This window comes from Streptomyces sp. NPDC038200, from assembly GCF_055600785.1.
The window spans coordinates 234406-290437 of sequence record NZ_JBVJYH010000005.1 but is presented as its reverse complement, the minus strand read 5'-3'; the positions used below and the strand labels follow the sequence as shown (position 1 = coordinate 290437).

Here is a 56032-nt window from a genome sequence, read left to right as displayed (position 1 = left end):
TCCTGGAGTACCGCCGCATCAACCTCGCCTCCATCGTCAACATCAACATCAAGGGCACCGCGGTCGAGCCGATCATCCATGCCGCCGCCGAACTCCTCGACAACGCCACCCGCTACTCGCCGCCGACGACCAAGGTGCACGTCACCGCCTCCGAGGTACAGGCCGGCATCGCCATCGAGATCGAGGACGCGGGCGTCAGCCTCAGCGAGGAGTCCCGCCGCCGTATCGAGCAGGCGATCGAGGACGCCAAGAACCTCGACGACGCGGACAACCTCGGCGAGAACCCCCGCCTCGGCCTCGCCGTCGTGGGCCGGCTCTGCAAGCAGTTCGACATGGAGGTCTCGCTGCGGTCCTCCGCCTACGGCGGCGTCCGCGCGATCCTCGTCGTGCCGCGGGTGATGACGACCACCGAGCCCGGCGTGGGCGCCGCGCACGGCATCGGCGCCACCGGTATCCCCAAGCCCGAACTCGGCGCCGTCGAGGGCCCCAAGCGCCCGCCGAAGAAGCGCCGCCCCACCAGCCCCAAGATCCCCGCCGGAATCTCCATGGAGGACGACGTCCCGGAGGTCACCGAGTGGACCGCGGGCGGGCTGCCGCAGCGCCGCAGCCGGGTGAAGACCCCGCTCAGCCAGCGGATCGCGGAACAGGCCGCCATCGAACGCGCCGAGCGCGAGGGCAGGCCCACCATCTGGTCCCAGACCAGGTCCGAACCGGAACCCGAGCCCGAGATCGACCCCGAGCGCAAGAAGCTGATGGACCAGCCCCCGGGTGCGGGCATCGAGGCCTTCTGGAAGGGCCTGCGGGAGGGCATGCCCCCCGACGCGACCGCCGCCGAACTCACCGACTTCACGCTCCACCCCACCAAGTACCTGCATCTGCTCAAAGATCCGGCCGAGCCCGTCGAGGGCGCCATCGCGGCCGACGACGAGGGGGACCTCAAGTGATCCAGCAGCGCGCGAACCTGGACTGGATGCTCAAGCAGCTGAACGACGGTGTGCCGGGCATCGAGATGATCGTGGTCCTCTCCGCCGACGGACTGCGCATCGCCCGCTACGGCGGCGACCCCGACGCCGCCGACCGGGTCGCCGCCGCCTGCGCGGGCGTGCAGAGCCTGGCCGGCGCCATCATCCAGGAGCTGCCCGGCGCGGGCGACATGAAGCTCGTGGTCTTCGAGATCGAGGGCGGCTACTTCTACCTCATGAACGCCGGCGCCAACGCCTACCTCGCCGTCCTCGCCGACGTCACCTGCGAACCGGGACGAATGAGCGGCATGATGCGCGACCTCGTCGTCCGGATCGGCGCCCATCTCACCAGTCCGCCCCGGCGGAACGGGCAGACCGTATGACACCTCCACGACGCAAGCGGCGCCGGCCGCAGCAACCGGCCCCCCCGCCCCCGCCGGCCGCCGCGCGCACGGAAGGCAAGGCGAAACCCGGTAACCCCGAACGGCTGTACACCATCGCGGGAGCCGACGGCGCCCGCGCCGAACTCGACCTGGTGACCCTGATCGTGGCGCGCTCCGCGCCACCGCCGACCGCCTCGCCGGAGGTGGCGGCGGTGCTCCGGCTCTGTATCGCCCCGCTGTCCCTGGCCGAACTCTCGGCCTATCTGCAGCTGCCGTTCAGCGCGATGACCGTACTGATCACCGAGCTGATCACGGCCGAACTGGTACAGGCCCGCGCCCCGATCGTCCGCCAGGCGGTTCCCGACCGTTCACTCCTCGAAGCGGTGATGCATGGACTTCAACGGCTCTGACACGATCCCCGGCCCCCGCACCGAGGACCACCTGCCGCACACGGCCGAGGCCGCGGTGAAGATCGTGATCGTGGGCGGCTTCGGTGTCGGCAAGACCACCATGGTCGGCTCCGTCAGCGAGATCAGGCCGCTGACCACCGAGGAGACCATGACCCAGGCCGGCATCGGCGTGGACGACGACTACGGCTCCGACTCGAAGACGGCCACCACCGTGGCCATGGACTTCGGCCGCATCGGCATCACCGACAAGCTGGTGCTCTACCTCTTCGGCACCCCCGGCCAGGAGCGCTTCTGGTTCCTGTGGAACGGCCTGTTCGAAGGCGCGCTCGGCGCGGTCGTGCTGGTCGACACCCGGCGCCTGGAAGTCAGCTTCGACGTCATGGGCCGGCTGGAGGAGCGCGGCGTGCCCTTCGTCGTCGCCGTCAACTCCTTCCCCGACGCGCCCCGCCACCCGATCGAGGAACTGCGCACCGCCCTCGACCTGGGCCCCGAGATCCCGATCATGGAGTGCGACGTGCGCCGCCGCGCCTCCAGCAAGGAGGTGCTGACGACCCTCGTGCGCTTCCTGCACTCCCTCGCCCTCTCCGGCGCCCTCACCTGACCCCCGACGCCCCCTCACCATCCGTTCCGGAGCGACACCGTGACGTCTGAATCCCCCTCCCTCACCGGCACCGACCCCACCTACGGACCGCCGCCGGGCTGCCCGGCCCACGGTCTCGGCGCCGGAGGAGCGCACCGGCTCTACGGCCCCGACGCCGAGGACCTCGCCGGCCTCTACGAGCGTCTGCGCGAGCAGCACGGCCCCGTGGCCCCGGTGCTGCTCCACGACGACGTACCGATGTGGGTGGTGCTCGGCCACGCCGAGAACCTGCAACTGGTCCGCAGCCCCTCCCAGTACACCCGGGACAGCCGGATCTGGACCCCGCTGCGGGAGGGCACGGTCAAGCCCGACCACCCGCTGATGCCGCACATCGCCTGGCAGCCCATCTGCTCCCACGCCGAGGGCGACGAGCACGAGCGGCTGCGCGACGCGGTCACCGCTGCCATGGCCACCATCGACCACCGCAGCGTCCGCCGCCACATCGGCCGCCACACCCAGGGGCTGGTCAACGGCTTCTGCGAGCGGGGCCGGGCCGAACTGGTCTCCCAGTTCGCCGAGCATCTGCCGATGGCCGTGATGTGCGAGATCCTCGGCATGCCCGAGGAGTACAACGACCGGATGGTGCAGGCCGCGCGGGACGCCCTGAAGGGCACCGAGACCGCCATCCAGAGCCACGCCCACGTCATGGACGCGCTCAGCCGGCTCACCACCCGGCGGCGCGCCCAGCCCGAGGACGACTTCACCAGTCACCTCATCACCCACCCGGCCGGGCTCACCGACGACGAGGTCCGCGAACACCTGCGGGTCGTCCTCTTCGCGGCCTACGAGGCCACCGCCAACCTCCTCGCCAACGCGCTGCGCATGGTGCTCACCGAGCCGGGCTTCCGCGCCCAGCTCAACGGCGGCCAGATGACCGTGCCCGAGGCGATCGAGCAGTCCCTGTGGGACGAGCCGCCGTTCAGCACGGTCTTCGGCTACTACGCCAAGCAGGACACCGAGCTGGGCGGCCGGCGCATCGCCCGGGGCGACGGGCTGCTCTTCGCGCCCGCCCCGGGCAACGTGGACCCGCGGGTGCGGCCCGACCTGTCCGCGAGCATGCAGGGCAACCGCTCGCACCTCGCCTTCGGCGGCGGCCCGCACGAGTGCCCCGGCCAGGACATCGGCCGCGCCATCGCCGACGTCGGTGTCGACGCGCTGCTGACCCGGCTCTCCGACATCCAGCTGGACTGCGCCGAGGAGGATCTGCGCTGGCGGTCCTCCATCGCCTCCCGGCACCTGGTGGCCCTGCCGGTGCGCTTCGAACCCAAACCGCAGCAGGACGTCGACCTGCCGCCGCGGGCCATGCCCGTCCCGCCGCAGCGCTCCAGCTGGCAGGTCGGCACCCTGAGCAGCGACCCGGCCCCGGCCGCCGAGCCGCAGCCCGCGGTGTTCCGCCCCGCCCCCGCCCCGCAAGCCGCCCCGCCGACCGGGCCGGCTCCGGAACCGGCCCGGCCCCGGGGGCTGTGGCAGCGGCTGATCCGCTGGTGGCGGGGCGAGTGACCGCCGGCCGTCCGCCCCGCACGGGACCGGCTCCCGCCGGGGAGGCCGGCTTCCCGGGGGCTAGTGCCTCTCGTTTGGATCATGCCGGGCTCGGCCTGATCCAAACGAAAGACCCTAGCCGGCCCCCGGGAAGCCGTCGGCCGGTTCCGCGGCCCAGTCGCCGTGGGACGTCCACGCCCGCAGCCGGCGCCCGCTGACGAACGCGTGTTCCGCACCGGTGACCGGGTCGGTGAACTCCAGGCGCCGGGCCAGCAGTTGCAGCGGGCGCCGGAAATCGCCGGCCGGTACCGGGTCGGTCACCTCGGGATACAGCGGATCGCCGAGGATCGGTACGCCCAATGCGGTCAGATGGACCCGCAGCTGGTGGGTCTGCCCGGTCGTCGGCACGAGCCGATAGCGGCCCAGTCCGGCCCGGTGCTCGGCCAGCTCCACCCGGGTCTCGGCGTTCGGCTCGCCCGCCACCTCCCGGGCGGCCGGCACCCCGCGCTCCTTCACGATCCTGCTGCGTACGGTCCGGGGCAGGGCGAGCGAGGAGTCGTACGGCGCGATCGCCTCGTACTCCTTGCGCACCCGCCGGTCCCGGAACAGCGTCTGGTAGGCGCCGCGTTCCTCGGGCCGCACCGTGAACAGCACCAGCCCGGCGGTGAGCCGGTCCAGCCGGTGGGCCGCCGTCAGCGCCGGGATGCCGAGCTCGTGCCGGAGCCGGGCCAGCGCGGTCTGCGCGACATGCGAGCCCCGCGGGGTCGTGGCCAGGAAGTGCGGCTTGTCCGCCACCACGATGTGCTCGTCCCGGTGGACCACCTCCACCGGGAACGGCACCGGCACCTCGGCGGGCAGCTCGCGATGGAACCAGACGAACATCCCCGGCCGGTACGGCGCGTCCGGCGCCACGGCCAGCCCGTCGGCCCCGACCACCAGCCCCGCGGCGAACATCGACTCCACCGTCCCGGGGCCGGCGCCCGTGAGCCGCTCCACCAGATGCTCCCGGACGGTGGCCCACGCCCCGTCGACGGGCAGCCGTACCCGCACGGGGTCCACCCCGGCGCGCTGGGGGAGCGGGGCGGGCGGGGGCGGCGTACGGCGTCTCATCGAGGTCAAGGGTACGAGGGCGCGGTCGGCACGGGTGCCGCCGCTCGCGGGGGTCAGGCGGCCGCCGCCGGGGCGCCGCCCTCCTGCTCGTCCTCGATCCGGGCGTTCCACTCCCGCTTGGAGGCCTGCCAGCCGTCCTCGTTGTGGCCGAGGCGCCAGTAGCCGGAGATCGACAGGTCCTCGCGCGGGATCTGCCGTTCCACCCGCAGCAGCCGGCGCAGCTCCTTCACGAAGCCCGCCTCGCCGTGCACGAACGCGTGCAGCCGGCCCTCCGGGAACTCCAGCCCCCGCACGGCCTCCAGCAGGGCCTCGCCGACCGGCCGGTCCCCGCGGTGCAGCCACACGACCCGCACCTCGCTGTCGATCTTCTGCTCCTCCTCGGGGCCGGACACCTCGACGAAGGCGTGCGTCCGGGCGCCGGCGGGCAGCGTCTCCAGAGCGCGGGCGATCGCGGGCAGCGCGCTCTCGTCACCGGCGAGGAGATGCCAGTCGGCCTCCGGGTCGGGCGTGTACGCGCCGCCGGGACCCATGAAGCGGACGGTGTCGCCGGGCCGCGCCCGGACCGCCCACGGTCCGGCCAGGCCCTCGTCGCCGTGGATCACGAAGTCCAGGGACAGCTCGCGCTGCACCGGGTCCCAGGCGCGCACGGTGTACGTCCGGGTCACCGGCCACTGCTCGCGGGGGAACTCGGCCCGGATCCGCTCCAGGTCGAAGGGTTCCGGGTAGGTGACACCGGCGGCGCCGAACAGCAGCTTCACGTAGTGGTCGGTGCAGGTGTCCGCGGCGAATCCGGCCAGGCCCTCGCCCCCGAGCACCACACGCTGCATGTGCGGGCTCAGTCGTTCGGTGCGCACCACCTGGGCGGTACGGGGCTTGCGCGGCTTTCGTGCCGGACGCTCTGCCATCACGGCCTCCTGCGAGGGTCGGTTAGGTTTACCTAAGTTAGCATCCCGTTCCGAGTCGACACCTGCTCCGAGGCGCCGGGGAGAGGCTTTTGCCGGAACATTCCCCTCCAGGTCACTCCGCGAGCGTGGTCAGCAGCCGTTGCAGGGACCCGCCGAGGCCCCACCGGCGCGCCAGCTCCTCCAGTCCCGCCGGATCGCGCGGGGCGCGCGGCAGGGCGGTGCCGGTCTCCGGCAGCGGCACGTCGTCGGCCACCCGCACCACCTTCGGCGCGACCGCGACGTACGGCCGGGCCTCGCTGAGCCGTTTGCGCTGCGACGGCGTCAGCCTCGACCCCGGGTCGTCGACCGCCGCCATGATCCCGGCCAGGTCGCCGAACTCGGCGAGCAGCTTGGCGGCCGTCTTCTCGCCGATGCCGGCCACGCCCGGCAGGCCGTCGCTCGGGTCGCCGCGCAGCAGCGCCAGATCCGCGTACCCACGCCCGTCGACCCCATACTTCTCGCGCAGCACCGCCTCGTCCGTCAGCTGCAGCGTGCCCACGCCCTTCAGCGGATACAGCACCCGGATCCCGCGCTCGTCGTCCACCAGCTGATACAGGTCGCGGTCGCCGGTGACGATGTCGACCGGGCTCTTCGCCCGCGCCGTGAACGTGCCGATCACGTCGTCCGCCTCGTACCCCGCGACCCCCACGCGCGCGATCCCGATCGCGTCCAGCACCTCCTCGATCACCGGCACCTGCGGGGCGAGGGTGTCCGGCACCTCCTCGGCGTCCGGCGCGCCCTCGTGCTCCTCGGCGACGCGGTGCGCCTTGTAGGTGGGGATGAGGTCCACCCGCCACTGCGGCCGCCAGTCGGCGTCCATGCAGGCCACGAGCTGCTCCGGCCGGTGGTCCTTGACCAGCCGGTCGATGAAGTCCAGCAGCCCGCGCACCGCGTTGACGGGCGTGCCGTCCGGTGCCTTCACGGAGTCCGGGACGCCGAAGTAGGCGCGGAAGTACAGCGAGGCGGTGTCGAGGAGCATCAGTCGTCCGGTCACGCTCGCATCATGCCGTACGGCACCGACAGCGCGGTCCCGCCCCGGAACGCGTTGCGTGCTGCGCATCGCCGTGAGTCCGGCCACTTGGGAGTTTGCCCTGGTCCGGCCTGGGGAGGCGCGGCCTCTGTCCTGTCCCCGGAGACGAGAGGTGCGCGTGACACCCAGACTTGAGGCAGAGCATCTGTTCAAGGTGTTCGGAAGCCGGCCGACCGAGGCGGTGGAGCGGCTGCGGCGGGGGGCCGACCGGGCGGAGCTGCGTGCCGACGGCACGACCGCCGCCGTGATCGACGCCTCCTTCCGCGTCGAGGCCGGCGAGATCTTCGTCGTCATGGGGCTCTCGGGCTCCGGGAAGTCCACCCTGCTGCGCATGCTCAACGGTCTGCTGGAGCCGACCGCGGGCCAGGTGCGGTTCGACGGCCGGGAGCTTACCGGCCTGACCGACCGGGCGCTGCGCGAGCTGCGCTCGAAGAAGATCAGCATGGTCTTCCAGCACTTCGCGCTGTTCCCGCACCGCAGTGTCCGCGACAACGCCGCCTACGGCCTGGAAGTGCAGGGCGTGCCCCGCGCCGAGCGCGAACGCCGCGCCGACGAGGCGCTCGCCCTGTGCGGCCTGGCCGGCTGGGAGAAGTCCTGGCCCGACGAGCTGTCCGGCGGCATGCAGCAGCGCGTCGGCCTCGCCCGCGCGCTCGCCACCGACGCCGACCTGCTGCTGATGGACGAGTCCTTCAGCGCCCTGGACCCGCTGATCCGCCGGGACATGCAGGACCAGCTGCTGGAACTCCAGAAGACCCTGAAGAAGACCATCGTCTTCATCACCCACGACCTCAACGAGGCCATGCGGCTCGGCGACCGCATCGCCGTCATGCGCGACGGGCGCATCGTCCAGACCGGCACCGCCGAGGACATCCTGCTGCGCCCGGCGGGCGACTACGTGGCCTCCTTCGTCCAGGACGTCGACCGTTCGCGCGTGCTGACGGCGGGCGCCCTCATGGACACCTCCGTCACCGGCGACGCCCCCCTGTGCCGCTGCGAGACCGCGCACCCCGGGACGCCGTTCGTGGAACTGTGCGCGATCAGCGCCCGGCTGTCGCACCGCGTCTCCGTCGTGGACGAGGCGGGCCGGGTCGTGGGCGTCGTCCCGCGGCAGCGGCTGGTCGGCTTCCTCGGCGACGAGGCGGCCGGTCCCGCGCCCTGCGACAACCCGGACGGGAAGGTGATCAGCCGTGCCTAGGATCCACCTCGGCGACTGGGTCGACTCCGGCGTCGACTGGCTGGTCGGCCACCTGTCCTGGCTGTTCGACGCGGTCAAGGCGGTCATGGAGGGCATGTACGACGGCATCGACGCCGTGCTCGCCGCCCCCGAGCCGCTGCTGATGGCCGGCATCCTCGCCGTCGCCGCCTGGTGGCTGCGCGGCCTGCTCGCCGGAGTCCTCGCCTTCGCCGGCTTCGCCCTCGTGGACTCGCTCGACCTGTGGGAACGGGCCATGTCCACGCTCGCCCTGGTCCTCGTGGCCACCGTGCTCGCGCTCGTGATCTCGATCCCGCTGGGCATCTGGGCCGCCCGCTCCAAGGCGGTCAGCGCCGCCGTACGGCCGGTCCTGGACCTGCTCCAGACCATGCCCTCGATGGTGCTGCTGATCCCGGCCATGCTCTTCTTCGGCCTCGGCACCGCCGCGGGCGTCGTCGCCACCCTGATCTTCGCGCTCGCGCCCGGTGTCCGCATGACCGAGCTGGGCATCCGCCAGGTCGACGCCGAACTCGTCGAGGCCGCGGAGGCCTTCGGCACCACCCCGCGCGACATCCTGTGGCGCGTCCAGCTGCCGCTCGCCCTGCCGACCATCATGGCCGGCGTCAACCAGGTGATCATGCTGGGCCTGTCCATGGTCGTCATCGCGGGCATGGTCGGCACCGGCGGCCTCGGCGGCGCCGTCAACGAGGCGATCGGCCAGCTCGACGTCGGCTACGGCTTCGAGGCGGGCGTCGGCATCGTCGTCCTCGCCATCTACCTGGACCGCGTCACCGGCGCTCTCGGCACGCAGCTCTCCCCGCTGGGGCGCAGGGCCGCCGCGAAGACCCGCACGCGCGCGTGGTCGTACCGTCCGCGCCCGGCCGTCGCCCTGGCCGGTGTGGTCGTCCTCGCCCTCGTCGCGGGCGGACTCGGCCTCCTGGGCTCCTCCGCCGGCACCTCCGAGGCCTCCGGCACGAACGTCGGCAGGGGCAAGGAGATCCGGATCGGCTACATCCCCTGGGACGAGGGCATCGCCTCCACCTTCCTCTGGAAGGAGATCCTTCAGGAGCGCGGCTTCGAGGTCACCACCACCCAGTACGCGGCGGGCCCGCTCTACACCGGCCTCGCCACCGGCCAGCTCGACTTCGAGACCGACTCCTGGCTGCCCACCACGCACGCCGAGTACTGGGCGAAGTACGGCCGGCAGCTCGACGACCTCGGCAAGTGGTACGGCCCCACCTCCCTGGAGCTGACCGTCCCCTCGTATGTGAAGGACGTGAACTCCCTGGCGGACCTGCGGGACCACGCGGACGAGTTCGACGGGAAGATCATCGGCATCGAGCCCAGCGCCGGCATGATGGGCCTGCTCAAGAGCAAGGTGCTGAAGGAGTACGGCCTCCAGGACGCCTACGACGTGGTCGACGGCTCCACGCCGGCCATGCTCGCCGAGCTGAAGCGCGCCTATGCCCGCAAGCAGCCGGTCGTCGTCACCCTGTGGTCGCCGCACTGGGCCTACAGCGACTACGGCCTGAAGAAGCTGAAGGATCCCGAGGGCGCCTGGGGCAAGGGCGACGGCGTGCACACCCTCGCCCGCAAGGGCTTCGCCGCCGACAATCCGCAGGTCGGCAAGTGGCTGAAGGACTTCTCGATGACCGAGGAGCAGCTGACCGGCCTGGAGGCGTCGATCCAGAAGGCGGGCAAGGGCGAGGAGCAGGACGCCGTCCGCACCTGGCTGCGGCAGCACCCCGGCCTGCTCGACAAGTGGGCGCCCGTCGCCAAGGACGACGCCCGGAGCCAGGCGGCCGGGTGACCTGACCGGCCCGGACCGCCTCCCGAGGGGCGGGCGCCGCCGGACGCCGACGCGCGTCCGGTACCGCCCGCCCCTCGCGGCGTTCCGCCTACGGCAAGGATCAGGCCAAACACCCTCCGTGACGACCGAGGGCGGACGCGGTGGCACCCGGCCCAGTTGGTCGGCGTGTTCATCCTCCCGGGCGACCGGGTCCCGGACGGCTCTCCGCCCCGGGACACTGGCGCGAACTGTGAGGGTGGAGGATCACGGGGATGTCGTGGATGTGACAGCCACGTGAAACGGTTTGCCGAACATGCGTAGGGTGCAGAGAAGTCTTCAGAAGAAGGGTGCCCCGAGACGGGCACTCGTACAGCGGCACGACGAGCGAGGGAGGGAGCCGGAGCGATGGGCGACCACAAAGAGCAGCAGCCCGTGCGGGTGGGCGCGGCTGTCCGGCGGCGCCGCCGTGCGCTGGAACTGACCCTTGCCGCGGTGGCCGAGCGCAGCGGTCTCTCGGTGCCCTTCCTCAGCCAGGTCGAGAACGACAAGGCCCGTCCGAGCCGCGCCTCCCTGGAGAAGCTGGCCGACGCCCTGCGCACCACCGCCGTCGAACTCCTCGCCGCCGCCGACCCGGCGGCCAGCGTGGACGTCGTCCGCGCCGAGCCCGTCGCCGAGGGCGACTTCGCCCCGCGGACCCGCTCCCTGGTGCGCGGCCACCACCAGTTGCACGCCTCCGAGTTCACCGGCGACCACGACGCCGGCCGCGAGTTCCAGCACCGCAACGACGAGCTGATGTACGTCGCCGACGGCGCGGTGGAGATAGAGGCCGAGGGGCGCGCCTACCGCCTGGGGCGCGGTGACACCCTGTACCTGACGGGCGGGGTACGGCACCGGTGGCGGGCGACGGTGCCGGACACCCGGGTGATCGTGGTGGCGGTGGCCGAGCACATCGAGGCGGTGCAGGATCGCGCACGCTGAGCGCGCACCGCGAGACCCGGCGCCGGGCCCTGGCCCGGCGGACGGTTCCCCGGCCTCCTCGGGCGGTTCCCCTGGCCCGGCGGGCGGTTCCCCGGGCCTTTCGGGGGCGCGGGTCGTCTCGCTCGTTCCCTCGCTGACCGAGGCGGTGGCGACGACGCTCCCCGGGGTCCTCGTCGGCGCCACCGACTGGTGCAGCCACCCGGCGGACCTGGACGTCGCCCGGATCGGCGGCACGAAGAACCCGGACGTCGCCCGGATCCTCGCCCTCGGCCCCGACCTGGTGATCGCCAACGAGGAGGAGAACCGCGCCGCCGACCTGGACGCCCTGCGCGCGGCGGGTCTCGACGTCCTCGTCACCGAGGTGCGGACCGTGCCGCAGGCCCTCACCGAACTGGACCGGGTGCTCACCGCGTGCGGCGCGCCGGGCCGGCCCGCCTGGCTGGCCGAGGCCGCGGCGGCCTGGGCGTCCCTGCCCGAGCCTGCCGAGCGCAGGACGGCGGTCGTACCGATCTGGCGCCGCCCCTGGATGGTGCTCGGCCGGGACACCTTCGCGGGCGACGTCCTGGCCCGCCTGGGCGTCGACCAGGTGTACGCCGCCCACCCCGAGCGCTACCCCCGCGTCCCGCTGGACGCACTGCGCGCGGCACAACCGGACGTGGTCGTCCTGCCCGACGAGCCGTACCGCTTCACCGCGACGGACGGCCCGGAGGCCTTCCCCGGCCTGCCCTGCGCCCTGGTCAGCGGACGGCATCTGACCTGGTACGGACCGTCCCTCACGGAAGCGCCACGGGTGCTGGCCGGGGCGCTGCGAGCAGCTCGCCGCTGAGCAGGCCGCGCACCGTGCCGCAGGCCGCCGCGAGCCAGGCCGCCACGAGAAGGGCGTACAGGCCGACGGACAGCGCGCCGTACATCGCCAGACCGGTGTGCCGGGCGAGGGTGGCGGCGCCGGTGACGCAGGTGCCCACCGGGAAGGTGAACGCCCACCAGGTCAGCGCGAACCCCATGCCCTGCCGCCGGGCCCGCACCACGTGCGCGGTCGCCAGTCCGAGCCAGAGCAGCGCGAAGCCCATGACCGGGACCCCGTAGAGCACGGCGAAGACGGCGAGGCCACGGTCGTACGGCGCCGGTACGACCCCGGGGGCGGACTGCGCGATCAGCCCGACGGCGGTGGTCGACTGGCCGAGCGGGCCGAGGACCAGGAACAGGGTGGGGGTGAGCGCGAGCGGCAGCGGGCCGGAGGTGATCAGCCGGGCGAAGACCAGGGACAGCATCAGCAGGGTGGCGAACAGACTCAGCCCGAACATCGCGAAACAGGCCAGCAGCAGGCTCTCCCGGAGCTGCCCCGGCGGCAGGTGCGGCACCAGCAGCGGGCCGAGGGCGGCCGACACCATGGGCGCGACCAGCGGCAGCAGCCACACCGGGGTGGCCTGGGCGGGCTCGACGCGATGCCGTACGGCCATCAGATAGGGCACGGCCACGGCGGCCCCGAGCCCGATCGCCGTACCGGTGCTGAAGAGCACGGCGTCCAGGGCGACGGCGGCACGCGTGCCGAGCAGGTCCCGGCCGGCCGTCAGGGCACCGCCGCCCACCGCCAGCAGGGCCATCGCCAGGCAGCCGTAGAAGGGGGCCATGGCCGCGTCGAGGACATGGGCGCGGGCCTGGTCGCGATGGCGGCTCCAGTGCAGGGCCCGGGCGGCCAGCAGCGCCACCAGCATCAGCAGCGACAGCGCCCACACGGCCGCGAAGACCCCGCGCGGCCCGTGCACCGGCCCGGGCAGCGCGACGCCGGCCGAGCCGACCACGGCGGTGCCCATGACGGAGGCGTACCAGTTCGGGCCGAGGTGCCGGAGCCGGTCCGGGCGACGGAGGGACAGGGGCTGGGCTGCGATGACCATGTATTCATGATCCTGTCGGCCCTCGCCCCTGACCAGGGAGTTCATGTCTATGAGGGCATAAGCTGGTCTTATGAGCGAGACGGAGGGACAGCGGGAACGCACGGAGACGCTGGCGCATCGGGTGCCCGACCTCGCGGCGCTGGAGCTGCTGCTGGCGGTGGCGCGGCTGGGCAGTCTCGGCGCCGCCGCGCGCGAGGTCGGCATCACCCAGCCGGCCGCCAGCAGCCGGCTCCGCTCGATGGAACGGCAGCTGGGCGTGGCCCTGGTCGACCGCTCGCCGCGCGGCTCCCGGCTCACCGACGCGGGCGCCCTGGTGACCGACTGGGCCCGCCGGGTGGTGGAGGCGGCGGCGGCCTTCGACGCGGGCGCGCGGGCCCTGCGGGACCGGCGGGACTCGCGGCTGCGGGTGGCGGCGAGCATGACCATCGCCGAGTACCTGCTGCCCGGCTGGCTTCTCGCGCTGCACACCGAGCGGCCCGACACGGCCGTCTCGCTGCTCGCGGGCAACTCGGCGAAGGTGGCCGAACTCCTGCTGGCCGGCGAGGCGGACCTCGGCTTCGTGGAGGGACTGACCGTGCCCACGGGGCTGGACTCCGCGGTCATCGCCCAGGACCGGCTCATCGTCGTCACCGCGCCCGGCCACCCCTGGGCCCGCCGCCGGCGCCCCCTGACGGCGGAGGAACTCGCGGCGACCCCGCTCATCCTCCGCGAGCGCGGCTCCGGTACCCGTCAGGTCCTGGACGCGGCACTCGGCGGGCTGGCCCGGCCGCTGATGGAACTGTCCTCCACGACGGCGGTGAAGGCCTCCGCGGTCAGCGGCGCGGGCCCCTCCGTCCTCAGCGAACTGGCGGTGGGGGAGGAGCTGGCGATGCGGCGACTGGTCGGCATCCCCGTGGCGGACGTGTCCCTCCGCCGCGACCTGCGCGCGGTCTGGCCGACGGGCCACCGCCCGACCGGTCCGGCCAGGGAACTGCTGTCGCTGACGCGGGGATGACGGCACGCGGGGCCCGTCGCCGGCCGAGGGCGCGACCTCCGGACGCCCGCCCCCTCCGGGTGCCTCCTCCGGCGGGCCCAGGGCACACCGGCCCCGGCCCGGTCCAGGAGGCGGCTGGGACGGCCCGGTTCAGGAGGCGGCTGGGACGGCCCGGTTCAGGAGGCGGCTGGGACGGCCCGGTTCAGGAGGCGGCTGCGACCAGGGCCCGCATCACCCGCAGGTCCTCGCCCATCTCCGGGTGCCACTGCACGCCCAGCAGCCAGCCCCGCTCCGCCGGCAGTTCGACGGCCTCCACGGTGCCGTCCTCCGCGTAGGCCGACGGCACCAGCCCCTCGCCGAGCCGGTCCACCGCCTGATGGTGATACGTCGGCACCTCCAGCTCCTCGGGGACGATGTCGGCGTACCGCGTCCCCGGTACCGGCTTGACCGGGTGGCCGCCGAACACCCCGACCACCTCCCGGTGCCCGTCGACGTGCTGCACGAGCGTGCCGCCGAGGGCGACGTTCAGCAGCTGCATGCCCCGGCAGATGCCCAGCACGGGCACGCCCGCCGCCAGCGCCGCGTCGATCAGCGCCAGCTCCCAGGCGTCCCGCCGCGGCGACGCGGGCCCCGTGCGCGGCGAGCGCTCGGCGCCGTACCGGGCCGGGTCGACGTCCGGGCCGCCCGCGACGACCAGCCCGTCGAGCCGGGCGACCGCGGCGGCGGCCCGCTCCGGGGCGTCCGGCGGCAGCAGAAACGCCAGCCCGCCGGCCCGCTGCACCAGCCGTGGATAGCCGGTCGGCAGCAGCACCGCCTCCAGTTCCCACACGCCCCAGCGCGCCCCGGACTCCAGATACGTGCTCACGCCGATCAGCGGCCGTTCGGTCATGCTGCCCTCCCTGGGCTTCAAAGGTGCTCGCTGCAAGGTGCCCGTATCACGATGCTCGCCGGAAAGCCGCCCGCTTCAAAGGTGTTCGGGAAAACCTTTACCGATCCGGCTCATGCCAGGAAGCCCCGCAGCAGGGCCGCCGTGCCCGCGCAGTGCTCGCGCATCATCTCCCGCGCGCCGTCGGCGTCCCCGTCCAGCACCGCCTCCACCAGCGCCGTGTGCTGCCGCTGGGAGTGCTCCAGGTTGCGCACCAGCAGCGGGATGCAGTCCAGCAGGTCGTTCACCGTGGCCCGGACCGCCGCGTACTGCGCGGTCAGCGACGGCGAACCGCACAGCTCGGCCAGGGTCAGATGCAGCAGGGTGTCCGCCCGCCGGTAGTCCGCCAGTGGAGCCCCGTGGGTGCGGTCCAGGGCCTCGCGCAGCCGCTCCGCCCGCTCCCCGTCCAGCCCGTGCGCCGCGCACAGCCCGGCCGCGCCCACCTCCAGCACCTCCCGGAAGCGCAGCACGTCCTCGATGTCGACCTCGGCGATCCGGCGCCGCAGCTCGTCCTCGCCGCCCGCGTCCGGGCGCGGCAGCACGAACGTTCCGCCGTACCGGCCGCGCCGCGCCTCCACCAGCCCCTGGTCCTGCAGCACCTTCAGCACCTCGCGCAGCGTCACCCGGCTGATCCCGAGCCGCTCCGCGAGCTCCCGCTCGGCCGGCAGCCGCTCGCCGCCCGGCACCAGACCCAGCCGGACGACCTGGAGGATCTGCTCCAGCGCCTCCTCGAAGCCGTTGCCGGCCCGCACCGGCCGCAGCACCGGGGCGAGCCGATCGCCCACCCCCTGCCACTCCGTCTCCTGCGACATCCGCCGTACCCCCTTCCCAAGCAATGGTTCTCCGCAATACCTTATGGCTCCCGGCCCGGCCGAAAAAGCGCGATGCGCCCAAGGAGGCTCTCCCGTGGCAGACCGCACACCCCCGCTCAGCGTCGAGGAACTGCACGCCCTCGTCGCGAGCGGTGAGATCGACACTGTCGTCCTGGCCTTCCCCGACATGCAAGGGCGGCTCCAGGGCAAGCGGTTCGCCGCCCGCTTCTTCCTCGACGAGGTCCTCCGGCACGGCACCGAGGGCTGCAACTACCTGCTCGCCGTCGACACCGAGATGAACACCGTCGACGGCTACGCGATGTCCTCCTGGGACCGCGGCTACGGCGACTTCGCCATGCACCCCGACCCGGCCACCCTGCGCCGCGTCCCCTGGCACCCCGGTACCGCGCTGCTCGTCGCCGACCTCGCCTGGAACGACGGCTCCCCGGTCGTCGCCGCGCCCCGCCAGATCCTGCGCCGCCAGCTGGAACGCCTCGCCGAACTCGGCCTCACCGCCCAGGTCGGCACCGAGCTGGAGTTCATCGTCTTCAAGGACAGCTACGAGCGGGCCTGGGACGCGAACTACCGCGGCCTGACCCCGGCCAACCAGTACAACATCGACTACTCCATCCTCGGCACCGGCCGCATCGAGCCCCTGCTGCGCCGGCTGCGCAACGACATGGCCGGCGCCGGCCTCACCGTCGAGTCCGCCAAGGGCGAGTGCAACCCCGGCCAGCACGAGATCGCCTTCCGCTACGACGAGGCCCTCACCACCTGCGACCAGCACGCCCTCTACAAGACCGGTGCCAAGGAGATCGCCGCCCAGGAGGGCGTCTCGCTCACCTTCATGGCCAAGTACAACGAGCGCGAGGGCAACTCCTGCCACATCCACCTCTCGCTCGCCGACGCCGACGGCACCAACGCCATGGCGGGCGACCTGGAAGGCGGCATGTCCGAGGTGATGCGGCACTTCCTCGCCGGACAGCTCGCCGCCCTCCGCGACTTCTCCCTCCTGTACGCCCCCAACATCAACTCCTACAAGCGGTTCCAGCCGGGCTCCTTCGCGCCCACCGCCGTCGCCTGGGGCCACGACAACCGCACCTGCGCCCTGCGGGTCGTCGGCCACGGCCGCTCCCTGCGCTTCGAGAACCGCCTCCCCGGCGGCGACGTCAACCCCTACCTCGCCGTCGCCGGCCTGGTCGCGGCCGGTCTGTACGGCGTCGAGCGGAAGCTCGAACTTCCCGAGCCGTGCCCCGGCAACGCCTACACCGCCGGCTTCGCGCACGTCCCGACCACCCTGCGCGAGGCCGCCGGCCTCTGGGCGGACAGCCCGATCGCCCGCGCCGCCTTCGGCGACGAGGTCGTCGCGCACTACCACAACATGGCACGCGTCGAACTGGAGGCCTTCGACGCCGCGGTCACCGACTGGGAGCTGCGCCGCTCCTTCGAACGCCTGTGAGGCATGACGTGTCCCAGCAGTACGCACTCGAAGTTCTCAACCCCGCGACGGAAGAGGTGGTCGCGACCGTCCCCGGCGCCACCGAGCAGGACGTGGACGCCGCCGTCCGCCGTGCCGGACGGGCGCAGCGGACCTGGGCCGCGCTCGCCCCCGCCGACCGGGCCCGGCTGCTGCGCCGCTTCGCCGTCGTCGTCGACGAACACCGGGAGGAACTGGCCCGGCTGGAGGTGCGGGAGGCCGGCCACACCCTCGGCAACGCCCGCTGGGAGGCGGGCAACGTCCGCGACCTGCTGGACTACGCGGCCGGCGGAGTGGAACGGCTCGCCGGCCGGCAGATCCCGGTACCCGGCGGCCTGGACGTCACGATCCTCGAACCGCTCGGCGTCGTCGGCGTGATCGCCCCGTGGAACTTCCCCCTGCCGACCGCCGCCTGGGGGACGGCACCGGCACTCGCGGCGGGCAACGCCGTCGTCCTCAAACCCGCCGAGACCACCCCGCTCACCTCCCTGAGACTGGCCGAACTCGCACTGCAGGCCGGACTCCCCGAACACCTCCTCCAGGTCCTGCCGGGCCGCGGTGACATCGCGGGCGACGCGCTCGTACGGCACCCCGGCGTCGCCAAGATCGTCTTCACCGGCTCCACCGGCGTCGGGAAGCGCGTCATGGCCCTCTGCGCCGACCTGGTCAAGCCCGTCACCCTGGAACTCGGCGGCAAGAGCCCCAACGTCGTCTTCGCCGACGCCGACCTCAAGACCGCCCTCGACCCCTTCTCCTTCCTCGACAACTCCGGCCAGGACTGCTGCGCCCGCACCCGCATCCTCGTCCAGGAGAGCGTGCTGGACGAGGCCCGGGAACTCCTCGCCGACGCGCTGGCCGCCGTGGTCGTGGGCGACCCGGCCGACGAGAAGACCCAGATGGGCCCGCTGATCAGCCGCCGGCAACGGGACCGCGTCCGGTCCTACGTCCCCGACGCTGCCCCCGCCCTGCGCGGCAGCGCACCGGACGGACCCGGCTTCTGGTTCCCGCCGACCGTCCTCACCGGGGAGCGGCCGGACGGCCGGGCGGCCACCGAGGAGATCTTCGGCCCGGTCGCCGTCCTCCTCCCCTTCACCGACGAGGAGGACGCCGTCCGCCTCGCCAACGGCACCCCCTACGGCCTCTCCGGCTCCATCTGGACCCGGGACGTGGGCCGCGCCCTGCGCGTCTCCCAGGCCGTCCGCGCGGGCAACCTGTCCGTCAACTCCCACTCCAGCGTCCGCTACTGGACCCCCTTCGGCGGCTTCAAGCAGTCCGGCCTCGGCCGGGAACTCGGCCCCGACGCCCTGACCGCCTTCACCGAAACCAAGAACGTCTTCATCAGCACGGAGGGCCCCGCACAGTGACCGACAACAGTGTCTGCCGCCGCCTGGTCGGCCGTACCGCCGTAGTGACCGGAGCCGGCAGCGGCATCGGACTCGCCACCACCCGCCGGCTCGCCTCCGAGGGGGCCCACGTCGTCTGCGCGGACGTCGACGAGGCCCGCGGCAAGGCCGCCGCCGACGAGGTCGGCGGACTGTTCGTGAAGGTCGACGTCACCGACCCCGAGCAGGTCGAGGCGCTGTTCAAGGCGGCGTACGACACCTACGGCAGCGTCGACGTCGCCTTCAACAACGCGGGCATCTCCCCGCCCGACGACGACTCGATCCTGGAGACCGGCCTGGAGGCGTGGAAGCGCGTCCAGGAGGTCAACCTCACCTCCGTCTACCTGTGCTGCAAGGCCGCCATCCCCTACATGCGCCGCCAGGGCAAGGGCTCCATCATCAACACCGCGTCCTTCGTGGCGCGGATGGGCGCGGCCACCTCCCAGATCTCGTACACGGCCTCCAAGGGCGGCGTCCTCGCCATGTCCCGCGAACTGGGCGTGCAGTTCGCCCGCGAGGGCATCCGGGTCAACGCCCTGTGCCCCGGCCCGGTCAACACCCCGCTGCTGCAGGAGCTGTTCGCCAAGGACCCGGAGCGGGCCGCCCGCCGGCTGGTGCACATCCCGGTCGGCAGGTTCGCCGAGGCCGAGGAGATCGCCGCCGCCGTCGCCTTCCTGGCCAGCGACGACTCCTCCTTCGTCAACGCCACCGACTTCCTGGTGGACGGCGGCATCGCGGGCGCCTACGTCACGCCCCTGTAGGAGGGGCGCGGGCGGACACCCCGCGCCGCCGAACCGCCGGGTCGCCATCCGTATCGATCTCGTCACGCCCGGTGAGTCGGTGCGGTCCCCGGTGCCACAATGAGCGCCGGGTGGCGGTTCGGAGGGGGTCCCGTGGAAGTCCGCATCGGTGTCGACGGTGATGACGAGGACGCCTCGCTCGCCTGGCTCTACCGCTGGCTGCTGAGCGACGACGAGCTGACGGGCGAGGCCGACCTCTCCCTCGTCGCCGCCGAGCCCGTCCCCGGCGGGCAGGGCGCCGCGTTCGAGGTGATCAACGCGGTCGTCTCGGACGCGCTGAGCCTGGCCGGCGTGATCGTCGCGGCCCGCACGGGCGCGCGGGCGAGGCGTGCGCGTCTGCGGTTCGAGGCACGCGGGGTGACGGTGACCGTGGACCCGGACTCGGACCTGTCCCCCGAGGAGATCGTCGCCCTGCTGCGCGGCCAGGAGGATTCCGGGGACACCGGCGACGGGTCATGAACGCGGAAGCGCCCCGGCTGTCGGACAGCGGGCACACCCGGGTGCTCCTGGTGGGCGCCTCCCGGTTCACGAGGCTGACCGACCTGCCGGCCGTCGAGAACAACCTCGAAGCGCTGCGTGAAGCCCTCACCCAAGGCCCCTGGCGGCTGCCGGAGGAGAACTGCGTCACGCTGCTCAACGAGCCCGACAAGGCCACCGTCATCGGCGCCCTGAAGCACGCGGCGGCCGCCCGGGACACGGTGATCTTCTACTACGCCGGGCACGGACTGGTCGACGCGAAGTACACCGACCAACTCCTGCTGGCGCTGCCCGAGTCGTCCGCCGACGACTGGGAGCACTGCCTCCTCTACGACGAGGTCGACCGGGCGCTGACCCGCGTCAGGGCCCGGCGCAAGGTGGTGATCCTCGACTGCTGCTTCGCCGGCCGCGCCAAGGCGCTCGGTGACTCCGGCGGGGCGAGCGAGGCCGGTTACGTGCTGTGCGCCGCGGGCCCGACGAAGCAGGCCCGGTCCCCGGACGGCGCGACGTACACCGGCTTCACCGCGGCCCTCCTGGACATCCTGTACAACGGAATCCCCGGCAAGGGGCCCGTCCTCGACATGTACACCGTCTACAACCGGCTCGCCGGGCAACTCCGCGACGCGGGGCTGCCGAAGCCCACCCAGTTCACCACGGCGGACGGCGGAAGCATCGCCTTCGTCGTCAACCGGGCCCACGAGACCGCCGGCACAGCCCGTCGCCGGGTGTTCGGCCAGGCGGTGCGACCCCGGTTGACCCGCCGCCGGCTGCTGACCATCGGCGCGGGCGTGGCCGCCGTCGGCGGCGGTGCCGGCTTCCTCCTGCGCGACCGGCTGACGGACGACGGGCCCACGGCCGAGCCGCCCGGAACGCAGCGCTGGCGCCGCCACTTCTCCGCCGCCGCCCTGGTGTTCGCCGGTGACCGCACCCTCGTCACCGTCCTCCAGGACGGCCGGGTGACCGGCCTGCGGCCCACCGACGGGGAACCGATGTGGGAGACGGACCTGCGCGGCTCGCTCACCCGCTCCTCCCTGGTCAAGGGAACGGCCCTGATCTCCCTGAGCGACGGCGAGCACAAAGGGACCCTGAGCGCCGTCGACGGCACCGGCCGCAGGCGCTGGACCCTCAGGACGAACGGCTGGCCCTGGCACCAGGCCGAGGGCCGCGACGACGAGATCTACACCGTGACGACCGACGGGTGGCTCTACCGGATCGACCTCGCCACCGGCAGGGCGGACTACGCCCAGAAGATCTCGGGCGGCCAGCTGAACGAGGTCGCCGTCGCCGGCAACCTGCTCTACATCTCCACCTACCGCGAGGGAATCATCGCCCTCGACCCCGCCAAGGGCACACCGGTGTGGACCCACCGCACCAAGGGGTTCGTGGCCGGCGCGGCGGTCGACGCCGAGCGGGTCTACCTGACGGTCGGCCACGGCACCGACCCGTCCTCCTTCGGCGGGCAACTGCTGGCCCTGGACGCGCTGGAGGGAGAGGTCCGCTGGAGCCACACCTTCACCACCCTGCTCCAGGCCGGGCCGACCCTGGCCGCCGGGCGTGTGCTCCTCACGGACCTGCGCGGCACCCTGCACGCCTTCCGGGCCGCCGACGGGCAGCGGACCTGGCAGCAGGACGTCTCCGCCGACTCCTCGAACCGCGTCGGGCACGACGGCGAGACCGTCTACGCCGGCACGAACCGGGGCGTCGTCGCCCTGAACCTGAACACCGGCGACGTCCGGTGGACGGGTCAGGTCGTCGCCGATCCGCCGACCTCCTGGTACAGCAGCGCCGAGCCCGCCGTCGACGCCCACTCCGTCTACATCGCCTACGGCGACCGGACCACCAGCGGCGGCAACTGCGACATCTACGCCTTCAACCGCTAGCGCGGCCCGCTCACAGGAACGTCCGCCCTTCCCCCCGGTACGTCGGCACGGTCGCCGTCACCGTGTCCCCCTCGATCAGGTGCAGTGCGTCGAACCGCTCGCACAGCTCGCCCGCCTTCGCGTGCCGGAACCACACCTTGTCGCCGATGAGCAGGTCGTCGGCGGGGGAGCCGAGCAGCGGGGTCTGCACCTCGCCGGGGCCCTCCTGCGGGTCGTACGCCAGCCCCTCGGGCAGGTACGGCACCGGCAGCCGGTCGGGGCCGGCCGCGCCGGAGGCCGGGTAGCCGCCGCCGAGCACGGTGACGACACCCACGCCGGGCCGCCGGACCACCGGCTGGGCGAAGAGGGCGGCCGGGCGGCCCGTGAAGGAGGTGTAGTTGTCGAACAGGCGCGGCACGTACAGCCCCGAGCCGGCCGCTATCTCGGTCACCGCGTCCTCGGCGGCGGTGTGCTGCACGCTGCCGGTACCGCCGCCGTTGACGAACTCCAGGTCGGGGACGACCGCGCGTACCGCCCGGACGACGGCGGCCCGCCGCTCCGCCAGCTCCCGCCGGGCGGCGGACTGCATCAGCCGGATCGCCCGCGACCGCAGAGGCCGTCCGGCCAACGCGTCCCCGACCCCGGCGACATGCCCCTCGTACGCCATGATCCCCACCAGCCGGAAACCCGGCCGCCGGGCCACCGACCGTGCGAGTTCGGCGAGTTGCGCGGGGGAGTGCAGGGGCGAGCGGCGGGCGCCCACCCGCACCCGGCCGCCCAGCAACCTCAGCGAGGTGTCCAACTCCAGGCAGACCCGCACCGTTTCACGCCCCCCGTCGCGGGCGGCGTCGATCAGATCGAGCTGCGCCGGGTCGTCCACCATCACGGTGACGGCCCCGGCCGGCTTGGGGTCGGCGGCCAGTTCCGCGAACCCTTGCCGGTCGGCCGACGGATAGGCCAGCAGAATGTCGTCGAACCCCGACCGCGCGAGCCACAGCGACTCGGCCAGGGTGAACGACATGATGCCCTGGAAGCCGTCCCGGGCCAGGACCCGTTCCAGCAGGGCCCGGCAGCGCACCGACTTGCTGGCGACCCGGACCGGCTTGCCGGCGGCGCGGCGCACCAGATCGGCGGCGTTGGCGTCGAACGCGTCCAGGTCCACGATCGCGAGCGGGGCGTCGAGATGGGCGGTGGCCCGGTCGTAACGGGCCCGGTCGGCGGCAGGCGCAGTCATGGCGGAAGCCTGCCAGACAGGATTACCGCAGGGTAGGGGGACGTTCCGGGCAGATGCCCCGGGCTCGCGGACCGGTTCCGTTCCGACCCCCGACAACCCGTAGAGTGACGCGCACGTACGGCGGCATGCGACCGGCGCTCCGAGTGAACCGGGATGCCCGTCCGGCCGTACGGGTAGGCGTGCCCGGGAGAAGCTTGCGCACCGGGCGCGGCCGAACAGCGGGACGGCCCGCGTACGAGAGAGCGGCCCGGGCACGAGGAAACGGGGGGTGCATGAGCACGGAAGCACGTCACGCCCCCGTCCCGCCCCGCCCCTCGGCTCCCCCCACCGACACCACCCGGCCCACGGACCCCGCCCGGTCCGGTGGCGCCGCGCGTCTCCCGGAGGCCGCCGGGTCCGCGGACGCCGCCCGGCCCACGGACCCCGCCCGGTCCGCCGGCTCCGCTCGTCTCACGGACGCCGCCCGGCCCACCGGCGCCGTCCGGCCCCCCGCCAGGGGGAGCGAGCCGGCGTCGTCGGGCAGGGTCCCGGCCCCGACGACGTCCCGCCCGCCGGGCCCGTCCGCGCCACCCCGCCCGCCGATGCCCTCCGTGCCACCCCAGCCGCCCAAGCCGACCTCGGCCCCCCAGCCGCCGAAGCCTGCCTCGGCCCCGCAGCCACCCAAGCCGACCTCGGCCCCGCAGCCGCCGCAGCCGACCTCGGCCCACCGTCCGCCGATGCCGGCCTCGGCCCCCCGCCCGCCCATGTCCTCCGCGAGCCCTCGCCCGCCCGACGACCTCGACGACGAGCCGTCGGTCTTCGCCCCCCGCGGAGCACGACCGCAGACCGGGTCGGCCGCGCGTGTCCACGGGCCGCGTGCCTCGGCCGTACCCGAGGCCGCCGGCCCCGTGAGCCCGCCCCCGCCGCCCGCCTCGGCCCGCTTCCCCGACGCACCCCCGAGCAAGGGTGCCCGGGGTGACATCGGGTCGGAGACGACGGCACGGCTGCGCGGCGGTGGGCCCCGCCGGCCGGGCGTCCCGGCGGAGACGCCGGTGGAGACGACCGCACGACTGCGGCCGATCCCCCCGTCCCCCCGCGCCGCAGGCTCGTCCTCCGGTGCGGCAGCCCCCGCCACGGGTCCCGAGGGCCCCGCCACCGGCGGCGCCGTCCGCCCGTCCTCCGGTCCCGCGGGCTCCGCCACCGGCGGCGCCGGCCCCTCCTCCGGTGCGACAGGCCCCGCCACCGGCGCCGTCCGCCCGGGCCGTGGTGCTGTCGAGGGACGCGGTGGACGAGGTTCCGCGGCGCGGGCCTGGAGCCCGTGGGCATCCGCGCACCCGGCGACCCCGGCCGCGCCGCACCCGGCGACCCCGGCCGCGCCGCACCCGGCGAACCCGGCCGCGCCGCACCCGGCGAACCCGGCCGCGCCGCACCCGGCGAACCCGGCCGCGCCGCACCCGGCGACCCCCGCCGCGCCGGACCCGGCGCACTCCTGGAGCGCCGCGCCGCCCGTCTCGCCCGCCCGCCCCGTCGTGTCGTTCGCGGAGCCCGAGGCGTTCGGCGAGCGCCCGCGCCTCCGGGTGGGCCCGCGGACCGCCGCTGCCGCCGCCTGTCTCGTGCTCGGTCTCGGCCTCATCGGCGGTGCCGTGACCGGGAGCTGGCTCACCGGCGACGGCACGGACACCGGCGCGGGGAACGCGTTCAGCACCGCCGGGACGCTCTGGCACAACGTGCCCGTGGACGACCTGTTCCCGCCCACCGTCCAGGGCACGGGCGCCGGCCCCGGCGGCGCCGACCGCACCTGGACCCGGATCGCCGTGGCCCCGGACAGCGGCTGCGCCCACGCCTTCGACCCCCTGCTGCACAAGGTCCTCGCTCCGGTCGGCTGCCGGCGGCTGCTGCGCGCCACCTACACCGACGCCACCCAGAGCCACGTCACCACCGTCGGCCTGCTGTTCACCAAGGCCGACCCCGCCGCCATGGCCGCGCTCGCCGCCCGCTTCCGCGACGAACACCTGACCGCACGCGCCGACCTGATGCCCCGGCCGTACGCCGCCGACGGCACGGCCGCCGCCGCCTTCGGCGACCGGCAGCGGGCCTCCTGGACCCTCTCCGTCCTCACCGACGCCCCCGTCGTCGCCTACGCCGTCTCCGGCTGGGCCGACGGCCGCACCGTCGACTCGCCCCAGCCCGCCGCCGACGCCGTCCGCGCCGGCGCCACCACGGCACCGGCCCAGGCCGGGCTCGGCAACGAGGCCCAGGGGCTGGCCGACCGCATCGAGCGGCGTCTGCGCAAAACCGTCGGCACGGCCACGGAGAAGCCTTCATGAAGCATGCCGCCGGAGCGGCGGTGAGCCTGCTGCTCGCCGGCGCCCTCGCCCTGCTGCCGTCCACCGCCGCGCACGCCGACGGCATCCGCGGCCAGCAGTGGGCGCTGTCCGCCCTCGACCTGGACGAGGCCTGGCGGACCACCAAGGGCCGGGGCGTCACCGTCGCCGTCCTGGACACCGGCGTGGAGGCCGACCACCCGGACCTCGCCGGCAACGTCCTGCCCGCCAAGGACATGATCGGCTTCGGGGCCGGCCCCGGCGACCGGAACTGGGCCCGGCACGGCACCGCGATGGCCGGGATCATCGCCGGACACGGCCACGGCCCCGGCGACGCCGACGGCGTCATGGGCGTCGCCCCCGAGGCGAGGATCCTGCCCGTCCGCGTGATCCTGGAGGACGGCGACTCCGCCCGCGCCAAGGCCCGCACCACCCGCGGCAACGCCCTCGCCGACGGCATCCGCTGGGCCGCCGACCACGGCGCCGACGTCATCAACCTCTCCCTCGGCGACGACTCCGACTCCGCGCACCCCGAGCCGACCGAGGACGAGGCCGTGCAGTACGCCCTGAAGAAGGGCGTGGTGGTCGTCGCCTCCGCCGGCAACGGCGGCGACAAGGGCGACCACGTCTCCTACCCGGCCGCCTACCCCGGTGTCGTCGCCGCCACGGCCGTGGACAAGTACGGCACCCGCGCCGCCTTCTCCACCCGCCGCTGGTACGCGGCCGTCAGCGCGCCCGGCGTCGACGTCGTCATCGCCGACCCGGACCACAAGTACTACGCGGGCTGGGGCACCAGCGCGGCCTCCGCGTTCGTCTCCGGCGTGGCGGCCCTGCTCAAGGCCGCCCACCCCGGCCTGACTCCGGCCCAGGTCAAGAAGGTCCTGGAGGACACCGCGCGGGACGCCCCGGTCGGCGGCCGGGACGACTCCCGCGGCTTCGGCATGATCGACCCGGTGGGGGCCCTCGAAGCGGCCGCCCGCCTGAAGCCGCAGGGACGTCCGGGCGCCGCGTCCCACGGCGGGAAGTACTTCGGCGCCGGCCCGGACACCCCCAAGGCCACCGGCGGCGTCTCCGGTTGGGCGGCCCCGCTCGCCGGCGCCGCGGGTGTGGTCCTCGTCGCCGCCGGGGTGATCCTCTGGCGGGGCCGGCGGCGGCCGGCCTGAGCCGCTGACCCACGCCGCACCCGGTCTCCGGCCCGGCGCAACCCCTCCGCGGCAGCCACCCGGGACGGCGGGGCGGGCGGACGGGAGGCACCGCGCTCCTTGCGCCGCCGGGGCGGCCGGTGCCCTGGCGCGGACCCCGCCGTCCGGCCTGATCCGCGTCAAGTCCCGCGCGGGGCAGGTCACTTGACACCTCGCACCGCGTCAGTCGGTGCCGAAGGCCGACACCGCCGCCCGGGCCGCCGCCTCCACCAGGGAGATGCCCTCCGCCTGGCTGGTGGTGCCGTTCGACAGCACCGCCACCAGATACCCGGCCCCGTCCACCGTCACCCGGCCGATGCTGTTGACGTCCCACAACCCCGTCGTGCTGCGTGCCAGCCAGCCGTTCTTCAGCGCCCAGGAGCTGCCCTCGGCGGCGGCCGACACCCCCCACCGCTGATCCGCCTCGACGGACTTCATCAGCCCCTGGACATACGTGCGCGAGGCCGCGCCCAGCTTCGACTCCGCCCCGAACACCTGCCGGAGCAGCACCAGTTGGTCCGCCGCGGTGGTCTGGGTCAGCCCCCACAGCTCACCGTCGCCGCCGGAGGTCCCCGTCAGCCCGAAGCGCTCGTTGGCCGCGTCCAGCCCGGCCGCCCGCCCGATGGTGTGCCACAGCACGGTCGTGGACGCGTTGTCGCTGTTCTCGATCATCTTCGCCGCGTACGCCTTCTCGGCCGCCGTCAGCCGCCGGCCCGCGTCCTGGGCCCGGAGCAGCAGCGCGGCCAGGATGTCGACCTTGACGATGCTCGCCGTGTCGAAGGACCCGTCGCCGTACACGGCGCTCCCACCGGAGTCCAGCGCCAGCACCGCCGCCGACACCTCGGCGCCCCTGAGATCCACCTCAGGAAACGCCGGGATTCCTGCGCACGCCGTGCCGCCCGCGGCTCCGGCCCCGCACGAGCCCCGCGGCCGTCCCCCTATAGGGTCGGTGACCGTGGCGAACAAGAACATTCCCGACCCCGGCTTCTCCGACGACGACGGCTCCGCCGACCCCCGGCTGAGCGCCGCGCTCGCCGCCTGGGCCGAGGACCGCGGCGCGCTGGGGTCCGTCCTGGAGGCGCTCAAGGGCGCCCGTCTGCTGGTCCCCGTCGTCGCCGTGCTCGGCGAGGTCGAGGAGGACGAGAACGGGCTGCGCCGCGAGAAGACCAGCGACATGGCCGTTCCCACCCTGAAGGCGGGCCACCGCACCGCGCTGCCCGCGTTCACCTCCACCGACTCCCTCGCCCGCTGGGACCCCGAGGCCCGCCCGGTCGCCGTCCCCCTGCACCAGGCGCTCCAGGCCGCCGCGCACGAGAAGGCCGACACGGTCGTGCTCGACCTCGCCGGGCCGGTGCCGTTCGAGCTGACCGGCCCGGCGCTGCTCGCCCTGGCCGAGGGCCGCACCAGCACCGACCCGCTCACCGACCCCGCGGTCCTGGCGGCCGTCCGTGCGGCGGTGGCGGCGGAGCCCGCCGTGCTGCGCGCCCACCTCGGCCCCGGGCGGGCCGACGGCACCCTCGCCCTGGTCCTCGACCCGGCCGCGCCGCCCGCCGAGGCCGCGCGCGCGGTCGCCGAGCGGCTGGCCGCCGACGAAACGCTGCGGGCCCGCCTGGTGCACGGCCTCGACCTGGCACTGCTGCCGGCCGGGACCACGCCTCCGGGCGAGCCCTTGTACGTGCGCGGATGACGTCCGGGGGCGGCCCCCGGGGAACGGACTAGCCGTAGACGGGACCGGTGTACTTCTCGCCGGGGCCCTGGCCCGGGTCGTCCGGGACGATCGACGCCTCGCGGAACGCCAGCTGCAGCGACTTCAGACCGTCGCGCAGCGGGGCCGCGTGGAAGGAGCTGACCTCGGTCGCGCTCGCGTCCAGCAGTCCGGCGAGCGCGGAGATCAGCTTGCGGGCCTCGTCCAGGTCCTTGTACTTCTCGCCCTCCTCGCTCAGCCCGAGTTTCACGGCGGCGGCGCTCATCAGGTTGACGGAGACCGTCACGATCACCTCGACGGCGGGGACCTCGGCGATGTCCCGGGTCATCGCGTCGAAGTCGGGGGTCTCAGGAGGGGTGTCACTCATGTCCCACACGATAGGCGAGGGCGTGGGGGCGCCCTACCCAGGCCCACTCCGCCCCGATTAGCCCTTGTCAAGCGATCCTGCTAATCTGGTGGACGACCGGCCGGACACCGTTGTGCTCGGCCCACAAGTGGAGGCTCCGATCTCCCACCTGACCGTCCCCCGGGCGGCGGGTCACCCGGTCAGACGGCCACCATCGTTCCGTACGGACGATGGAGTCGTCCGAAAGCGCGCCCCGCGACATCGCGGCGGTGCTCCGGTAGTGCTTGGAGCCCCGCTCGTGATCGTCCGGGGCATTTTTGTTGCTTCGGCGCGGTTAGGTCTCACGAACAGAGACGTTACGCGGCTGTCCGCCAGGCCGCCGCGTGGTGCTACCGAGGAGGATCCATCAGCGCCGAGCCCCGCATCAACGACCGGATTCGCGTTCCCGAGGTGCGACTTGTCGGTCCCAGTGGCGAGCAGGTGGGCATCGTCCCGCTCGCTAAGGCACTGGAGCTTGCGCAGGAGTACGACCTGGACCTGGTCGAGGTCGCGGCGAACGCCCGTCCGCCCGTGTGCAAGCTCATGGACTACGGGAAGTTCAAGTACGAGTCGGCCATGAAGGCCCGTGAGGCGCGCAAGAACCAGGCGCACACGGTCATCAAGGAGATGAAGCTCCGGCCGAAGATCGACCCGCACGACTATGACACCAAGAAGGGTCACGTCGTCCGGTTCCTCAAGCAGGGCGACAAGGTCAAGATCACGATCATGTTCCGTGGCCGTGAGCAGTCCCGCCCCGAGCTGGGCTACCGACTGCTGCAGCGCCTCGCGGAGGACGTCCAGGACCTCGGTTTCGTGGAGTCGAACCCGAAGCAGGACGGCCGAAACATGATCATGGTCCTCGGTCCGCACAAGAAGAAGACCGAGGCGATGGCCGAGGCCCGTCAGGCGCAGGAGGCCCGCAAGGCCGAAGCGAAGGCGAACCCTGGTAAGTCGCAGAACCCTGCCGAGGCTGAGGCGCCGTCCGAGGAGCCTGCCGAGGCGTGATCCCGGGGGACGCATGTCCCCGAGGATGTAACCGATACAAGAGCGACGCTCCACCGTGCCCGGTTTCACGACCGGGCACCGGAGCGCCACCGACGAGGAGAGAACGGCGCTATGCCGAAGAACAAGTCGCACAGCGGTGCCAGCAAGCGCTTCAAGGTCACCGGCTCCGGCAAGGTGCTCCGTGAGCGCGCCGGCAAGCGCCACCTGCTCGAGCACAAGTCGTCCCGCGTCACGCGTCGCCTCACCGGCAACGCCGAGATGGCCCCGGGCGACGCCGCGAAGATCAAGAAGCTTCTCGGCAAGTGACGTACCGGCGCTCGCCATCCACTGAGCGCCGTACGCCAGGACCGGGACCCAGTCGTTTCCGGGTCGTGTGAGCACCACCACGACCCCGCTACAAGGAGTTAACAAGTGGCACGCGTCAAGCGGGCAGTCAACGCCCACAAGAAGCGCCGGGCGATCCTCGAGCAGGCCTCCGGCTACCGCGGTCAGCGTTCGCGCCTGTACCGCAAGGCCAAGGAGCAGGTCACCCACTCGCTGGTCTACAACTACAACGACCGCAAGAAGCGCAAGGGCGACTTCCGTCAGCTGTGGATCCAGCGCATCAACGCCGCTGCCCGCGCCAACGGCATCACCTACAACCGCTTCATCCAGGGTCTGAAGGCCGCGAACGTCGAGGTCGACCGCAAGATCCTGGCCGAGCTGGCCGTGAACGACGCGAACGCCTTCGCGGCGCTCGTCGAGGTCGCGCAGAAGGCGCTGCCGTCGGACGTCAACGCCCCCAAGGCTGCGTGACGCCGCGCCGGCTCTGAGCCGACGTTCACTGCAGGACCCGCAGGCTGTATGGCTTGCGGGTCCTGTCGTTGGTGCCCCGGTCGTCGTTCGGCCGCGCCCCGGCGGGGGCCGATCGCGCGGTCCCCGCGCCCCTCGGGGGTGCTCCGGTCCAACGGTGTTGCAAACCTAGAAACTCTCCCGAAGGTGAAGCAGAGGATGCCCCCCGCCACCCCCGAGCTGATCTCCCCCCGGTCCGCGCGTGTCTCCGCCGCCCGACGGCTCGCCAAGCGGAACTTCCGGACCAAGGACCGGCTGTTTCTCGCGGAGGGGCCGCAGGCCGTGCGGGAGGCCGCCGCGCATCGGGCCGGGGGACAGGCGACGCTCGTCGAGCTGTTCGCCACGGTCGAGGCCGCCGAGCGGTACGCCGACATCGTCGGCGAGGCCCGGGACGCGGGCGCGCGGGTGCACCTCGCCTCCGAGGAGGTCATCGCCGAGATCTCCACCACCGTCACCCCCCAGGGCCTGGTCGGCGTCTGCCGGTTCCTGGACACCCCCTTCGAGGACATCCTCGCCGCCCGGCCCCGGCTGGTCGCCGTCCTCGCCCATGTGCGCGACCCCGGCAACGCCGGCACCGTGCTGCGCTGCGCCGACGCCGCCGGCGCCGAGGCCGTGATCCTCACCGACGCCTCCGTGGACCTGTACAACCCCAAGGCCGTCCGGGCCTCCGTCGGCTCGCACTTCCACCTGCCCGTCGCCGTCGGCGTGCCCGTCGAGCGGGCCGTGGCCGGCCTCCGGGAGGCCGGGGTGCGCGTCCTCGCCGCCGACGGCGCCGGCGACCGCGACCTGGACGAGGAGCTGGACAAGGGCACCATGGGCGGCCCCACCGCCTGGGTGTTCGGCAACGAGGCCTGGGGGCTGCCGGAGGACACCCGCGCCCTCGCCGACGCCGTCGTGCGCGTCCCCCTCCACGGGAAGGCCGAGAGCCTGAACCTGGCCACGGCCGCCGCCGTATGTCTCTACGCGTCGGCCCGTGCACAGCGCGCCTCCGGAGGGTGCCGCTCCGTCACCGAGAGCTAGTAGGGTGACCAGCTCGGGGCCCTGCGCCGTCTGAGAGGTGGGGTACGGGGATGAGTGTGGCCGGCACGAGCACCGCGCCGGAGGGACGGGACGCGCGGCGCACACCCGCGCCCCCGCACGCGGACGTCCGTCCCGGCGTCGATCCCGACCAGCTGCCCGACGGTCTCGTCATCGCCGACGAGAACGGCCGCGTGACCTGCTTCAACGCCGCCGCCGCCCGCATCACCGCGGTACGGCCCGCCGACGCGCTCGGGCGGTCGCTGGAGACGGCGCTGCCGCTGGAGGATCTCGAGGGCCGCCGCTGGTGGCAGCTGACCGACCCCTACGGCGGGCTCGCGATCCGGGTACGGCAGCCGGAGCGCAACCTGCTGCTGCCGGGCGGCCGCGAGGTGCTGGTCTCCGCCCGCTACGTGCGCGCCGAGCCGCTGGGGCCGGTGCGGTGCGTGGTGGTCTCCCTCCGGGACACCGAGGCCCGCCGCCGTACCGAGCGCAGCCACGCCGAGCTGATCGCCACCGTCGCCCACGAGCTGCGCTCCCCGCTGACCTCGGTGAAGGGCTTCACCGCCACCCTGCTCGCCAAGTGGGAACGCTTCACCGACGACCAGAAGCGGCTCATGCTGGAGACCGTCGACGCCGACGCCGACCGGGTCACCCGGCTCATCGCCGAGCTGCTGGACATCTCCCGGATCGACTCCGGGCGGCTGGAGGTGCGCCGGCAGCCCGTCGACATCGGCGCCGCCGTCTCCCGGCACATCCAGGCCTACGTCGCGGCCGGCCAGCGCGCCGACCGGTTCCTGCTCCGCATCGAACAGCCGCTGCCCGCGCTGTGGGCCGACCCCGACAAGATCGACCAGGTCCTCAGCAACCTCATCGAAAATGCCGTGCGGCACGGCGAGGGAACCGTCACCATTGACGTCACGCCCTCGGCGTCCCCGCGCGAGGGCGAGGAAACCGGCACGTCGGTCACGGTGAGCGACGAGGGGCCCGGCATCCCGGAGGAATCCATGAACCGCGTCTTCACCCGCTTCTGGCGGGGCAGCAAGCGCGGCGGCACGGGACTGGGCCTGTACATCGTCAAGGGCATCGTGGAGGTCCACGGCGGCACCATCACGGTCGGCCGCGCCTCCGGCGGCGGCGCAGAGTTCCGATTTACGTTGCCCGTGAGCGCGCCGGCGTATCTCGCCTAGCGGCCCACGGGCCATGCGTCTACCTCCACCCCGTTAGACTCGGCCTTTGGCACCTTTGTGTCCTTCACACGGCCCAGCAGTCGGTGACGGGGACCATCCGCCAGCCAATCGGAAGCACGGGAAGAAATGTCGGCACCCAATAAGTCGTACGACCCTGTCGAGGTCGAGGCGTTGAAACCGGAAGAGATCGAGCGCATGCGGGACGAGGCGCTCGCCGCCTTCGCCGCCGCGGACTCCCTCGACGCGCTCCACGAGGCCAAGGTCGCCCACACCGGCCCGGCCTCCCCGCTGGCCCTCGCCAACCGCGAGATCGGCGCCCTGCCCCCGCACGCCAAGGCCGAGGCCGGCAAGCGCGTCGGCATGGCCCGCGGCGCCGTGAACAAGGGCCTCGCGGCCCGCCAGAGCGAGCTGGAGGCCGAGCGTGACGCCCGCGTCCTGGTCGAGGAGGCGGTGGACGTCACGCTGCCCTACGACCGGGTCCCGGCCGGCGCCCGGCACCCGCTGACCACGCTCTCGGAGCGCATCGAGGACATCTTCGTGGCCATGGGCTACGAGGTCGCCGAGGGCCCGCAGGTCGAGGCGGAGTGGTTCAACTTCGACGCCCTCAACATCGGCCCGGACCACCCCGCCCGCGGCGAGGCCGACACGTTCTTCGTGCAGGGCCCCGAGGGCGGCACCGAGTCCGGCCTGGTGCTGCGCACCCACACGTCGCCCGTGCAGATCCGCTCGATGCTCGACCGCGAGCTGCCGGTCTACGTGATCTGCCCCGGCGTCGTGTACCGCACGGACGAGCTGGACGCCACCCACACCCCGGTGTTCCGCCAGGTCGAGCTGCTCGCCATCGACGAGGGCCTGACCATGGCCGACCTCAAGGGCACCCTGGACCACATGGTCCAGTCCCTGTTCGGCGAGGGCATGAAGACCCGGCTGCGGCCGAACTTCTTCCCCTTCACCGAGCCGAGCGCCGAGATGGACATGCTCTGCTACGTGTGCAAGGGCGAGTCCGTCGGCAACCCCGACCGGCCCTGCCGCACCTGCTCCAGCGAGGGCTGGATCGAGCTGGGCGGCTGCGGCATGGTCAACCCGCGGGTGCTCACCGCCTGCGGCATCGACCCCGAGAAGTACAGCGGCTTCGCCTTCGGGTTCGGCATCGAGCGGATGCTGATGTTCCGCCACAACGTCGAGGACATGCGAGACATGGTCGAGGGTGACGTCCGGTTCACCCGGCCGTTCGGGATGGAGATCTGATGCGGGTCCCGCTTTCTTGGCTGCGGGAGTACGTCGACCTGCCGGCGACGGAGACCGGCCGCGACGTCCAGGCCAAGCTCATTTCGGCCGGCCTGGAGGTCGAGACCGTCGAACAGCTCGGCGCCGACCTCAAGGGCCCGCTGGTCGTCGGTCAGGTGCTGACCATCGAGGAGCTGGAGGGCTTCAAGAAGCCGATCCGCTTCTGCACGGTCGACGTAGGCCAGGCCAACGGCACCGGTGAGCCCCAGGAGATCGTCTGCGGCGCCCGCAACTTCGCCGTCGGCGACAAGGTCGTCGTGGTCCTCCCGGGCGCCACGCTGCCCGGCGGCTTCTCCATCGCCGCCCGCAAGACCTACGGCAAGACGTCCCACGGCATGATCTGCTCCAGCGACGAGCTGGGCATGGGCGACGACGGCACCCACGGCATCATCGTGCTGCCGCCGGAGACCGAGGTCGGCAAGAACGCCATCGAGCTGCTGGAACTGGTCGACGAGGTCCTGGACATCGCCGTCACCGCCAACCGCGGCGACTGCCTGTCCATCCGCGGCGTCGCCCGCGAGACCGCCATCGCCTACGGCCTGCCGCTGCGCGACCCGGCCCTGATCGACGTACCGGCCCCGAACGCCTACGGCTACCCGGTCCAGGTCTCCGAGCCGTTCGGCTGCGACCGCTTCACCGCCCGCACGGTCAGCGGCCTGCGTCCCGAGGCCCGCTCCCCGATCTGGCTCCAGCGCCGCATCCAGAAGGTCGGCATGCGCCCGATCTCGCTCGCCGTCGACGTCACGAACTACGTGATGATGGAGCTGGGCCAGCCCCTGCACGCCTACGACCGGAAGCTGGTCCAGGGCACCATCGGCGTGCGCCGGGCCGAGGAGGGCGAGAAGCTCGTCACCCTCGACGGCGTCGAGCGCAAGCTGCACGCCGAGGACCTGGTCATCACCGACGAGCGCGGCCCGATCGGCCTCGCCGGTGTGATGGGCGGCGCCCACACCGAGATCGCCGACCACGAGGTCACCGAGAACGGGGTGAACGGCACGACCGACGTGGTCATCGAGGCCGCCCACTTCGACGCCGTCTCGATCGCGCGCACGGCCCGCCGGCACAAGCTGCTCTCCGAGGCGTCCCGGCGCTTCGAGCGCGGCGTCGACCCGCAGGCCGCCGCGGCCGCCGCCCAGCGCACCGTGGACCTGCTGGGCCTGCTCGCCGGTGGTACGGCGGAGGCCGGCGTCACCGAGGTCATCGCGCCCTCGGCCCCGCACACCATCAGCATCCCGGCCGACCACCCGGACAAGGTGGCGGGCGTCGAGTACGGCCGGGAGACGGTCGTCCGCCGCCTCCAGGAGGTCGGCTGCGACGTGTACGGGCAGGACGAGCTGATCGTCACCGTCCCGTCCTGGCGGCCCGACCTCGTCGACCCGAACGACCTCGCCGAGGAGGTCATCCGCCTGGAGGGCTACGAGAACCTGCCCTCCACGCTGCCCAAGCCCCCCTCGGGCCGCGGCCTCACGCACCGCCAGCGGCTGCACCGCAGGGTCGGCCGCGCGCTGGCCGGCGCGGGCTACGTCGAGGCGCCGAACTACCCCTTCGTCGGCGAGCAGGTCTTCGACCAGCTCGGCCTGGAGGCCGACGACCCGGCCCGCCGTGTCGTCAAGCTGGTCAACCCGCTCAACGACGAGGAGCCCGCGCTGCGCACCACGCTGCTGCCGGGTCTGCTCGGCGCCCTGCGGCGCAATGCCGGCCGGGGCTCGCACGACCTGGCGCTGTTCGAGACCGGGCTGGTGTTCCACCCGCGCGAGGAGCAGCGGGTCGCCGCGCACCTGCCCGTCGACCGGCGTCCCACCGACGAGGAGATCGCCGCGCTGAACGCCGCGCTCCCCGAGCAGCCGCGGCATGTCGCCGTCGTCCTCGCGGGCGCCCGCGAACAGTCCGGCTGGTGGGGCAAGGGCCGTCCCGCGGACTGGGCCGACGCCGTCGAGGCGGCGCGTGCCGTGGCCCGTGAGGCCGGTGCCGAGCTGGTCGTGCGCAAGGGGCAGTACGGTCCCTGGCACCCCGGCCGCTGCGCCGAGCTGGTCGTCGTCGCCGACGGCACGGAGCAGGTCGTGGGCCATGCCGGAGAACTCCACCCGCGCGTCCTGAAGGCCCTGGGCCTGCCGGAGCGCACCAGCGCGGCGGAGCTGAACCTGGACGCCCTGGAGGCGGTGGGCGACGGCGTCCCGCAGGCGCCGCGGATCTCCACGTTCCCCGTCGCCACGCAGGACGTCGCCCTCGTGGTCGACCAGTTCGTGCCGCACGCCGAGGTGGAGGCCGCGCTGCGCGAGGGCGCGGGCGAACTCCTGGAGGCCATCCGGCTGTTCGACGTCTACGAGAACGCCGAGCAGCTGGGCGACGGCAAGAAGTCGCTGGCGTACGCGCTGCGCTTCCGGGCGGCCGACCGGACGCTGACCGTGGACGAGGCCTCGGCGGCTCGGGACGCGGCCGTCGCCCTCGCGGGCGAGCGGACGGGTGCGGTGCTTCGCGGATAGCCGCCGCGAGCTTTCCGTGCGCGCCCGGCCCCGGGTCCTCCGCGGCCGGGCGCGCACGCGCCGCGTCCGGCCCCGGGCCCCTCGGGGACGTGCCGGACCCGCTGCCGGCCGCATAAATGCAGGTCGGCTCGGCTTGTCTCACTCGTTCGGGTGGGAAGTGAGGGCGATCCGACCCGGCCGGGTCATGCCGTCGACAGAATCGGACCGGCCTTTCGGGGCCGGTCCGTCTGCTCTTCAGGGCCCACATGGGGGACCAGAGGCATGATCCGAATCAAGGCACGGGCGCCCACCGCACGAGGAGCCGTGCTGCCCACGGTCTGGGGAGCCGTCGCGGTCGGCTACAAGTTCGGCTGTCCACTCGCCCAGCAGAACGGGCTCGGGGCGCGCATCGTCACCAGCGCCGTCTTCTTCGCCGTCGGCACCGGCCTCATCTTCCATGTCCGCCGCACCCTCCTGCGGGAACTGCGGCTCGCCCGGCGAGCGGCGTGCGCCGCCCAGAACGTGGTGCTGCGTCCGCCGCCGCCGCGCCTCGACGGGCTCAACGTCGCCGCCGCCCAGCTGTCCGCGGACCGCGGCGCGAGCGTCGGCGGTGATCTGTACGAGGCCATCGCCACCGAGTACGGGGTCCGGGTGGTGATGGGCGACGTACGGGGGCACGGCCTGGCCGCCCTCGGCACCGTCGCCGCCCTCCTCGGCAGCTTCCGCGAGGCCGCGCACGACGAACCCGAACTGGGCCGCGTGCTCCGCAGACTGGACCGTGCCCTCGCCCGCCACCTGCGCGAGCGGGCCCGCGCCGAACATCCGGCGAGCGGCGCCGCGGATCCCGACAACCCGGTCGCCGAGGAGTTCGTCACCGTGCTGCTCCTGGAGATCGGCCGGGACGGCGAGCTGCGCGCCCTCAACTGCGGCCATCCGTGGCCGTATCTGCTCAGCGGCGACCGGGCCGAGCCGTTGACGCGGACCGACCCGCTGCCGCCGCTGGGGCCGTTCCCGCTGCCGAGGGCACTGGACGCCCACCCGTGCGGACAGCTGCTTCGCGGCGACTCCCTGGTCCTGTTCACGGACGGTGCGGAGGAGGCCAGGGACGCCCGCGGCCGGTTCTTCTCGCTGCCGGCGGCACTGCGCGAGGCCGTACGCGAGCATCCGGTCCCTCCGCAGACGGTCCTGCGCACCGTCTTCACGGCGCTCCTGCACCACACGGCCGGCACGCCGCAGGACGACATCGCGCTCCTGGTCCTGCGCAACGACCGCGGACGGTCCGGCTCCACCGACCCGGGGCCGCGGGACGGCGGCACCTGCGGCTCCGCCGCGCGCACCCGCACGGCCCCGACCCGTGCGCAGCCGACCACCCGCCGCTAGGGTCTTTCGTTTGGATCAGCCCGGCATGATCCAAACGAGAGGCCCTAGCCGCGCACCCGTGGGAGCAGCCGGGCCGCCGCTGTCTCGAGGGGGAGCCGGCGGCCCGGCCGACCTCTTGCGAGGCATCTCAGTCAACCGGCTCGACACGCTGAGCGACACCGCGCACACAGTCCGGATACGGGCACTCCGTTCACACCCCGTGTGAACGGACAGCCACTACGCTGACCGCACCAGGCCACTCGGGGGGCATTCCATGCAGCCCAACACTCTGCTCGACGCCATCCTGGACGAGGCGGGGATCTCGCACGCCGGTCTCGCCGCGCACGTCAACCAGGCGGGCCGCACCCGCGGTCTCGCGCTGCGGTACGAACACACCGCCGTGGCGCGCTGGTTGAAGGGGCAGCGGCCCCGCGGCCAGGTGCCCGACCTGATCTGCGAGGTGCTGGCCGCCCGGCTGCGCCGGCCGGTCACGCTGGACGACATCGGCCTGGGAGTGCCCGGCGAGCCGAGCACCCCGCACGCCGGTTCGCTGTCCGGCTTCGTGGAGCGGGCCACCGCCCTGTGGCGGTCGGACGAGCAGCAGCGGCCCCATGTGCTGGGCGCCCCCGCCGTCACCGGCACCCCGGCCGTGATGCCGGTGTGGGAGTGGGAGAACCCGCCCGAGGACGTGGACGTCTCGCGGGGCGGCCGGCAGCCGGTGACCACGGCCGACATCGAGATGCTGCGTGCCGCCCGGACGCACTACGAGCAGATGTACCGGAAGGCCGGCGGGATCGCGACCCGGACACGGATCGTCGGCTTCCTCAACGCCGAGGCGGCGCCCCTGCTGCGCGGCAGCTACACCGACGCCACGGGCCGTCAACTGCACCGGGCCACCGGCGGCCTGGTGGCGATCGCGGGTATCTGCGCGTACGACTCCGACGCCCACGGGCTCGCCCAGCGCTACTTCCATCAGGCGCTGCGGCTGGCGAAGGCCAGCGGCGACCGGGGACTCGGCGCGTACGTGATCGCCCTGCTGGTCAACCAGGCGCTGTTCATGCGGGAGTACCGGCAGGCCGTCGCCTTCGCCGAGGCCGCCCTGCGCACCGCCGGCAGACACATCACCCCGGCGCTCGCCTCCGACCTGTACGCGATGCAGGCCAAGGCGTACGCCCATCTAGGCGACAGCGGGAGCGCGTTGTCCTGCATCCGGCGCGCGGAGACGGCGGCCGACCGGATCCGGCGGGGCTACGAGCCCGACGAGACGGGGTACGTGCAGCCGGGGCTGGTCAATGTGCAGGTGGCCGAGGCGCTGCTCAGCCTCGGGGAACTCGCCGCGGCGAGGGAGCACGCGGCGGCGGCCGTCGACAACCCCGCCCACGACCGGGGGCGGGTGCACCGGCTGGCCATGCTCAGCACCATCGAACTGCGCCAGGGCAACGCCGACAACGCCGTGGCCACCGCCGTGCAGATGGCGGAGCAGGCTCGCGGAATGGAGTCGCAGCGACTGCGGGACAGACTCCGCGCGGTACGCGAGCATCTGGTGCGCTGCGGCTCGGCCGGCACCGCCGAGGCCGCCGAACTCATCGACGGGGCACTGCGCGTACCGCTGTAGGCCCACTGTAGGTGCACCGTCCCTGCTGCGATATTGCCACTTACTCGGCGGAAGGTGGCAGAACCGTGCAGTGGACGAAACAGAACGAACAAACTGTCTATGAAAACCGCTGGTTCAGCGTCAATCTCGCAGATGTCGAGCTGCCGGACGGCCGGCACCTGGACCACTTCCTGATCCGGATGCGCCCCGTGGCCGTCGCCACGGTCGTCAACGAGGCGAACGAGGTGCTGCTGCTGTGGCGGCATCGCTTCATCACCGACAGCTGGGGCTGGGAGCTGGCCGCGGGCGTGGTGGAGGACGGCGAGGACATCGCGAGCGCGGCGGCCAGGGAACTGGAGGAGGAGACCGGCTGGCGGCCGGGACCCCTGCACCACCTCATGAGCGTGGAGCCGTCCAACGGCCTCACCGACGCCCGGCATCACATCTACTGGTCCGACCGGGGCGAGTACGTCGGCCACCCCGTGGACGACTTCGAGTCGGACCGGCGGGAATGGGTCTCCCTCAAACTCGTCCCCGACCTGATCGCCCGTGGGGAGGTCCCGGCCGCCAACATGGCGGCCGCGTTACTGCTGCTGCACCACCTCAGGCTCGCCGAGGGCTAGTGGGCCGCCAGCGCCTGCCAGATCGTCACCACGAGCGCACCGAGCGCGGTCAGCGCGGCGAGCGAGGGCAGCGGCCAGCGTGCGTGTTCCAGCGAGGCCATCCGGGAGTTCAGCTCGTCCAGTTCCTTGGCGGTCTCCTCGGTGCGGTGACGCAGCAGCGCCAGCCCTCCCTCGACCCGGGCGTAGGCCACGTCGAGGCGGCGCCGTAACTCTGCGAGTTCTCCATGGACCACGGGATGCTCCGGTTCGGCGGTCACGAGTCCGTTCCTTTCGGTAGTCGAAATGGATGGTTCCGCATCCCTTGCATGCGCATGATGAGTCAACTCGCCTGGTGGGCGCGTGGGGAGCGTGTGCGACGGGCATATGCGTGCCCGGCGCGCACACGGTGTGTGAAACGTACGGGCCCGGCACCGCATGCGGTGCCGGGCCCGTACCGGGTAGCTCTGTGTGATCAGCCGTAGGCGTAGAAGCCCGAGCCGGTCTTCCGGCCGAGCCGGCCCGCCTCCACCATGCGCTGGAGCAGCGGCGGAGCGGCGTACAGCGGTTCCTTGTACTCGGCGTACATCGAGTTGGCGATGGAGACGATGGTGTCCAGGCCGATCAGGTCGGACAGCCGCAGCGGGCCCATCGGGTGGGCGCAGCCCATCTCCATGCCGTTGTCGATGTCCTCGCGGCTCGCGATGCCCGACTCGAACATCCGGATCGCGGACAGCAGGTAGGGCACGAGCAGCGCGTTCACCACGAAACCGGAGCGGTCCTGGGCGCGGATGGCGTGCTTGCCGAGCACCTTCTCGGCGAAGAGCTGGGCGCGGCCCAGCGTGCCCTCGGAGGTGGTGAGCGCCGGGATCAGCTCGACCAGCTTCTGCACGGGCGCCGGGTTGAAGAAGTGGATGCCGACGACGTGGTCGGGGCGGGAGGTGGCCACCGCCAGCTTCACCAGCGGGATGGAGGAGGTGTTGGAGGCCAGGATCGCGTCCGGCCGGGTCACCACCTGGTCCAGCACCTGGAAGATCTCGGTCTTCACCGCCTCGCTCTCCACCACGGCCTCGATCACGAGGTCACGGTCGGCGAACTCGCCGAGATCGGTGGTGAAGCTCAGCCGCGCCTGAGTGGAGTCCCGCTCCTCCTCGCTGATCTTGCCGCGCTCGGCGGCCTTGGCCAGGGAGTTCAACAGCCGGGTACGGCCGATCTCCAGGGCCTCGCCGGTGGTCTCGGCGACCTTCACGTCCAGTCCCGCGCGGGCGCACACCTCGGCGATGCCCGCGCCCATCTGGCCGCAGCCCACGACTCCGACGCGCGCAATGTCTCCCGATGGGAAGTCCGTCACATCGACCCCTTCGCTGTTCTCCGGCTCGCGGGCAGGACCTCCGGGTTGGGCGCCTGCTCCGATCGTGCACGTTACCGCCAAGTATCGATGATCGATCGGCCGGGTGGGTGCATCCTGAAGCGCGGAACGATCCGTGACGGAGCGGATCCGGAGCGTACGGGGGGTGTGCGGATGGTGGGCATGTCGCGGCGGGCCTTCGCGCGGGCCGCGCTGTCCACGCTGGCCGCGGCGCCGGCCGGGCGCGTCGGGGTCCCGGGGCCGTCCGGGCGGCCGGGCGAGACCTCGGAGCTGCGCGGTGTCTGGATCGCGACCGTCCTCAACCGGGACTGGCCCTCACGTCCCGGCCGCACGGCCACCGAGCAGCGCGAGGAACTGATCGCCCACCTCGACCGGGCCGTCCGCGACCGGCTCAACACGGTGATCCTCCAGGTGCGGCCCACGGCCGACGCCCTGTGGCCGTCGCCGTACGAGCCCTGGTCGGAGTACCTCACCGGCACCCAGGGCGGGAACCCGGGCTGGGACCCGCTGGGCACGGCCGTGGCGGAGGCCCACGCCCGGGGGCTGGAACTGCACGCCTGGTTCAATCCGTACCGGATCGCGCACCACGCCGACCCCGCCCGGCTCGCCGCCTCGCACCCGGCGCGCACGCACCCCGACTGGGTGGTGCCCTACGGCGGCCGGCTCTACTACGACCCCGGCCTGCCCGCGGTCCGCGCCTTCGTACGCCGGGCCATGCTCGACGCGGTCGCCCGCTACCCGGTCGACGCCGTCCACTTCGACGACTACTTCTACCCCTATCCGGTGGCGGGGCAGACCTTCGACGACGACGCGGCCTACGACCGTCACGGCGGGGCCTTCCCCAGCCGGGCGGCCTGGCGCCGGGACAACATCGACAAGCTGGTGCGCGAGATGGCCGCCGGCATCAAGCGGATCCGGCCCGGCACCCGGTTCGGGATCAGCCCCTTCGGGGTGTGGCGCAACGCGACGACCGACCCCCGCGGCTCCGAGACACGAGCGGGCATCGAGACGTACGACGATCTCTACGCGGACACCCGCAGATGGGTGCGCGGCCACTGGATCGACTACATCGTGCCGCAGCTGTACTGGCACATCGGCAACGCCGACGCCGACTACGCCCGGCTGATCGCCTGGTGGGCGGAGGTCGCCGAGGGCAGCGGGACGCACCTGTACGTCGGCGAGGCCCTGTACAAGGCGGGCGCCGCCGGGCAGCCCTCGGCGTGGCAGGACCCGGTCGAGCTGTCCCGGCACCTGACCCTCGCCGCGCGGTACCCGCAGGTCCGCGGACACGCCTTCTTCGCCGCCGGCGACGTCGCGGCCGATCCGGTCGGGGCGATGGCCAGGGTGGTCGCCGACCACTACCGGGGGCCGGCGAGACCACCGAGGTGACGACGAGACGACGACGGGTGACTACTGTCGTTGCTCGCTCTGGTGCTTGACCTGGCAGTCGGGTCCGGGCGACATGATCGCCTCGTGCCCGTTCTCGAAGCGGACGCGGTAGGGCGGGTTGCCCTCCTGCCCGAGTACTTCGACGACTTCGGAGACCTGGTCGTGCTGGCCCACCACCCTGCCGTGCTGGACAAGCTTGTCGCCCTTGGCTGCGCGCATGTGCCGTCCCTCCTCACGATCACGACCGCTGCGTGACGGCGATGCAGACGAGCACGGCGACAGCGGTCAGGGGAGCGGCCGCCGTGAAGTGCTCGCCCAGCAGCAGCGCCGACCACACCAGTGTGAGCAGGGGCTGGGCCAACTGCAACTGGCTGGCCCGGGGGATGCCGATGGCCGCCATGCCGCGGTACCAGACGAGCAGCCCGAGGAACGTCGATCCGACGGCCACCCAGACCAGGCCCGCGACGCCGTGACCGGTCAGGTGCACCGGCTCCCGCCACAGCGCCAGCGCCGCGGCCGGCACGGTCAGCGGCAGGCACAGCACCAGAGCCCAGCCGATCACCTGCCAGCCCGGCATGACCCGGGCCAGCCGGCCGCCCTCGGTGTACCCGGCCGCGCACACCAGCAGCGCCCCGAACAGACAGCCGTCGGCCGCGGTGAGCGCGCCGCCGCTCTGGCCGACGGTGAACGCGAGCACGGCCACGGCGCCCGCCACGGCCGCCAGCCAGAACCGGCGGGAGGGCCGGGCGCCGGTGCGCAGGGCGGAGAACACGGCGGTGGTCAGCGGCAGCAGCCCCACCACCACGGCCGCGTGGGCGGTGGTGGAGGTCTGGAGCGCGAGCGTGGTCAGCATCGGGAAGCCCAGCACCACTCCGGCGGCGACCACGGCCAGCCCGGCGAGATGGCGCCGCGCCGGCGGCCGTACGCCCAGGGCGAGCAGGCAGCCGCCGGCGACGACCGCGGCGAGGACCCCCCGCACCGCCACCAGCGACCAGGGGCCGAAGCTCTCCAGGGCCCAGGCGGTGGAGGGGAAGGTCAGCGAGAAGGCGATCACGCCGAGGCCGGCCTGGGCGGTGCCGCCGAGGACCCGGGGCTCCCGGGGGCGGGGAGCGGGGACTGCTATCGGGCTCGCGGTAGTAGCGCTACTCTGTGCTCTCATGCAGCAGCGTAGCAGCGTAGGCGAACTGGCAGAACAGCTCCGGCGCGAACTGGATCGCTACTCTCCTGGTGGAAAGCTCCCGTCGAGTCGGGCCCTGGTCGAGCGGTTCCGGGTGAGCCCGGTGACCGTTTCGCGGGCCCTCGCCCAGCTCGCCGCCGAGGGCTTGGTGGTCACCCGGCCCGGCGCCGGAGCCTTCCGGGCCCGGCCGCGCACCCCGCAGACCGCCGCCGGCGACACCTCCTGGCAGGAGGTCGCGCTGAGCGCCGACGGCGCCGCCGACCTCGTACCGCGCACGGTGGACGCCTCCGGAGTCACGGTCTCGCTGGCCGCGCCGGCTCCCGGCGTCCTGGAGTTCAACGGCGGCTATCTGCATCCGTCCCTCCAGCCCGAGCGGGCCATGGCGGCGGCCCTGGCCCGGGCCGGCCGGCGGCCCGGCGCCTGGACCAAGCCACCGCTGGACGGTCTGCCGGAGCTGCGGGAGTGGTTCGCGCGCGAGATCGGCGGGGCCGTCACGGCGGCCGAGGTGCTGGTCGCGGCGGGCGGCCAGTCCGCGCTGGCCACCGCCCTGCGCGCGCTCGCCCCGCCCGGCGCGCCGGTGCTCGTGGAGTCGCCCACCTATCCGGGCATGCTGGCGCTCGCCCGGGCGGCCGGCCTGCGGCCCGTGCCGGTGCCGGCGGACCCCGACGGGGTGCGTCCCGACCTGCTCGCGGAGGCCTTCCACGCCACCGGCGCCCGGGTCTTCGTCTGCCAGCCGCTGTTCCAGAACCCGACCGGTGCCGTGCTGGCTCCTGCCCGGCGGGCCGAGGTGCTGCGCATCGCCCGCGAGGCCGGCGCGTTCGTCGTCGAGGACGACTTCGTCCGCCGGCTCGTGCACGCCGACGCCGGTCCGCTGCCCCGCCCGCTGGCCGCCGACGACCCGGACGGCGTGGTCGTCCACGTCGGCTCGCTGACCAAGGCGACCTCGCCCAACTTCCGGGTGAGCGCGCTGGCCGCGCGCGGGCCGGTGCTGGAACGCCTGCGCGCCATCCAGGTCGTGGACACCTTCTTCGTCTCCCGGCCGTTGCAGGAGGCCGCCCTGGAACTCGTCGGCTCCCCGGCCTGGCCCCGTCATCTGCGGGCGCTGTCGGCCGAGCTGAAGATTCGCCGCGACACCATGACGGGCGCGCTCGCCCGGCACCTGCCCGAACTCGTCCTGCCGTACATCCCGTCCGGCGGCTATCACCTGTGGCTGCGCCTGCCCGACGGTGTCGAGGAGTCCGCCCTGACCGCGGCGGCCCTCCGCGCGGGCGTCGCCCTCACCCCCGGGCGTCCCTACTTCAGCGCCGAACCCCCGGCCGCCCATGTCCGGCTGAGCTTCGCGGCGGTCGCCGGAACGGGGGAGATCACGGAGGGGGTGCGGCGACTTCGCGCGGCCTGTGCGGAGGTGCCGGGAAAACCACTGGCCGCCCCGCCGCGGGGCCTGTGAGGATCACGGCATGAGTGATGCGCCCCCGCTTCCCGACGGTTACGAGTTCTCCGCCGACACCGGCCGCGTCGACGTCGACCGCGTCCACGGCTGGCTGTCGACCGACACCTACTGGGCGACCGGCCGCTCCCGCGAGAAGCACGAGCGGGCCATGGCCTCCTCGGTCAACTTCGGCGTCTACGAGACGGCCTCGGGGGAGCAGGTGGCGTACGCGCGCGTGGTCACCGACCAGGCACTGTTCGCCTGGCTCGCCGATGTGTACGTCGACCCGTCCGTGCGTGGCAAGGGGGTCGGCACGGCCTTCGTCGGCCGCATCCGCGACCACCTGCTGCCCCTGGGGCTGCGGCGGCTGGTGCTGGCCACGGAGGACGCGCACGGGGTCTACGCGAAGCTGGGCTTCCGGCCGCTGGACCACCCCGACCAGTGGATGGTGCACAACTTGGGGCAGGCGCCGGGCAGGTGAGGGGACACCCGTGCGCGCGGCGGGGCAGGCGCCGGGCACGTGAGGGCATACCCTGGGTAACTCCCAGGTAACACCCCTTGACCTGTTCCCCGCCGCGGCTCACCATCACCGCATGCCACTGAGGGTGACGTTCGTCGCCGCCGCGCGCGGTGCCCGGCTGCTCGCGGAGCGCTTCGAGGACGACCGGCCGCTGGACCAGGCCGGCTGGGACGAGGTGCAGCGCGTCGCCGGGGACCTGCTGCCGCTGGCGGCGGCCGAGCTGCGGTACTGCTCGCCGACCCCGCGCAGCCGGGCCACCGGCGACGCGCTGGGGTACGCCCCGCTGGTCCAGCTCGCGCTGCGGGACTGCGACATGGGCCGCTGGCGCGGGCTGACGCTGGGCGAGGCCATGGCCCGCGAGCCGCAGGCGGTGGACTCCTGGCTCGCCGATCCGCGGTCCACCCCGCACGGCGGCGAGTCCTTGCTGGAGTTCATCTCCCGGGTCGGCGGCTGGCTGGACACCCGGCCGGTGGACGACGGCGGCCGGATCGTCGCGGTGGCCGAGCCCGCCGTGATCCGGGCGGCCCTGGTCTACGCCCTGAAGGCGCCTCCCTCGACCTACTGGAACATCGACGTCCGCCCGCTCTCCACGACCACGGTCACCGGGCGCGCCGGCCGCTGGAACCTCCGCTTCGACGGGGCGCCGGCTCAGCCCTCGCGCACATAGCCGGTGGTGAGGAGGAGGTCCTTCGCCGGGCCGCCGACCCGCCACACCGTGCGCCAGCGGTCGGCGTCCAGGACGGTGAACTCGCCGCGGTAGAGGTCGGCCGAGCAGGGGTGGTCGGCGACGTACCGTCCGGTGGTCAGGTCCAGTTCGTGGAAGGGCCGGCCGTCCGCGAACCGCACGTCCGCCCGGCCCGGTGCGGGCCCCGGCAGGAACCGCAGCGTCCGGGTGGCCGGCCGCGCCACGCCCTGCCAGGTGAAGGTCCCGGCCTCCTCGTGCAGCAGCCCGCCGCCGTCCAGGGCGCTGAAGACGGTCACCCCGGTGAAGTGCCCCTCGGCCCCGCTCGCCAGGTCCCGGACCGCCCGCTCGACGCGCCAGCGTCCGGCCAGATGGGCCAGGACGTCGGGCACGGGCCAGCCGTCCGCCGTCGCGCTCTCCCCGGGTGCCGGGGCGTCGTCGCGCGCTCCGCGGCCGTCGGGGCGGACCGTCGCTCTCGTGCGTTCCGCGAGGTGCGGCACCCATCCAGGCATGCCCCGAGCTTACGTGCTCCCCATTGACGTGCTCATACCCCTTCCCTATCGTGCGTTCGAAGTGCTGACCAATGTCTGATATTTCGAACAGCTGGTAGATCGAACACCCGGGTACGTCGAACACTCAGAGCCGCGGAGTATCCATGTCACGCACCGCCCGCCGGAGACTCGGCCTGGGAGCGAGCGCCGTCCTGCTCGCCCTGGCCGCACTCCCCGCCCCCGCCCACGCGGAGGACGTCACCGACTACACGATCACCGTCGACCCCTCCGCCACCGGGCCGAAGATCGGGAAGACGATGTACGGCGTCTTCTTCGAGGACATCAACCGCGCCGCCGACGGCGGCCTGTACGCCGAACTCGTCCAGAACCGGTCCTTCGAGTACTCCACCGACGACAACACGGCCTACACCCCGCTGACCGCCTGGACGGTCTCCGGCACCGCGCGGGTCCTGAACGACTCCGGCCGACTCGCCGACCGCAACCGGGCCTACCTCGCCCTGGGGGCCGGCTCGTCCGTCACCAACGCCGGATACGACACCGGCATCGCCGTCCGGGACGGCAAGAAGTACGACTTCTCGGTGTGGGCCCGCGCCGAGGCCGGCAGCACCCTCACCGTCACCCTCCAGGACACCGGCGGCACGCTCGCCACCGCCCGGCGGGTGGCCGTGAACAGGAGCGGCTGGGCGCGGTACAGGGCCGCCTTCACCGCCACCCGCACCAGCACCACCGGCCGGCTCACCGTCGCCGCCGGTGCCGCCACGGCCCTGGACATGGTGTCCCTCTTCCCGCGCGACACCTACCGGCACGAGCCCAACGGGCTGCGCGAGGACCTCGCCGAGAAGGTCGCCGCCCTGCACCCCGGCTTCGTCCGCTTCCCCGGCGGCTGCCTGGTCAACACCGGCTCGATGCAGGACTACAGCGAGTCCTCCGGCTGGCAGCGCAAGCGCTCGTACCAGTGGAAGGACACCGTCGGCCCGGTCGAGCAGCGCGCCACCAACGCCAACTTCTGGGGCTACAACCAGAGCTACGGCCTCGGCTACTACGAGTACTTCCGGTTCGCCGAGGACGTCGGCGCCATGCCGCTGCCCGTCGTACCGGCCCTGGTGACCGGCTGCGGCCAGAACCAGGCCGTGGACGACGAGGCACTGCTCCGGCGGCACATCCAGGACACCCTGGACCTCATCGAGTTCGCCAACGGCCCGGCGACCTCGAAGTGGGGCAGGGTGCGTGCCGGGATGGGCCACCCCGAGCCCTTCCACCTCACCCACATCGAGGTCGGCAACGAGGAGAACCTGCCGGACGAGTTCTTCGCGCGGTTCACGCGGTTCCGCGCGGCCGTCCAGGCGAAGTACCCGTCCATGCGGGTGATCTCCAACGCCGGCCCGGACGACTCGGGCACGACCTTCGACACGGCCTGGAAGCTCAACCGGGACGCCCGGGTCGACATGGTCGACGAGCACTACTACAACAGCCCGCGGTGGTTCCTGCAGAACAACGACCGCTACGACTCCTACGACCGCTCGGGGCCGAAGGTCTTCCTCGGCGAGTACGCCTCCCAGGGCAACGCCTTCAGGAACGGCCTCGCCGAGGCGGCGTACATGACCGGCCTGGAGCGCAACGCGGACGTCGTCCAGCTGGCCTCCTACGCGCCGCTGTTCGCCGACGAGGACTACGTCCAGTGGAGCCCGGACATGGTGTGGTTCGACAACCACTCCTCCTGGGGCTCGGCCGACTACGAGGTCCAGAAGCTGTTCATGACCAACGTGGGCGACCGGGTGGTGCCGAGCGAGGCCACCGCCACGCCGGGCCTCAGCGGGCCCCTCACCGGCGCGGTCGGCCTGTCCACCTGGGCGACCAGCGCCGCCTACGACGACGTGCGGGTCACCGCCGCGGACGGCACGACGCTGCTGAGCGACGACTTCTCGGGTGACGCGGCGCGATGGACGCACACCGGGAGCGGGTCATGGGCCGTGCGGGACGGGCAGTACGTGCAGACGGACACCGCCGCCGAGAACACCATGGTCCAGGCCGGTGACGTCGGCTGGCACGACTACGACCTGCACCTGAAGGCCACCAAGAAGTCCGGCGCCGAGGGCTTCCTCGTCGCCTTCGGCGTCAAGGACACCGGGAACTACTACTGGTGGAACATCGGCGGCTGGAACAACACCCGGTCGGCGGTGGAGCAGGCCGTGGACGGCGGCAAGTCCACGCTGGTCTCCAAGGCCGGGACGGTCGAGACCGGCCGCACCTACGACATCGGCGTCACGGTGCGGGGCCGCCAGGTCACCCTCACCCTGGACGGCCAGGAGTGGGGCAGCTTCACCGACGACAAGCCGGCCGAGCCGTTCCGTCAGGTCGTCACCCGGGACGCGAGGACCGACGAGCTGATCGTCAAGGTCGTCAACGCCCAGTCCGCCGCGGCCCGTACGGCGATCGACCTGGGCGGCGCCGAGGTGGCGTCCAGGGCGAAGGTGACCACGCTCGCCGCCGCGCCGGACGCGGTGAACACCGAGACGTCCACGGCGGTCGCCCCGGAGACGTCCACCTTCACCGGAGCCGCCGACCGGTTCACGTACACCTTCCCGGCGAACTCCGTCACCTTCCTCAGGATCAAGCAGAGGTGACCGGGGCCTCCTGCGCGGGCTGCTGCCGCTCCAGCGGCAGCAGCCCGCGTTCGGTGAAGACCTTCTTGGCGACGAAGGTGGCGTTCAGCGCCTTCGGCATGCCGCAGTAGACGGCGGAGTGCAGCAGCGCCTCCGTGATCTGCTCCGGCGTGAGGCCCACGTTCAGGGCCGCGTTCACATGCACGTCCAGCTGCGCCTCGCAGCCGCCCAGCGCGGTGAGCATGCCCAGGGTGACCAGCTGGCGGTCGCGCGGGGCGAGGCCGGGCCGGTCGTACATCTCCCCGAAGGCCCAGGCGACGACCTGGTGGCCCAGCTCGGGGTTGATGTCGGCGAGCGAGTCGACGACCCGCTGCCCGGCCTCGCCGTCGACCCTCTTCAGGACCTCCAGGCCGTGGGTGAAACGCTCGTCACGCGTGGTGCTCCGCTGGTTGCTCATGACCGGAACCGTAGGAGTTGGAGCGCACTCCAACGCAAGTGCGGTCAGCCGCCGAAGTACCGCTGGGCCGCCCGCACCCCCGCCACCAGCGCGTCGATCTCCGCCAGGGTGTTGTACACGTGGAAACTCGCCCGGGTGGTGGCCGGGATGCCGTACCGCTTCGCGATCGGCCGGGCGCAGTGGTGGCCGACGCGCACCGCGACGCCCCGCTCGTCCAGCACCTGGCCGACGTCGTGCGGGTGGATGCCGTCGACCGTGAAGGAGACCGCCGAGCCGCGGTCGGCCGGGCCGGCCGGGCCGATCACCCGGACCCCGGGCACCTCGGCGAGCAGCTCCAGGGCGCGGGCGGTGAGCGTCTCCTCGTACGCCGCCACCTCGGCCATGCCCAGCCGCTCCAGGTACTCCACCGCCGCCGCGAGCCCCACCGCCTGCGCGGCCATGGGCACGCCCGCCTCGAAGCGCTGCGGCGGCGGCAGGAACGTGGTGCGGTCCATCTCCACGATCTCGATCATCGAACCGCCGGTGAGGAACGGCGGCAGCGCGGAGAGCAGCTCCGTGCGGCCCCACAGCACCCCGATGCCGTTCGGGCCCAGCATCTTGTGCCCCGAGAAGGCGAGGAAGTCCGCGCCCAGTTCCCGCACGTCGACCGGGCGGTGCGGGACGGACTGGGCGCCGTCCACGACCACCAGCGCGCCGGCCGCGTGCGCCCGGTCGGCCAGCTCCCGGACCGGGTTGAGCGTGCCGAGGACGTTGGACTGGTGGGTGAGGGCGAGCACCTTGGTGCGCTCGTCCAGGAGGGCGTCCGCCCGGGACAGATCCAGCCGGCCCTCGTCGGTGAGGCCGAACCAGTCCAGCGTCGCGCCCGTCCGCTCGGCGAGCTGCTGCCAGGGGACCAGGTTCGCGTGGTGCTCCATCTCCGTCACCACGATCCGGTCGCCGGGACCGACCCGGCCGGCGTTGCCCAGCGCGTAGGCGACCAGGTTGATGCCCTCGGTGGTGTTCTTGGTGAAGACCACCTCGTCGTCCGCGGCTCCGACGAACCGGGCGATCGTGTGCCGGGCGTGCTCGTACGCCTCCGTCGCCTCGCCCGCCAGCTGGTGGGCCCCGCGGTGCACGGCCGCGTTGCGGGTCAGGTAGAAGTCCCGTTCCGCGTCGAGCACCTGGAGCGGTTTCTGGGTGGTCGCCCCGGAGTCCAGGTAGACGAGCGGGGCGCCGCTCGCCACCGTCCGCTCCAGGATCGGGAAGTCCTTGCGCAGCGCGTCCACATCGAAGGGCACGGGTCCCGCCTCTCACGCTTTCTCGGATGTTTCTCCGTGAGGAACGCTAAGCCTTCCTCACGGGAAACCGCAAGAATTGCCGTGAGGGGTGGCTACCATGGGGCCGTGGATCACGAGACCCCCGTCTACCTGCACCAGCTCCCGGTCCCCGGCGAGGACCGGTACGCCTCGCTGGCGCTGGTCAACACGCGGTTCACCGTCAGTCACGGCCGGGTCGACCTGCTGGAGGACGCCGAGGCGGCGCATCTGTGGCTGGTCCGGCACGCGCTGCTGCCCGACCCGGTGGCCCTGAACGGCAGGCAGTCCGGCCGGCTGCGGGTCCTGCGGGAGGCACTGCGGGCCCTGTTCGAGGCCCGGGCCGCCGGCACGGAGCCGCCCGCCGAAGCCCTCGACACCCTCAACGCCACGCTCGCCGCCGCCCCCGCCACCCCCCGGCTGGCCTGGACCGCGGACGGCCCCCGCCGGGCCGACGTCCCGGACGCCGGAAACCCGGCCGCCGCCGCGCTCTCGCTGCTCGCCGAGGACGCCACCGACCTGCTCACCGGTGCCGACGCGGACCAGCTCACCGAGTGCGCCGCCCAGGGCTGCGCCCGCTGGTTCCTGCGCTCGCACGGCGCCCGCCGCTGGTGCACCACCAAGTGCGGCAACCGGGTCCGCGCCGCCCGTGCCTACGCGGCCCGCAAGACCGGTTCACCTTAAAAACACCTGCCGGAAATCCTCAGTTCTCCGGCGGGCCGTGAAATTCACTCGGTGTTTCCCTCGGTCGCAAGAAGTTGCCTCGTTTTCCGGTGGGCGCACAACCATCCGGAAACGCGCCCCGTCTAAGTCGGCGAATCAATGGGGGCATACATTCTGTGAGGACCGCCGAAATGCACCGCAGTACTCCAGCCGGCGTCCGTGGCATTGCGCACGGGAACTCGAGGCGACACCCGGACGGGAAAAGGGTGTGAAAGCCGTGTCCCGGCCGAGGCAGGCCGCCGCCCTGCTCGCCGCGGTCGTCACGATCGCCGCCTACTGCGCCGGTGACGTCCTCGCCCGCTGCTATCCCTTCGGCCCCCGCACCCGCAGCGTCAACGACCTCGGCAACCAGTTCGTCCCCTTCCACGCCCACCTGTGGGACCTGCTGCACGGCAGGGCCGAGGGCGGCCTCCTGGTCAACTGGCAGTCCGGCTACGGCTCCAGCTTCCTGCCCGACCTCGGCACCTATCTCGGCAGCCCGGCAGCCCTGCTGGTCGCCCTCTTCCCCCGCGACGAGATCGACCTCGCGGTCTACGTGGTCACCGTCCTGAAGATCGCCTCCGCCGCCGCGGCCATGGCCTGGCTGCTGCTCTCCGTGCGTCCCGGCCGCTGGTGGGCGGCGGGTCTGCTCGGCTCCTCCTACGCCCTGTGCGGCTGGACCCTCGCGGACGCCGACTACAACCCGATGTGGCTCGACGGGCTGATCGCCCTGCCCCTGCTGTGCCTGGTCGGCGAAGGGGCGCTCACCGGACGCCGGCGGCTGCCCGGCGTCCTGATCGTCGCCCTCGCCTGGACCGCCAACTTCTACACCGCCTACATGGCGACCCTCGGCGCCGCCCTGGTGCTGCTGCTCCGGCTCGCGCTCCGCCGGCCGCCGCGCCGGGAGGCCCTCGCCACGGCCGGCCGGGCCGTCCTCACCACCGTCCTCGGCATGGGCCTCGCCGCCCCCCTGGTCACGGTGGTCTACTTCGGCACCGCGCACGCCTACCCCGGCCGCACGCGCGACTTCAGCCCGGTACCGACCGAGGACGTGCTGGCCCGGCTGCTGCCGACGGCGTACGGCTGGGGCTCGCCGGCCCTCTACGTCGGCACCACCGCGCTGCTGCTCGCCCTCGCCCTGCCCTTCCACCGGGCGGTCCCCGGGCGGGTGCGCGCGGGCTGGACGGCCCTGGTGCTCACGGCCGTCCTGTCCCTCCAGTGGGCCCCCACCCACCTGGTCTGGCACGCCTTCGCCACCCCGCAGGGCAGCCCCTACCGGCAGACCTTCGTCGTCTGCGGGCTGCTCGTCCTCGCCGCCTGGCAGGCACTGTCGTACGGCCTGCCCGACGTGCGGACCCTCGGCACGGCGACCGCGCTGCTCGCCCTGATCACCGCCCTCGCCGGCCGCAGCACCCAGATCCGGCCCTTCACCTGGCCCGTGCTGCTGCTCGCCGTCGCCGGGGCCCTCGGCGGGCTGGTCCTGCTGGCCCGCACCGGGCGGCGCGGCCGGCTCGCCGGGCCGGCCGTCCTGCTCCTGCTCGGCGCGCAGATCGGGGAGAGCGCCGCCACCTCGGCCGTGGCCGTCCGGCTGCGCCTCGCGCACCAGGACGACTACGCGCCCTGGGGCGAGCGGCAGGAGCGGCAGTCCGCGCTGATCGCCGAGGCCGACGACTGGCCCCGGTACCGCACCGAACCCGGCCGCGAGCAGACCGTGGGCAACGACCCGCTGCTGGTGGGCGGCGAGGGCGCCCAGTACTACAGCAGCCTGACCTCGGACGTCCTCAGCCGCACCCTCACGGCGCTCGGCGACGGCTGGACCTCGCGCGGGCGGAGCGTGCAGAGCCTGGACAACGCCGTGACGGACGTGATCTTCTCCGTCGGCGCCCGGGTGCACTCCCCGCCCGACCCGCACCCCCGGCACGCCCCGGCGGCCGAGTTCCCCGCGCACGTGACCCGGCGGGACGTCCCGCCCCTGGTGACGGTCCGGCGCACCCCGGACACCCGTCCCTTCGGCCCGTCGCCCTACCGCAACCAGGAGATCCTGCTCGGCAGCCGGGTCTACACCCAGCCCCGCCTCGCCGTGCGGGACGACTCCGGCAGGCCGCTCCCGTCACGCCGGGTCGGTTCCGGCGGCGCGCTGACCCGGCCGACGATCACCGCCCGCTGTCCGGCGGGGACCCAGGTGAACCTGTGGGCCCCGCACTACTCCGGCACCGCCCGGCTCGACGGCAACGCCGCCGCCCTCTTCAACTCCAGGGGCGGGCGCAACCGCGCGGGCACGGCACCGCTCGGTACGGCTCCCGCCTCCGGGCTGCTGCGGATCCGGCTGACCCCGAACCGGCCCGGCACCGTTCCGCCCGGCGCGATCGGCTGCCTGGACACCGGCCGGCTGCGCACCGCCGCCGCGCGGCTGGGGGCTGCCGGCGCCACGGACGTCACCGTCTCCGACGGCACCGTCCGGGCCCTGCTGCCCGCCGGCAGCAAGGGGATCGCGGTCGTCGCGGCACCCCGGATCGCCGGCTGGCGCTGCGCCACCGGCGACGGCCCCGAGCGCCCCGCCGACTCCTACCACGGCCTGATCGCCGTCCCGCTCGACGGCACCTCGACCAGCCTGACCTGCACCTTCCACCCGCCCGGCCTGCGGCTGGGCGGGGCGGTCGGCGCGGCCTCGCTGCTGACCCTCGTCCTGCTCACCGCCGCCACCGCCGTCCGCCGCCGACGCGCCCCGGCGGCGCCCACGACCACATCACCGCGCGAGCGCGTGACCAGCGCTCGCTGACCGCGTCCAGGGGGGACCCGCCATGCTGATATCGATCGTCGCGCCCTGCTACAACGAGGAAGACGTCGTCGCCCGCTTCCACGAGGAGGTGCAGAAGGTCGCCGAGGAACTGCTGCCCCTCGGCCACGACATGGAGTTCGTGTACGTGGACGACGGCAGCCGGGACCGGACGCTCGCCGTCCTCCGGCGGCTGGCCGACCGCGACGCCCGGGTGCGCTACGTCTCCTTCAGCCGCAACTTCGGCAAGGAGGCGGCCCTGCTCGCCGGACTGCGCCACGCCTCCGGCGACTCGGTGATCGTCATGGACGCCGATCTGCAGCACCCGCCCGAGCTGATCAAGCGCATGGTCGAGCTGCGCGAACAGGGCCACGACCAGGTCATCGCCCAGCGCACCCGCACCGGCGACCGGCTCGCCCGCACCCTCACCGCACGCCTGTACTACCGGCTCGTCAACCGCCTGGTCGACGTCGAACTCGTCGACGGGGTGGGGGACTTCCGGCTGCTGTCGCGCCGGGTGGTGGACGCCGTGCTGGCCCTCACCGAGTACAACCGCTTCTCCAAGGGACTGTTCGCCTGGGTGGGATTCCCGAGCACCACCTTCGCGTACGAGAACGCGGTGCGCGAGGCCGGCCGCAGCTCCTGGGACCTGCGCGGCCTGCTCAACTACGGCCTCGACGGCCTGCTGTCCTTCAACAACCGGCCGCTGCGCGCCGCGCTCTGGCTCGGCGTGGGCCTGCTGCTGTGCGCCGGCCTCTACACCGCCTGGATCGTGGGCGCCGCCCTGGTCAACGGGGTGCAGACACCCGGTTATGTGACCATCATCACCGCCGTCACCGCCCTCGCGGGCGTCCAGATGGTCATGCTGGGAGTCATCGGGGAGTACACCGGCCGCATCTACTACGAGGTGAAGGGGCGCCCGCACTTCCTGGTGAAGGCGACCAATGTGGAACGGACGAAAGATCTCATCCCCTGATGCCGAATCGTGCGATGTCGCGGCAGATTCTCACCTTCGCCGCGGTCGGTGTGGTCAACACGGCGACCTACTACCTTCTTTACCTGGTTTTTCTGACCGCTTTCCCTTATCTGGTCGCGCACACCCTGGCATTTGTGCTCAGCATGATCGGCTCGTTTTTCCTGAACGCGCGTTTCACCTACCGCACGCGGCCCACCCTGCGGAAATTCCTGCTGTTCCCGCTCACCAACGTCTCCAACTTCGTGATCACCACGGCCGGGGTGTACCTGATCGTCGACGTCCTGCACGCCGGCAGCCGCTTCGCCCCCCTGCTCGCCTCCGCCGCGGCCATCCCGGTCACCTTCGTCGTGTCCCGCTGGGTGATGCTGCCCAAGTCGATTGCATAAACGTGCAGCGATACGTATAGTCATGCCATCCAGAGGAGGGTGGACATGGCAGTACGTGCGGCGGTGGCCGGAGCGAGCGGATACGCGGGCGGA

At 73.2% G+C, this 56032-nt stretch carries 54 protein-coding genes (2 of these 54 running past the window's edge); 38 read left to right on the top strand and 16 right to left on the bottom strand.

Annotation, left to right across the window (positions count from 1 at the left end):
• The 5 genes in view from ACZ7KF_RS13560 to ACZ7KF_RS13540 are tightly spaced (at most 39 nt apart) and all read left to right on the top strand, a layout consistent with a single transcriptional unit that may run on beyond the window.
• Positions 1 to 944: the 3' portion of an ATP-binding protein gene (locus tag ACZ7KF_RS13560; protein ID WP_471072942.1), read on the top strand. 727 nt of this gene lie to the left of the window's left edge; only the last 944 of its 1671 coding nucleotides appear in the window; its start codon lies beyond the left edge, outside the window; its stop codon occupies positions 942 to 944.
• On the top strand, positions 941 to 1345 hold the full coding sequence (locus tag ACZ7KF_RS13555; RefSeq protein ID WP_471072939.1) for a roadblock/LC7 domain-containing protein: 405 nt from the start codon (positions 941 to 943) through the stop codon (positions 1343 to 1345). Before ACZ7KF_RS13560 ends, ACZ7KF_RS13555 begins: the two co-directional genes overlap by 4 nt.
• Complete coding sequence (locus ACZ7KF_RS13550) at positions 1342 to 1755, top strand: DUF742 domain-containing protein (RefSeq protein WP_471072937.1); 414 nt, start codon at positions 1342 to 1344, stop codon at positions 1753 to 1755. The genes ACZ7KF_RS13555 and ACZ7KF_RS13550 overlap by 4 nt, the downstream gene beginning before the upstream one ends.
• Complete coding sequence (locus tag ACZ7KF_RS13545) at positions 1736 to 2356, top strand: GTP-binding protein (protein ID WP_471072934.1); 621 nt, start codon at positions 1736 to 1738, stop codon at positions 2354 to 2356. The genes ACZ7KF_RS13550 and ACZ7KF_RS13545 overlap by 20 nt, the downstream gene beginning before the upstream one ends.
• 39 nt (positions 2357 to 2395) lie before the next feature.
• The gene (locus ACZ7KF_RS13540; RefSeq protein ID WP_471072931.1) at positions 2396 to 3895 is read left to right on the top strand and encodes a cytochrome P450; all 1500 of its coding nucleotides are present in this window, start codon (positions 2396 to 2398) and stop codon (positions 3893 to 3895) included.
• Between the two features lie 114 nt (positions 3896 to 4009).
• Here ACZ7KF_RS13540 and ACZ7KF_RS13535 read toward each other — a convergent pair whose 3' ends face one another.
• The 3 genes from ACZ7KF_RS13535 to ACZ7KF_RS13525 form a co-directional block, all read right to left on the bottom strand.
• On the bottom strand, positions 4010 to 4984 hold the full coding sequence (locus ACZ7KF_RS13535; RefSeq protein WP_471072928.1) for an RluA family pseudouridine synthase: 975 nt from the start codon (positions 4982 to 4984) through the stop codon (positions 4010 to 4012).
• Positions 4985 to 5037: 53 nt separating this feature from the next.
• Positions 5038 to 5889, bottom strand: a complete 852-nt coding sequence (locus ACZ7KF_RS13530) for a siderophore-interacting protein (protein ID WP_471072925.1) — start codon at positions 5887 to 5889, stop codon at positions 5038 to 5040.
• Between the two features lie 112 nt (positions 5890 to 6001).
• Positions 6002 to 6922 carry a 5'-3' exonuclease gene (locus ACZ7KF_RS13525; protein WP_471072922.1) on the bottom strand — a complete coding sequence of 307 codons (921 nt, stop codon included), beginning with the start codon at positions 6920 to 6922 and terminating at the stop codon, positions 6002 to 6004.
• A 154-nt stretch (positions 6923 to 7076) separates the two neighbouring features.
• Here ACZ7KF_RS13525 and ACZ7KF_RS13520 point away from each other — a divergent pair, with 154 nt between their 5' ends.
• From ACZ7KF_RS13520 to ACZ7KF_RS13505, 4 genes are all read left to right on the top strand, one after another.
• Positions 7077 to 8153 (top strand): quaternary amine ABC transporter ATP-binding protein, encoded by a 1077-nt coding sequence (locus ACZ7KF_RS13520; RefSeq protein ID WP_471072919.1) that lies wholly within the window; start codon positions 7077 to 7079, stop codon positions 8151 to 8153.
• Positions 8146 to 9960: an ABC transporter permease/substrate binding protein gene (locus tag ACZ7KF_RS13515; RefSeq protein ID WP_471072916.1), complete on the top strand. Its 1815-nt coding sequence runs from the start codon at positions 8146 to 8148 to the stop codon at positions 9958 to 9960. The genes ACZ7KF_RS13520 and ACZ7KF_RS13515 overlap by 8 nt, the downstream gene beginning before the upstream one ends.
• A gap of 384 nt (positions 9961 to 10344) precedes the next feature.
• Positions 10345 to 10917, top strand: a complete 573-nt coding sequence (locus ACZ7KF_RS13510) for a helix-turn-helix domain-containing protein (RefSeq protein ID WP_471072913.1) — start codon at positions 10345 to 10347, stop codon at positions 10915 to 10917.
• 145 nt (positions 10918 to 11062) lie between these two features.
• A complete protein-coding gene (locus ACZ7KF_RS13505) occupies positions 11063 to 11743 on the top strand; it encodes a helical backbone metal receptor (protein ID WP_471072909.1) in 681 nt (226 codons plus the stop codon).
• Here the strand turns inward: ACZ7KF_RS13505 and ACZ7KF_RS13500 are convergent.
• Complete coding sequence (locus tag ACZ7KF_RS13500; protein WP_471072906.1) at positions 11691 to 12812, bottom strand: TDT family transporter; 1122 nt, start codon at positions 12810 to 12812, stop codon at positions 11691 to 11693. The two genes, ACZ7KF_RS13505 and ACZ7KF_RS13500, sit on opposite strands and share 53 nt — an antisense overlap.
• Before the next feature lie 70 nt (positions 12813 to 12882).
• Between ACZ7KF_RS13500 and ACZ7KF_RS13495 the strand changes: the two genes are divergently transcribed.
• Positions 12883 to 13806, top strand: coding sequence for a LysR family transcriptional regulator (locus tag ACZ7KF_RS13495; protein WP_471072903.1), 924 nt, complete (start codon positions 12883 to 12885; stop codon positions 13804 to 13806).
• 181 nt (positions 13807 to 13987) lie between these two features.
• On the opposite strand, the gene ACZ7KF_RS13490 is transcribed toward ACZ7KF_RS13495, so the two are convergent.
• Together ACZ7KF_RS13490 and ACZ7KF_RS13485 are read right to left on the bottom strand one after the other, a co-directional pair.
• Complete coding sequence (locus ACZ7KF_RS13490; protein WP_471072901.1) at positions 13988 to 14674, bottom strand: gamma-glutamyl-gamma-aminobutyrate hydrolase family protein; 687 nt, start codon at positions 14672 to 14674, stop codon at positions 13988 to 13990.
• 110 nt (positions 14675 to 14784) lie between these two features.
• Positions 14785 to 15522 (bottom strand): FadR/GntR family transcriptional regulator, encoded by a 738-nt coding sequence (locus ACZ7KF_RS13485; RefSeq protein WP_471072898.1) that lies wholly within the window; start codon positions 15520 to 15522, stop codon positions 14785 to 14787.
• Between the two features lie 94 nt (positions 15523 to 15616).
• Here ACZ7KF_RS13485 and ACZ7KF_RS13480 point away from each other — a divergent pair, with 94 nt between their 5' ends.
• From ACZ7KF_RS13480 to ACZ7KF_RS13460, 5 genes are all read left to right on the top strand, one after another.
• Positions 15617 to 16981 carry a glutamine synthetase family protein gene (locus ACZ7KF_RS13480; RefSeq protein ID WP_471072895.1) on the top strand — a complete coding sequence of 455 codons (1365 nt, stop codon included), beginning with the start codon at positions 15617 to 15619 and terminating at the stop codon, positions 16979 to 16981.
• An 8-nt stretch (positions 16982 to 16989) separates the two neighbouring features.
• Positions 16990 to 18363, top strand: a complete 1374-nt coding sequence (locus tag ACZ7KF_RS13475) for an aldehyde dehydrogenase family protein (protein WP_471072892.1) — start codon at positions 16990 to 16992, stop codon at positions 18361 to 18363.
• Complete coding sequence (locus tag ACZ7KF_RS13470; RefSeq protein WP_471072889.1) at positions 18360 to 19142, top strand: 3-oxoacyl-ACP reductase; 783 nt, start codon at positions 18360 to 18362, stop codon at positions 19140 to 19142. Before ACZ7KF_RS13475 ends, ACZ7KF_RS13470 begins: the two co-directional genes overlap by 4 nt.
• Before the next feature lie 132 nt (positions 19143 to 19274).
• A complete protein-coding gene (locus tag ACZ7KF_RS13465) occupies positions 19275 to 19640 on the top strand; it encodes an effector-associated constant component EACC1 (protein WP_471072886.1) in 366 nt (121 codons plus the stop codon).
• Complete coding sequence (locus ACZ7KF_RS13460; RefSeq protein ID WP_471072883.1) at positions 19637 to 21538, top strand: caspase, EACC1-associated type; 1902 nt, start codon at positions 19637 to 19639, stop codon at positions 21536 to 21538. The genes ACZ7KF_RS13465 and ACZ7KF_RS13460 overlap by 4 nt, the downstream gene beginning before the upstream one ends.
• Before the next feature lie 10 nt (positions 21539 to 21548).
• Here the strand turns inward: ACZ7KF_RS13460 and ACZ7KF_RS13455 are convergent, their stop codons facing one another.
• Complete coding sequence (locus ACZ7KF_RS13455; protein WP_471072879.1) at positions 21549 to 22751, bottom strand: amino acid deaminase/aldolase; 1203 nt, start codon at positions 22749 to 22751, stop codon at positions 21549 to 21551.
• 716 nt (positions 22752 to 23467) lie between these two features.
• Here ACZ7KF_RS13455 and ACZ7KF_RS13450 point away from each other — a divergent pair.
• Both ACZ7KF_RS13450 and mycP read left to right on the top strand, forming a co-directional pair.
• On the top strand, positions 23468 to 25057 hold the full coding sequence (locus tag ACZ7KF_RS13450) for a hypothetical protein (protein ID WP_471072876.1): 1590 nt from the start codon (positions 23468 to 23470) through the stop codon (positions 25055 to 25057).
• Positions 25054 to 26217 (top strand): type VII secretion-associated serine protease mycosin, encoded by a 1164-nt coding sequence (mycP, locus tag ACZ7KF_RS13445; protein ID WP_471072873.1) that lies wholly within the window; start codon positions 25054 to 25056, stop codon positions 26215 to 26217. Before ACZ7KF_RS13450 ends, mycP begins: the two co-directional genes overlap by 4 nt.
• 201 nt (positions 26218 to 26418) lie before the next feature.
• Here the strand turns inward: mycP and ACZ7KF_RS13440 are convergent, their stop codons facing one another.
• Positions 26419 to 27207, bottom strand: coding sequence for a serine hydrolase (locus ACZ7KF_RS13440; RefSeq protein ID WP_471072870.1), 789 nt, complete (start codon positions 27205 to 27207; stop codon positions 26419 to 26421).
• On the opposite strand from ACZ7KF_RS13440, the gene ACZ7KF_RS13435 reads away from it, so the two are divergent.
• On the top strand, positions 27191 to 27922 hold the full coding sequence (locus ACZ7KF_RS13435) for an SseB family protein (RefSeq protein WP_471072867.1): 732 nt from the start codon (positions 27191 to 27193) through the stop codon (positions 27920 to 27922). The genes ACZ7KF_RS13440 and ACZ7KF_RS13435 overlap by 17 nt on opposite strands.
• Before the next feature lie 28 nt (positions 27923 to 27950).
• On the opposite strand, the gene ACZ7KF_RS13430 is transcribed toward ACZ7KF_RS13435, so the two are convergent.
• The gene (locus tag ACZ7KF_RS13430) at positions 27951 to 28307 is read right to left on the bottom strand and encodes a DUF1844 domain-containing protein (RefSeq protein ID WP_471072864.1); all 357 of its coding nucleotides are present in this window, start codon (positions 28305 to 28307) and stop codon (positions 27951 to 27953) included.
• A gap of 384 nt (positions 28308 to 28691) precedes the next feature.
• Here ACZ7KF_RS13430 and infC point away from each other — a divergent pair, with 384 nt between their 5' ends.
• The 10 genes from infC (at position 28692) to ACZ7KF_RS13380 (ending at position 39693) form a co-directional block, all read left to right on the top strand.
• Positions 28692 to 29330 (top strand): translation initiation factor IF-3, encoded by a 639-nt coding sequence (gene infC, locus ACZ7KF_RS13425; RefSeq protein WP_078637498.1) that lies wholly within the window; start codon positions 28692 to 28694, stop codon positions 29328 to 29330.
• Between the two features lie 111 nt (positions 29331 to 29441).
• A complete protein-coding gene (gene rpmI / locus ACZ7KF_RS13420) occupies positions 29442 to 29636 on the top strand; it encodes a 50S ribosomal protein L35 (protein ID WP_004933563.1) in 195 nt (64 codons plus the stop codon).
• Between the two features lie 105 nt (positions 29637 to 29741).
• Entirely contained in the window at positions 29742 to 30125 is a 384-nt protein-coding gene (rplT, locus tag ACZ7KF_RS13415) for a 50S ribosomal protein L20 (protein WP_006141703.1), read from the top strand.
• A 195-nt stretch (positions 30126 to 30320) separates the two neighbouring features.
• Complete coding sequence (locus ACZ7KF_RS13410; protein WP_471072861.1) at positions 30321 to 31181, top strand: TrmH family RNA methyltransferase; 861 nt, start codon at positions 30321 to 30323, stop codon at positions 31179 to 31181.
• Between the two features lie 50 nt (positions 31182 to 31231).
• Positions 31232 to 32368, top strand: a complete 1137-nt coding sequence (locus tag ACZ7KF_RS13405) for a sensor histidine kinase (RefSeq protein ID WP_471072858.1) — start codon at positions 31232 to 31234, stop codon at positions 32366 to 32368.
• 126 nt (positions 32369 to 32494) lie between these two features.
• A complete protein-coding gene (gene pheS, locus ACZ7KF_RS13400; RefSeq protein WP_471072855.1) occupies positions 32495 to 33616 on the top strand; it encodes a phenylalanine--tRNA ligase subunit alpha in 1122 nt (373 codons plus the stop codon).
• Positions 33616 to 36138, top strand: coding sequence for a phenylalanine--tRNA ligase subunit beta (gene pheT / locus ACZ7KF_RS13395; RefSeq protein ID WP_471072852.1), 2523 nt, complete (start codon positions 33616 to 33618; stop codon positions 36136 to 36138). The genes pheS and pheT overlap by 1 nt, the downstream gene beginning before the upstream one ends.
• 261 nt (positions 36139 to 36399) lie before the next feature.
• Complete coding sequence (locus ACZ7KF_RS13390) at positions 36400 to 37497, top strand: PP2C family protein-serine/threonine phosphatase (RefSeq protein WP_471072849.1); 1098 nt, start codon at positions 36400 to 36402, stop codon at positions 37495 to 37497.
• Between the two features lie 253 nt (positions 37498 to 37750).
• On the top strand, positions 37751 to 39091 hold the full coding sequence (locus tag ACZ7KF_RS13385; RefSeq protein ID WP_471072846.1) for a transcriptional regulator: 1341 nt from the start codon (positions 37751 to 37753) through the stop codon (positions 39089 to 39091).
• A gap of 65 nt (positions 39092 to 39156) precedes the next feature.
• Complete coding sequence (locus ACZ7KF_RS13380) at positions 39157 to 39693, top strand: NUDIX hydrolase (protein WP_471072844.1); 537 nt, start codon at positions 39157 to 39159, stop codon at positions 39691 to 39693.
• Here ACZ7KF_RS13380 and ACZ7KF_RS13375 read toward each other — a convergent pair.
• Together ACZ7KF_RS13375 and ACZ7KF_RS13370 are read right to left on the bottom strand one after the other, a co-directional pair.
• Complete coding sequence (locus ACZ7KF_RS13375; RefSeq protein WP_361692557.1) at positions 39690 to 39950, bottom strand: hypothetical protein; 261 nt, start codon at positions 39948 to 39950, stop codon at positions 39690 to 39692. The genes ACZ7KF_RS13380 and ACZ7KF_RS13375 overlap by 4 nt on opposite strands.
• 194 nt (positions 39951 to 40144) lie before the next feature.
• Entirely contained in the window at positions 40145 to 41020 is an 876-nt protein-coding gene (locus ACZ7KF_RS13370; RefSeq protein WP_225822038.1) for a 3-hydroxybutyryl-CoA dehydrogenase, read from the bottom strand.
• Positions 41021 to 41200: 180 nt separating this feature from the next.
• On the opposite strand from ACZ7KF_RS13370, the gene ACZ7KF_RS13365 reads away from it, so the two are divergent.
• Positions 41201 to 42427: a glycoside hydrolase family 10-like protein gene (locus ACZ7KF_RS13365; RefSeq protein WP_471073396.1), complete on the top strand. Its 1227-nt coding sequence runs from the start codon at positions 41201 to 41203 to the stop codon at positions 42425 to 42427.
• Positions 42428 to 42448: 21 nt separating this feature from the next.
• On the opposite strand, the gene ACZ7KF_RS13360 is transcribed toward ACZ7KF_RS13365, so the two are convergent.
• Positions 42449 to 42646 carry a DUF1918 domain-containing protein gene (locus tag ACZ7KF_RS13360; protein ID WP_471072841.1) on the bottom strand — a complete coding sequence of 66 codons (198 nt, stop codon included), beginning with the start codon at positions 42644 to 42646 and terminating at the stop codon, positions 42449 to 42451.
• Positions 42647 to 42665: 19 nt separating this feature from the next.
• Positions 42666 to 43586, bottom strand: coding sequence for a DMT family transporter (locus tag ACZ7KF_RS13355; RefSeq protein WP_471072839.1), 921 nt, complete (start codon positions 43584 to 43586; stop codon positions 42666 to 42668).
• Here ACZ7KF_RS13355 and ACZ7KF_RS13350 point away from each other — a divergent pair.
• The 3 genes from ACZ7KF_RS13350 to ACZ7KF_RS13340 all read left to right on the top strand — a co-directional run bounded on the left by ACZ7KF_RS13350 (position 43585) and on the right by ACZ7KF_RS13340 (position 46220).
• Complete coding sequence (locus tag ACZ7KF_RS13350; RefSeq protein ID WP_471072836.1) at positions 43585 to 45051, top strand: aminotransferase-like domain-containing protein; 1467 nt, start codon at positions 43585 to 43587, stop codon at positions 45049 to 45051. The genes ACZ7KF_RS13355 and ACZ7KF_RS13350 overlap by 2 nt on opposite strands.
• Positions 45052 to 45061: 10 nt before the next feature.
• Positions 45062 to 45514: a GNAT family N-acetyltransferase gene (locus tag ACZ7KF_RS13345; protein WP_471072833.1), complete on the top strand. Its 453-nt coding sequence runs from the start codon at positions 45062 to 45064 to the stop codon at positions 45512 to 45514.
• A 112-nt stretch (positions 45515 to 45626) separates the two neighbouring features.
• Positions 45627 to 46220, top strand: coding sequence for a histidine phosphatase family protein (locus ACZ7KF_RS13340; protein WP_471072830.1), 594 nt, complete (start codon positions 45627 to 45629; stop codon positions 46218 to 46220).
• Here the strand turns inward: ACZ7KF_RS13340 and ACZ7KF_RS13335 are convergent.
• A complete protein-coding gene (locus ACZ7KF_RS13335; RefSeq protein ID WP_471072827.1) occupies positions 46202 to 46747 on the bottom strand; it encodes a DUF6314 family protein in 546 nt (181 codons plus the stop codon). The two genes, ACZ7KF_RS13340 and ACZ7KF_RS13335, sit on opposite strands and share 19 nt — an antisense overlap.
• Before the next feature lie 143 nt (positions 46748 to 46890).
• On the opposite strand from ACZ7KF_RS13335, the gene ACZ7KF_RS13330 reads away from it, so the two are divergent.
• Positions 46891 to 49371 carry an alpha-L-arabinofuranosidase C-terminal domain-containing protein gene (locus ACZ7KF_RS13330; RefSeq protein ID WP_471072824.1) on the top strand — a complete coding sequence of 827 codons (2481 nt, stop codon included), beginning with the start codon at positions 46891 to 46893 and terminating at the stop codon, positions 49369 to 49371.
• Here the strand turns inward: ACZ7KF_RS13330 and ACZ7KF_RS13325 are convergent.
• Both ACZ7KF_RS13325 and ACZ7KF_RS13320 read right to left on the bottom strand, forming a co-directional pair.
• A complete protein-coding gene (locus ACZ7KF_RS13325; RefSeq protein WP_471072821.1) occupies positions 49358 to 49807 on the bottom strand; it encodes a carboxymuconolactone decarboxylase family protein in 450 nt (149 codons plus the stop codon). The two genes, ACZ7KF_RS13330 and ACZ7KF_RS13325, sit on opposite strands and share 14 nt — an antisense overlap.
• A gap of 44 nt (positions 49808 to 49851) precedes the next feature.
• On the bottom strand, positions 49852 to 51084 hold the full coding sequence (locus ACZ7KF_RS13320; protein WP_471072818.1) for an aminotransferase class V-fold PLP-dependent enzyme: 1233 nt from the start codon (positions 51082 to 51084) through the stop codon (positions 49852 to 49854).
• Between the two features lie 105 nt (positions 51085 to 51189).
• On the opposite strand from ACZ7KF_RS13320, the gene ACZ7KF_RS13315 reads away from it, so the two are divergent.
• The 5 genes from ACZ7KF_RS13315 to argC form a co-directional block, all read left to right on the top strand.
• Entirely contained in the window at positions 51190 to 51783 is a 594-nt protein-coding gene (locus ACZ7KF_RS13315) for an ABATE domain-containing protein (RefSeq protein ID WP_471072815.1), read from the top strand.
• 247 nt (positions 51784 to 52030) lie between these two features.
• Positions 52031 to 54580, top strand: a complete 2550-nt coding sequence (locus tag ACZ7KF_RS13310; RefSeq protein ID WP_471072812.1) for a YfhO family protein — start codon at positions 52031 to 52033, stop codon at positions 54578 to 54580.
• Between the two features lie 22 nt (positions 54581 to 54602).
• Positions 54603 to 55553 carry a glycosyltransferase family 2 protein gene (locus tag ACZ7KF_RS13305; RefSeq protein ID WP_471072809.1) on the top strand — a complete coding sequence of 317 codons (951 nt, stop codon included), beginning with the start codon at positions 54603 to 54605 and terminating at the stop codon, positions 55551 to 55553.
• A 14-nt stretch (positions 55554 to 55567) separates the two neighbouring features.
• A complete protein-coding gene (locus ACZ7KF_RS13300) occupies positions 55568 to 55939 on the top strand; it encodes a GtrA family protein (protein ID WP_471072806.1) in 372 nt (123 codons plus the stop codon).
• A 45-nt stretch (positions 55940 to 55984) separates the two neighbouring features.
• Positions 55985 to 56032: the beginning of an N-acetyl-gamma-glutamyl-phosphate reductase gene (gene argC, locus ACZ7KF_RS13295; protein WP_471072803.1), read on the top strand. The gene runs 981 nt beyond the window's last position; the window shows 48 of its 1029 coding nt (coding positions 1-48); its start codon is at positions 55985 to 55987; its stop codon lies beyond the right edge, outside the window.

What these genes read in the sequence shown, in the direction of transcription:
- ACZ7KF_RS13365 (WP_471073396.1), top strand. Translation starts at nt 41,201, where the DNA reads ATGTCGCGGCGGGCCTTCGCGCGGGCCGCGCTGTCCACGCTGGCCGCG.
- ACZ7KF_RS13335 (WP_471072827.1), bottom strand. Translation starts at nt 46,747, where the DNA reads ATGCCTGGATGGGTGCCGCACCTCGCGGAACGCACGAGAGCGACGGTC.
- pheT (WP_471072852.1), top strand. Translation starts at nt 33,616, where the DNA reads ATGCGGGTCCCGCTTTCTTGGCTGCGGGAGTACGTCGACCTGCCGGCG.
- ACZ7KF_RS13355 (WP_471072839.1), bottom strand. Translation starts at nt 43,586, where the DNA reads ATGAGAGCACAGAGTAGCGCTACTACCGCGAGCCCGATAGCAGTCCCC.
- ACZ7KF_RS13350 (WP_471072836.1), top strand. Translation starts at nt 43,585, where the DNA reads ATGCAGCAGCGTAGCAGCGTAGGCGAACTGGCAGAACAGCTCCGGCGC.
- ACZ7KF_RS13440 (WP_471072870.1), bottom strand. Translation starts at nt 27,207, where the DNA reads ATGTTCTTGTTCGCCACGGTCACCGACCCTATAGGGGGACGGCCGCGG.
- ACZ7KF_RS13550 (WP_471072937.1), top strand. Translation starts at nt 1,342, where the DNA reads ATGACACCTCCACGACGCAAGCGGCGCCGGCCGCAGCAACCGGCCCCC.
- ACZ7KF_RS13340 (WP_471072830.1), top strand. Translation starts at nt 45,627, where the DNA reads ATGCCACTGAGGGTGACGTTCGTCGCCGCCGCGCGCGGTGCCCGGCTG.
- ACZ7KF_RS13485 (WP_471072898.1), bottom strand. Translation starts at nt 15,522, where the DNA reads ATGTCGCAGGAGACGGAGTGGCAGGGGGTGGGCGATCGGCTCGCCCCG.
- pheS (WP_471072855.1), top strand. Translation starts at nt 32,495, where the DNA reads ATGTCGGCACCCAATAAGTCGTACGACCCTGTCGAGGTCGAGGCGTTG.
- ACZ7KF_RS13495 (WP_471072903.1), top strand. Translation starts at nt 12,883, where the DNA reads ATGAGCGAGACGGAGGGACAGCGGGAACGCACGGAGACGCTGGCGCAT.
- ACZ7KF_RS13385 (WP_471072846.1), top strand. Translation starts at nt 37,751, where the DNA reads ATGCAGCCCAACACTCTGCTCGACGCCATCCTGGACGAGGCGGGGATC.
- ACZ7KF_RS13490 (WP_471072901.1), bottom strand. Translation starts at nt 14,674, where the DNA reads ATGACCGAACGGCCGCTGATCGGCGTGAGCACGTATCTGGAGTCCGGG.
- ACZ7KF_RS13510 (WP_471072913.1), top strand. Translation starts at nt 10,345, where the DNA reads ATGGGCGACCACAAAGAGCAGCAGCCCGTGCGGGTGGGCGCGGCTGTC.
- ACZ7KF_RS13405 (WP_471072858.1), top strand. Translation starts at nt 31,232, where the DNA reads ATGAGTGTGGCCGGCACGAGCACCGCGCCGGAGGGACGGGACGCGCGG.
- ACZ7KF_RS13545 (WP_471072934.1), top strand. Translation starts at nt 1,736, where the DNA reads ATGGACTTCAACGGCTCTGACACGATCCCCGGCCCCCGCACCGAGGAC.
- ACZ7KF_RS13345 (WP_471072833.1), top strand. Translation starts at nt 45,062, where the DNA reads ATGAGTGATGCGCCCCCGCTTCCCGACGGTTACGAGTTCTCCGCCGAC.
- rpmI (WP_004933563.1), top strand. Translation starts at nt 29,442, where the DNA reads ATGCCGAAGAACAAGTCGCACAGCGGTGCCAGCAAGCGCTTCAAGGTC.
- ACZ7KF_RS13530 (WP_471072925.1), bottom strand. Translation starts at nt 5,889, where the DNA reads ATGGCAGAGCGTCCGGCACGAAAGCCGCGCAAGCCCCGTACCGCCCAG.
- ACZ7KF_RS13535 (WP_471072928.1), bottom strand. Translation starts at nt 4,984, where the DNA reads ATGAGACGCCGTACGCCGCCCCCGCCCGCCCCGCTCCCCCAGCGCGCC.
- ACZ7KF_RS13330 (WP_471072824.1), top strand. Translation starts at nt 46,891, where the DNA reads ATGTCACGCACCGCCCGCCGGAGACTCGGCCTGGGAGCGAGCGCCGTC.
- mycP (WP_471072873.1), top strand. Translation starts at nt 25,054, where the DNA reads ATGAAGCATGCCGCCGGAGCGGCGGTGAGCCTGCTGCTCGCCGGCGCC.
- ACZ7KF_RS13410 (WP_471072861.1), top strand. Translation starts at nt 30,321, where the DNA reads ATGCCCCCCGCCACCCCCGAGCTGATCTCCCCCCGGTCCGCGCGTGTC.
- ACZ7KF_RS13460 (WP_471072883.1), top strand. Translation starts at nt 19,637, where the DNA reads ATGAACGCGGAAGCGCCCCGGCTGTCGGACAGCGGGCACACCCGGGTG.
- ACZ7KF_RS13455 (WP_471072879.1), bottom strand. Translation starts at nt 22,751, where the DNA reads ATGACTGCGCCTGCCGCCGACCGGGCCCGTTACGACCGGGCCACCGCC.
- ACZ7KF_RS13300 (WP_471072806.1), top strand. Translation starts at nt 55,568, where the DNA reads ATGTCGCGGCAGATTCTCACCTTCGCCGCGGTCGGTGTGGTCAACACG.
- ACZ7KF_RS13450 (WP_471072876.1), top strand. Translation starts at nt 23,468, where the DNA reads ATGCCGGCCTCGGCCCCCCGCCCGCCCATGTCCTCCGCGAGCCCTCGC.
- ACZ7KF_RS13305 (WP_471072809.1), top strand. Translation starts at nt 54,603, where the DNA reads ATGCTGATATCGATCGTCGCGCCCTGCTACAACGAGGAAGACGTCGTC.
- ACZ7KF_RS13390 (WP_471072849.1), top strand. Translation starts at nt 36,400, where the DNA reads ATGATCCGAATCAAGGCACGGGCGCCCACCGCACGAGGAGCCGTGCTG.
- ACZ7KF_RS13430 (WP_471072864.1), bottom strand. Translation starts at nt 28,307, where the DNA reads ATGAGTGACACCCCTCCTGAGACCCCCGACTTCGACGCGATGACCCGG.
- ACZ7KF_RS13325 (WP_471072821.1), bottom strand. Translation starts at nt 49,807, where the DNA reads ATGAGCAACCAGCGGAGCACCACGCGTGACGAGCGTTTCACCCACGGC.
- ACZ7KF_RS13500 (WP_471072906.1), bottom strand. Translation starts at nt 12,812, where the DNA reads ATGGTCATCGCAGCCCAGCCCCTGTCCCTCCGTCGCCCGGACCGGCTC.
- ACZ7KF_RS13360 (WP_471072841.1), bottom strand. Translation starts at nt 42,646, where the DNA reads ATGCGCGCAGCCAAGGGCGACAAGCTTGTCCAGCACGGCAGGGTGGTG.